The organism is Achromobacter denitrificans NBRC 15125, from assembly GCF_001571365.1.
Lineage (GTDB): Bacteria > Pseudomonadota > Gammaproteobacteria > Burkholderiales > Burkholderiaceae_B > Achromobacter > Achromobacter denitrificans.
In genome coordinates this window covers 1-55,265 of the sequence record NZ_BCTQ01000018.1, presented here as the reverse complement: position 1 = coordinate 55,265, position 55,265 = coordinate 1, and the positions used below count along the sequence as shown (strand labels likewise).

56 protein-coding genes and 1 tRNA gene (1 of these 57 running past the window's edge) are annotated in these 55,265 nt (G+C 67.0%); 21 read left to right on the top strand and 36 right to left on the bottom strand.

Translation table 11 applies throughout. The features are described 5' to 3' along the window. On the bottom strand, positions 1 to 985 hold the 5' portion of the coding sequence (tig, locus tag ADE01S_RS16355) for a trigger factor (RefSeq protein ID WP_062682783.1). 326 nt of this gene lie to the left of the window's left edge; 985 of the gene's 1,311 nt are visible here — the first part of the coding sequence; it begins with the start codon at positions 983 to 985; its stop codon lies off the left edge, out of view. Between the two features lie 167 nt (positions 986 to 1,152). Then, positions 1,153 to 1,908 (bottom strand): metalloprotease LoiP, encoded by a 756-nt coding sequence (gene loiP / locus ADE01S_RS16350; protein WP_062682782.1) that lies wholly within the window; start codon positions 1,906 to 1,908, stop codon positions 1,153 to 1,155. Positions 1,909 to 2,165: 257 nt separating this feature from the next. Between loiP and ADE01S_RS16345 the strand changes: the two genes are divergently transcribed. Continuing rightward, on the top strand, positions 2,166 to 2,711 hold the full coding sequence (locus ADE01S_RS16345; protein ID WP_062682781.1) for a TIGR00645 family protein: 546 nt from the start codon (positions 2,166 to 2,168) through the stop codon (positions 2,709 to 2,711). 129 nt (positions 2,712 to 2,840) lie between these two features. Here ADE01S_RS16345 and ADE01S_RS16340 read toward each other — a convergent pair whose 3' ends face one another. The 5 genes from ADE01S_RS16340 to ADE01S_RS16320 all read right to left on the bottom strand — a co-directional run bounded on the left by ADE01S_RS16340 (position 2,841) and on the right by ADE01S_RS16320 (position 5,492). Then, entirely contained in the window at positions 2,841 to 3,047 is a 207-nt protein-coding gene (locus ADE01S_RS16340) for a cold-shock protein (RefSeq protein WP_042794090.1), read from the bottom strand. A 317-nt stretch (positions 3,048 to 3,364) separates the two neighbouring features. After that, on the bottom strand, positions 3,365 to 3,928 hold the full coding sequence (locus tag ADE01S_RS16335; RefSeq protein ID WP_062682780.1) for a DUF924 family protein: 564 nt from the start codon (positions 3,926 to 3,928) through the stop codon (positions 3,365 to 3,367). A 176-nt stretch (positions 3,929 to 4,104) separates the two neighbouring features. Next, positions 4,105 to 4,308, bottom strand: a complete 204-nt coding sequence (locus tag ADE01S_RS16330; protein ID WP_006220190.1) for a cold-shock protein — start codon at positions 4,306 to 4,308, stop codon at positions 4,105 to 4,107. Between the two features lie 371 nt (positions 4,309 to 4,679). Beyond that, positions 4,680 to 5,000: a hypothetical protein gene (locus ADE01S_RS16325; protein ID WP_062682779.1), complete on the bottom strand. Its 321-nt coding sequence runs from the start codon at positions 4,998 to 5,000 to the stop codon at positions 4,680 to 4,682. A 93-nt stretch (positions 5,001 to 5,093) separates the two neighbouring features. Further along, positions 5,094 to 5,492 (bottom strand): hypothetical protein, encoded by a 399-nt coding sequence (locus ADE01S_RS16320; protein WP_062682778.1) that lies wholly within the window; start codon positions 5,490 to 5,492, stop codon positions 5,094 to 5,096. A gap of 118 nt (positions 5,493 to 5,610) precedes the next feature. Between ADE01S_RS16320 and ADE01S_RS16315 the strand changes: the two genes are divergently transcribed. Beyond that, positions 5,611 to 5,907 (top strand): DUF2513 domain-containing protein, encoded by a 297-nt coding sequence (locus ADE01S_RS16315; RefSeq protein ID WP_062682845.1) that lies wholly within the window; start codon positions 5,611 to 5,613, stop codon positions 5,905 to 5,907. Between the two features lie 15 nt (positions 5,908 to 5,922). Here the strand turns inward: ADE01S_RS16315 and ADE01S_RS16310 are convergent, their stop codons facing one another. The 4 genes from ADE01S_RS16310 to ADE01S_RS16295 form a co-directional block, all read right to left on the bottom strand. Continuing rightward, complete coding sequence (locus ADE01S_RS16310; protein WP_062682777.1) at positions 5,923 to 6,195, bottom strand: hypothetical protein; 273 nt, start codon at positions 6,193 to 6,195, stop codon at positions 5,923 to 5,925. Positions 6,196 to 6,276: 81 nt separating this feature from the next. Beyond that, the gene (locus ADE01S_RS16305; RefSeq protein WP_082775822.1) at positions 6,277 to 7,407 is read right to left on the bottom strand and encodes an autotransporter outer membrane beta-barrel domain-containing protein; all 1,131 of its coding nucleotides are present in this window, start codon (positions 7,405 to 7,407) and stop codon (positions 6,277 to 6,279) included. Between the two features lie 293 nt (positions 7,408 to 7,700). Continuing rightward, on the bottom strand, positions 7,701 to 8,087 hold the full coding sequence (locus ADE01S_RS16300; protein ID WP_062682775.1) for a RidA family protein: 387 nt from the start codon (positions 8,085 to 8,087) through the stop codon (positions 7,701 to 7,703). Between the two features lie 23 nt (positions 8,088 to 8,110). Further along, positions 8,111 to 9,268 (bottom strand): DSD1 family PLP-dependent enzyme, encoded by a 1,158-nt coding sequence (locus ADE01S_RS16295; protein WP_062682774.1) that lies wholly within the window; start codon positions 9,266 to 9,268, stop codon positions 8,111 to 8,113. 123 nt (positions 9,269 to 9,391) lie between these two features. On the opposite strand from ADE01S_RS16295, the gene ADE01S_RS16290 reads away from it, so the two are divergent. Continuing rightward, on the top strand, positions 9,392 to 10,339 hold the full coding sequence (locus ADE01S_RS16290) for a LysR family transcriptional regulator (protein WP_062682773.1): 948 nt from the start codon (positions 9,392 to 9,394) through the stop codon (positions 10,337 to 10,339). Positions 10,340 to 10,358: 19 nt separating this feature from the next. Here the strand turns inward: ADE01S_RS16290 and ADE01S_RS16285 are convergent, their stop codons facing one another. Further along, on the bottom strand, positions 10,359 to 10,760 hold the full coding sequence (locus ADE01S_RS16285; RefSeq protein WP_062682844.1) for a RidA family protein: 402 nt from the start codon (positions 10,758 to 10,760) through the stop codon (positions 10,359 to 10,361). 49 nt (positions 10,761 to 10,809) lie between these two features. Next, a complete protein-coding gene (locus ADE01S_RS16280; RefSeq protein ID WP_062682843.1) occupies positions 10,810 to 11,991 on the bottom strand; it encodes an MFS transporter in 1,182 nt (393 codons plus the stop codon). Positions 11,992 to 12,084: 93 nt separating this feature from the next. On the opposite strand from ADE01S_RS16280, the gene ADE01S_RS16275 reads away from it, so the two are divergent. The 3 genes from ADE01S_RS16275 (at position 12,085) to ADE01S_RS16265 (ending at position 14,600) form a co-directional block, all read left to right on the top strand. Beyond that, positions 12,085 to 12,669: a TetR/AcrR family transcriptional regulator gene (locus ADE01S_RS16275; RefSeq protein ID WP_062682772.1), complete on the top strand. Its 585-nt coding sequence runs from the start codon at positions 12,085 to 12,087 to the stop codon at positions 12,667 to 12,669. Positions 12,670 to 12,753: 84 nt separating this feature from the next. Next, positions 12,754 to 14,190: an MFS transporter gene (locus ADE01S_RS16270; RefSeq protein ID WP_062682771.1), complete on the top strand. Its 1,437-nt coding sequence runs from the start codon at positions 12,754 to 12,756 to the stop codon at positions 14,188 to 14,190. 101 nt (positions 14,191 to 14,291) lie between these two features. After that, positions 14,292 to 14,600 carry a hypothetical protein gene (locus ADE01S_RS16265; RefSeq protein ID WP_062682770.1) on the top strand — a complete coding sequence of 103 codons (309 nt, stop codon included), beginning with the start codon at positions 14,292 to 14,294 and terminating at the stop codon, positions 14,598 to 14,600. Between the two features lie 16 nt (positions 14,601 to 14,616). On the opposite strand, the gene ADE01S_RS16260 is transcribed toward ADE01S_RS16265, so the two are convergent. From ADE01S_RS16260 to ADE01S_RS16205, 12 genes are all read right to left on the bottom strand, one after another. Next, positions 14,617 to 14,874: a hypothetical protein gene (locus ADE01S_RS16260; RefSeq protein WP_062682769.1), complete on the bottom strand. Its 258-nt coding sequence runs from the start codon at positions 14,872 to 14,874 to the stop codon at positions 14,617 to 14,619. A 132-nt stretch (positions 14,875 to 15,006) separates the two neighbouring features. Further along, entirely contained in the window at positions 15,007 to 16,659 is a 1,653-nt protein-coding gene (locus ADE01S_RS16255; protein ID WP_062682768.1) for a PqiB family protein, read from the bottom strand. Positions 16,660 to 16,776: 117 nt separating this feature from the next. Further along, positions 16,777 to 17,085, bottom strand: a complete 309-nt coding sequence (locus ADE01S_RS16250) for a hypothetical protein (protein ID WP_062682767.1) — start codon at positions 17,083 to 17,085, stop codon at positions 16,777 to 16,779. A 102-nt stretch (positions 17,086 to 17,187) separates the two neighbouring features. Beyond that, positions 17,188 to 18,045: a 3-deoxy-8-phosphooctulonate synthase gene (gene kdsA, locus ADE01S_RS16245; RefSeq protein ID WP_062682766.1), complete on the bottom strand. Its 858-nt coding sequence runs from the start codon at positions 18,043 to 18,045 to the stop codon at positions 17,188 to 17,190. 94 nt (positions 18,046 to 18,139) lie between these two features. Continuing rightward, a complete protein-coding gene (locus ADE01S_RS16240) occupies positions 18,140 to 18,703 on the bottom strand; it encodes a cytochrome b (protein ID WP_062682765.1) in 564 nt (187 codons plus the stop codon). An 82-nt stretch (positions 18,704 to 18,785) separates the two neighbouring features. Further along, positions 18,786 to 19,475, bottom strand: a complete 690-nt coding sequence (locus ADE01S_RS16235) for an MgtC/SapB family protein (RefSeq protein ID WP_062682764.1) — start codon at positions 19,473 to 19,475, stop codon at positions 18,786 to 18,788. Positions 19,476 to 19,696: 221 nt separating this feature from the next. Next, entirely contained in the window at positions 19,697 to 20,404 is a 708-nt protein-coding gene (gene aqpZ / locus ADE01S_RS16230; RefSeq protein ID WP_062682763.1) for an aquaporin Z, read from the bottom strand. A gap of 208 nt (positions 20,405 to 20,612) precedes the next feature. Then, positions 20,613 to 21,197 carry a glycerol-3-phosphate responsive antiterminator gene (locus ADE01S_RS16225; RefSeq protein ID WP_062682762.1) on the bottom strand — a complete coding sequence of 195 codons (585 nt, stop codon included), beginning with the start codon at positions 21,195 to 21,197 and terminating at the stop codon, positions 20,613 to 20,615. Between the two features lie 2 nt (positions 21,198 to 21,199). Then, the gene (locus ADE01S_RS16220) at positions 21,200 to 22,756 is read right to left on the bottom strand and encodes an FAD-binding oxidoreductase (RefSeq protein WP_062682761.1); all 1,557 of its coding nucleotides are present in this window, start codon (positions 22,754 to 22,756) and stop codon (positions 21,200 to 21,202) included. Continuing rightward, positions 22,756 to 24,432: a glycerol-3-phosphate dehydrogenase/oxidase gene (locus ADE01S_RS16215; RefSeq protein ID WP_062682760.1), complete on the bottom strand. Its 1,677-nt coding sequence runs from the start codon at positions 24,430 to 24,432 to the stop codon at positions 22,756 to 22,758. Before ADE01S_RS16215 ends, ADE01S_RS16220 begins: the two co-directional genes overlap by 1 nt. Beyond that, positions 24,429 to 25,970 (bottom strand): FGGY family carbohydrate kinase, encoded by a 1,542-nt coding sequence (locus ADE01S_RS16210; RefSeq protein ID WP_062682759.1) that lies wholly within the window; start codon positions 25,968 to 25,970, stop codon positions 24,429 to 24,431. The genes ADE01S_RS16215 and ADE01S_RS16210 overlap by 4 nt, the downstream gene beginning before the upstream one ends. Further along, positions 25,967 to 27,424 (bottom strand): MFS transporter, encoded by a 1,458-nt coding sequence (locus tag ADE01S_RS16205; protein ID WP_062682758.1) that lies wholly within the window; start codon positions 27,422 to 27,424, stop codon positions 25,967 to 25,969. Before ADE01S_RS16205 ends, ADE01S_RS16210 begins: the two co-directional genes overlap by 4 nt. A gap of 622 nt (positions 27,425 to 28,046) precedes the next feature. On the opposite strand from ADE01S_RS16205, the gene ADE01S_RS16200 reads away from it, so the two are divergent. Beyond that, on the top strand, positions 28,047 to 28,286 hold the full coding sequence (locus ADE01S_RS16200; RefSeq protein ID WP_062682757.1) for a hypothetical protein: 240 nt from the start codon (positions 28,047 to 28,049) through the stop codon (positions 28,284 to 28,286). Here ADE01S_RS16200 and ADE01S_RS16195 read toward each other — a convergent pair. The 4 genes from ADE01S_RS16195 to ADE01S_RS16185 form a co-directional block, all read right to left on the bottom strand. Then, positions 28,283 to 28,651 carry a hypothetical protein gene (locus ADE01S_RS16195; protein WP_062682756.1) on the bottom strand — a complete coding sequence of 123 codons (369 nt, stop codon included), beginning with the start codon at positions 28,649 to 28,651 and terminating at the stop codon, positions 28,283 to 28,285. The two genes, ADE01S_RS16200 and ADE01S_RS16195, sit on opposite strands and share 4 nt — an antisense overlap. A 30-nt stretch (positions 28,652 to 28,681) precedes the next feature. Then, entirely contained in the window at positions 28,682 to 28,804 is a 123-nt protein-coding gene (locus ADE01S_RS32115; protein WP_255220865.1) for a hypothetical protein, read from the bottom strand. 218 nt (positions 28,805 to 29,022) lie between these two features. After that, positions 29,023 to 29,271: a hypothetical protein gene (locus tag ADE01S_RS16190; RefSeq protein ID WP_062682755.1), complete on the bottom strand. Its 249-nt coding sequence runs from the start codon at positions 29,269 to 29,271 to the stop codon at positions 29,023 to 29,025. Positions 29,272 to 29,377: 106 nt separating this feature from the next. Beyond that, complete coding sequence (locus ADE01S_RS16185; RefSeq protein WP_062682842.1) at positions 29,378 to 30,802, bottom strand: cytochrome P450; 1,425 nt, start codon at positions 30,800 to 30,802, stop codon at positions 29,378 to 29,380. A 116-nt stretch (positions 30,803 to 30,918) separates the two neighbouring features. On the opposite strand from ADE01S_RS16185, the gene ADE01S_RS16180 reads away from it, so the two are divergent. Then, complete coding sequence (locus ADE01S_RS16180; protein ID WP_062682754.1) at positions 30,919 to 31,851, top strand: helix-turn-helix domain-containing protein; 933 nt, start codon at positions 30,919 to 30,921, stop codon at positions 31,849 to 31,851. A 209-nt stretch (positions 31,852 to 32,060) separates the two neighbouring features. Here ADE01S_RS16180 and ADE01S_RS16175 read toward each other — a convergent pair whose 3' ends face one another. After that, a complete protein-coding gene (locus tag ADE01S_RS16175; protein WP_062682753.1) occupies positions 32,061 to 32,900 on the bottom strand; it encodes a biotin/lipoyl-containing protein in 840 nt (279 codons plus the stop codon). A gap of 415 nt (positions 32,901 to 33,315) precedes the next feature. Here ADE01S_RS16175 and ADE01S_RS31270 point away from each other — a divergent pair, with 415 nt between their 5' ends. Continuing rightward, the gene (locus ADE01S_RS31270; RefSeq protein ID WP_165695607.1) at positions 33,316 to 34,449 is read left to right on the top strand and encodes a murein hydrolase activator EnvC family protein; all 1,134 of its coding nucleotides are present in this window, start codon (positions 33,316 to 33,318) and stop codon (positions 34,447 to 34,449) included. Between the two features lie 231 nt (positions 34,450 to 34,680). Here the strand turns inward: ADE01S_RS31270 and ADE01S_RS16160 are convergent. After that, positions 34,681 to 34,767 (bottom strand) — tRNA-Leu (locus ADE01S_RS16160). Between the two features lie 45 nt (positions 34,768 to 34,812). Between ADE01S_RS16160 and dapC the strand changes: the two genes are divergently transcribed. The 5 genes from dapC (at position 34,813) to ADE01S_RS16135 (ending at position 40,926) form a co-directional block, all read left to right on the top strand. After that, positions 34,813 to 36,009, top strand: coding sequence for a succinyldiaminopimelate transaminase (gene dapC, locus ADE01S_RS16155; RefSeq protein WP_062682750.1), 1,197 nt, complete (start codon positions 34,813 to 34,815; stop codon positions 36,007 to 36,009). A gap of 24 nt (positions 36,010 to 36,033) precedes the next feature. After that, positions 36,034 to 36,855 carry a 2,3,4,5-tetrahydropyridine-2,6-dicarboxylate N-succinyltransferase gene (gene dapD, locus ADE01S_RS16150; RefSeq protein ID WP_062682749.1) on the top strand — a complete coding sequence of 274 codons (822 nt, stop codon included), beginning with the start codon at positions 36,034 to 36,036 and terminating at the stop codon, positions 36,853 to 36,855. After that, positions 36,855 to 38,015: a succinyl-diaminopimelate desuccinylase gene (gene dapE, locus ADE01S_RS16145; protein ID WP_062682748.1), complete on the top strand. Its 1,161-nt coding sequence runs from the start codon at positions 36,855 to 36,857 to the stop codon at positions 38,013 to 38,015. The genes dapD and dapE overlap by 1 nt, the downstream gene beginning before the upstream one ends. 83 nt (positions 38,016 to 38,098) lie before the next feature. After that, on the top strand, positions 38,099 to 38,995 hold the full coding sequence (prmB, locus tag ADE01S_RS16140; RefSeq protein WP_062682747.1) for a 50S ribosomal protein L3 N(5)-glutamine methyltransferase: 897 nt from the start codon (positions 38,099 to 38,101) through the stop codon (positions 38,993 to 38,995). Further along, complete coding sequence (locus ADE01S_RS16135) at positions 38,992 to 40,926, top strand: ABC-F family ATP-binding cassette domain-containing protein (protein WP_087881352.1); 1,935 nt, start codon at positions 38,992 to 38,994, stop codon at positions 40,924 to 40,926. Before prmB ends, ADE01S_RS16135 begins: the two co-directional genes overlap by 4 nt. A gap of 55 nt (positions 40,927 to 40,981) precedes the next feature. On the opposite strand, the gene ADE01S_RS16130 is transcribed toward ADE01S_RS16135, so the two are convergent. From ADE01S_RS16130 to ADE01S_RS16120, 3 genes are read right to left on the bottom strand one after another with little or no spacing between them, the layout of a single operon-like run. After that, the gene (locus tag ADE01S_RS16130; RefSeq protein ID WP_062682745.1) at positions 40,982 to 41,287 is read right to left on the bottom strand and encodes a chorismate mutase; all 306 of its coding nucleotides are present in this window, start codon (positions 41,285 to 41,287) and stop codon (positions 40,982 to 40,984) included. A gap of 5 nt (positions 41,288 to 41,292) precedes the next feature. Next, on the bottom strand, positions 41,293 to 43,587 hold the full coding sequence (locus ADE01S_RS16125; RefSeq protein WP_062682744.1) for a UvrD-helicase domain-containing protein: 2,295 nt from the start codon (positions 43,585 to 43,587) through the stop codon (positions 41,293 to 41,295). Continuing rightward, complete coding sequence (locus ADE01S_RS16120; RefSeq protein ID WP_062682743.1) at positions 43,584 to 44,792, bottom strand: DesA family fatty acid desaturase; 1,209 nt, start codon at positions 44,790 to 44,792, stop codon at positions 43,584 to 43,586. Before ADE01S_RS16120 ends, ADE01S_RS16125 begins: the two co-directional genes overlap by 4 nt. 354 nt (positions 44,793 to 45,146) lie before the next feature. Between ADE01S_RS16120 and ADE01S_RS16115 the strand changes: the two genes are divergently transcribed. Beyond that, the gene (locus ADE01S_RS16115) at positions 45,147 to 45,542 is read left to right on the top strand and encodes a hypothetical protein (RefSeq protein WP_062682742.1); all 396 of its coding nucleotides are present in this window, start codon (positions 45,147 to 45,149) and stop codon (positions 45,540 to 45,542) included. A gap of 17 nt (positions 45,543 to 45,559) precedes the next feature. Here ADE01S_RS16115 and ADE01S_RS16110 read toward each other — a convergent pair whose 3' ends face one another. Then, positions 45,560 to 46,933 carry an RsmB/NOP family class I SAM-dependent RNA methyltransferase gene (locus ADE01S_RS16110; protein ID WP_370511544.1) on the bottom strand — a complete coding sequence of 458 codons (1,374 nt, stop codon included), beginning with the start codon at positions 46,931 to 46,933 and terminating at the stop codon, positions 45,560 to 45,562. A 787-nt stretch (positions 46,934 to 47,720) separates the two neighbouring features. Further along, positions 47,721 to 48,386, bottom strand: a complete 666-nt coding sequence (gene purN, locus ADE01S_RS16105; protein ID WP_062682840.1) for a phosphoribosylglycinamide formyltransferase — start codon at positions 48,384 to 48,386, stop codon at positions 47,721 to 47,723. Positions 48,387 to 48,511: 125 nt separating this feature from the next. On the opposite strand from purN, the gene ADE01S_RS16100 reads away from it, so the two are divergent. The 6 genes from ADE01S_RS16100 to coaBC form a co-directional block, all read left to right on the top strand. Continuing rightward, on the top strand, positions 48,512 to 49,477 hold the full coding sequence (locus tag ADE01S_RS16100) for a bifunctional riboflavin kinase/FAD synthetase (RefSeq protein WP_062682741.1): 966 nt from the start codon (positions 48,512 to 48,514) through the stop codon (positions 49,475 to 49,477). Between the two features lie 104 nt (positions 49,478 to 49,581). After that, complete coding sequence (locus ADE01S_RS16095) at positions 49,582 to 49,836, top strand: type II toxin-antitoxin system Phd/YefM family antitoxin (protein WP_062682740.1); 255 nt, start codon at positions 49,582 to 49,584, stop codon at positions 49,834 to 49,836. Beyond that, positions 49,833 to 50,261: a type II toxin-antitoxin system VapC family toxin gene (locus tag ADE01S_RS16090; RefSeq protein WP_172600284.1), complete on the top strand. Its 429-nt coding sequence runs from the start codon at positions 49,833 to 49,835 to the stop codon at positions 50,259 to 50,261. The genes ADE01S_RS16095 and ADE01S_RS16090 overlap by 4 nt, the downstream gene beginning before the upstream one ends. Before the next feature lie 262 nt (positions 50,262 to 50,523). After that, the gene (gene ileS, locus ADE01S_RS16085; protein ID WP_062682738.1) at positions 50,524 to 53,385 is read left to right on the top strand and encodes an isoleucine--tRNA ligase; all 2,862 of its coding nucleotides are present in this window, start codon (positions 50,524 to 50,526) and stop codon (positions 53,383 to 53,385) included. Positions 53,386 to 53,387: 2 nt separating this feature from the next. Continuing rightward, complete coding sequence (gene lspA / locus ADE01S_RS16080; protein WP_062682737.1) at positions 53,388 to 53,909, top strand: signal peptidase II; 522 nt, start codon at positions 53,388 to 53,390, stop codon at positions 53,907 to 53,909. 163 nt (positions 53,910 to 54,072) lie between these two features. Beyond that, the coding region (gene coaBC / locus ADE01S_RS16075) for a bifunctional phosphopantothenoylcysteine decarboxylase/phosphopantothenate--cysteine ligase CoaBC (protein ID WP_062682736.1) at positions 54,073 to 55,265 on the top strand (1,193 nt) is incomplete at its 3' end.

Below are 55,265 nucleotides of genomic sequence, written 5' to 3'. Positions count from 1 at the left end.
TGCCGCGCTGCTTGAGCTCTTCGCGGGCGGCGGCCACGCGGCCTTGCACGTCGTTGTCGACCAGGGCCTTCGGCACGTCGAACTTGCCGGCTTCGACCAGGGCGTCCATCACGCTGGACTTGGTGCGGCCTTGCGAGCGCACCTTGACTTCGCGTTCGATGTTGCTGCGGATGTCGGCCTTCAGCTTTTCGACGTCGCCTTCGGGCTGGCCGAGCGACTTGGCGAATTCGCCGTTCAGTTCGGGCAGCACGCCTTCGGCCACTTCCTTCACGGTGATCGTGAATTCGGCGGTCTTGCCGGCGACTTCCTTACCCTGATAGTCATCGGGGAACTTGAGCGGGAAGACCTTGGTTTCGCCAGCCTTCAGGCCGCGGGCGGCTTCTTCGAATTCCGGCAGCATGCGGCCTTGGCCGAGCACGAACGCGAAATCTTCGGCCTTGCCACCCTCGAACGGCACGCCGTCGATGGTGCCGGCGAAGTCCAGCGTGACGCGGTCGCCGTCGGCGCAGGCGCGGCCTTCGCGGGCTTCGAACGTGGCGCGCTGCTTGCGCAGGACGTCCAGGGTCTTGTCGACTTCGGCGTCGGAGACGGCGGTGTCGTAGCGGGTGACGGCCAGGGCCGACAGATCGGGCACGGCGACTTCGGGGTACACCTCGAACGTGGCGGTGAACGCCAGCGTGTCGTCGGTGACGCCTTCGGTCTTGGGTTCGAGGTTCGGGGCGCCGGCGACGCGAAGCTTGGCGCCGTCCACGGCTTGCTCGAAAGCACGGCCAACTTGGCTATTGATCACGTCGTAGCGGATGCTGGGACCATGGCTGCGCTCGAGCATGGCGAGCGGCGCCTTGCCCGGACGGAAGCCGGGGACCTTGGCGGTCCGAGCCACGCGCTTCAATTGCGCCTGGACTTCCTTTTCGACGTCGGCCACCGAGACGGCCAGATCAACACGGCGCTCCAGGCCGGAGAGGGTTTCAACCACAGGCTGCATTAAAAGACCTATTTTCCGAGAGATAAGAGATAACGGGCGGATAAACGCGCCATTTTACCGGAAACTTCCGGACCCCTGACGCAAAGAGGCGCGAGCACCCGGATAAGTCCGGATACTCGCGCCCCGTTTTCCGCCCCGGACGGGGTGGAAAAACGCCTTCCGGCGCCTTATTTGGCCTTGGCGATGCGCTCTTCGATGTGCTGCGCGCGCTTGGCCGAGGACGGATGGGAGCTCATCATATCGCTCTTGCCGCCGTCCAGTTCGGCCAGCTTCTGGAACGCGGTCACGAGGCCGCGGGTGTTCAGCTTCTTGGACTGGAGCAGGTCGAAGGAGTAGTCGTCGGCGGCGCTTTCCTGCGATTGCGAGAATTGCGCGTTGATGAACTTCTCGGTCAGGTCGCCCAGCTGCGACGAGCTCAGGGCGGCGACGGTCGCGCCACCGGCGGCGCCGGCGGCGTCGCGCGCGGCCGAGACCGTGTAGGCGGTCTGCATCGCCTTCTTGCTGTGGCCCAGCGCCACGTGGCCGATCTCGTGGCCCACGACGCCCATCACTTCGTCGTCGCTCATCATGTCCATCAGGCCGCTATAGACGCGGATGCAGCCGTTGGCCATGGCCCAGGCGTTCACGTCCTTGGTGATGTAGACCTTGTAGCTGGCCTTCTGGCCGTTCACCGTGCCGCCCAGCGACTTGGCGATCTTCTGCAGGCGGGCGTCGTACTTGCTGCCGGGCGCGGCGATCTTCTCTTGCGAGTCGCTCTGGGCGCAGGCCTTGTCCGACAGGGTCTTGATTTCGGCGTCGCTCAAGGTGGCGGCCTGGACGACTTTGCTGCCGGCACCCACCAACCCCCCGATGTCCAGCGCATGCGAGGCGGAATAAGGGGCAAGCGCGATGGACAACGCGGCGACGGCGTAGCGGATCTTCATGGGAACAAACTCCTCTTGACTGGCTCTATGCCAACGAGGCGGCAATTCTATATATGGCCAATGCGCTCCGAACGTTTCGGCACACAGTTTCGCAAATGCCAGTTTTCCTTACATAAAACCCGGGCATGGCCCGCGTAATCATGCTAGCGGCGGACCGGGAGATGGTTCCCGCCGTGAAAAACCTGGTGCCCGCGGACATCTGGCATTGATAGAATTGCGCCCGCTTTTTTCGCACACACCTACGGCTCGCAACCACAATGATCCCTCACTCCCCTCCCCGCCTCGGCCTGCTGCCCAGCCTGATTTTCAGTTCGCGCTGGCTGCAACTGCCGCTCTACCTGGGCCTGATCGTCGCCCAGGGCGTCTACGTCATGCTGTTCCTGAAGGAACTATGGCACCTGCTGACCCATGCCACGAGCTTCGGGGAAATGGAGATCATGCTGCTGGTGCTGGGGCTGATCGACGTCGTCATGATCTCGAACCTGCTGGTCATGGTGATCGTGGGCGGCTACGAAACCTTCGTGTCGCGCCTGCGCCTGCAAAACCATCCGGACCAGCCGGAGTGGCTCAGCCACGTCAACGCCAGCGTGCTCAAGGTCAAGCTGGCCATGGCGATCATCGGCATCTCGTCGATCCACCTGCTGCGCACCTTCATCGAGGCCGGCACGCTGGGCACGCCCAACGCGCGCTTCTCCGAGGCCGGCGTCATGTGGCAGACCATCATCCATGCCCTCTTCATCCTGTCGGCGCTGGGCATCGCGCTAGTGGACAAGCTGTCGACGCCCAGCCACGCCAAGCACTGAGGCGGAAAAGCGCGTTCCCCGGGGCCGCCCGCCTCGCGGGCAGCCTCCAAAAAAAGCCCCCACATATTGCATGTGGGGGCTTTTTTATGGGCGGAGCGCCGGGTTTGCCCGGAGCGCTGCCCGGCTGGATCAGGCCGCGACCTTGATGTTCTTCGCACTGGGGCCCTTGGGGCCGGTGCCGACGTCGAACGTGACGCGCTGGTTTTCCTGCAGCGACTTGTAGCCTTCGCTGCGGATCTCGGAGTAGTGAGCGAAAAGATCCTTGCTGCCGTCGTCGGGCATGATGAAGCCATAACCCTTTTCGGCGTTGAACCACTTAACGATGCCGGTTGCCATGGAGTGTCCTTGACCTATGAAAAGCGATTGCTCGCGGGGCGCCAGATCATCAAGGATGGGAGAGGAAGCAACCGCTGTACCACTGACGGCGACAAGAGAAACGCAGACCGCGTCGCTTGAAAATCTCGCTGAACCCAGTGTATTGGCGAACCTCGAAAACCGTCAAACATGCGGGCGCTCCCTTGCATGCGAACTATGCCGCGCGGCCCATGGCGCCGCGCCCTGCCCGGCCCCGCGAGCGGCTGAACATTTTCAAGTTGCCATGCGCCGATACACAAAGATACTCACGGCGGAAGCGCCTTTCGGCGCCTCCCTGCCTAGCCGGCGAATCCGCCCGATTCGAGGAATTCCTGTTCGGCCTGGCTGGTCTGCCTGCCGAGCGCGGCATTGCGGTGGGGAAAGCGGCCGAAGCGCTTGATGATGTCCCGGTGCAGCACCGCCCACCGCAGCGACTCCGCATCCAGCGTCTCCATCAGCGCGACGGCGCGGTTCTGCGCCGCCAGGCTTTCGGCGTGCTCGAACGGCAGATAGAAGAACTGGCGCAGCGGCGGATCGACGGCGAGATCATGCCCGGCCGCGATGGCGTGGTCGGCGAAATACTGCGCCAGCGGATCCGTGGCGAACATATGCGCCGTGCCGCGATAGGCATTGCGGGGGAACTGATCCAGCAGGATCATCAGCGCCAGCGCGCCGGTGGGATCGTCCAGCCAGGCATCCAGCTGGCGAGCGGCGGCGGCGTCATGCGCGCCCTCGAAGCGCTCGCGAAACGCGGCATCGAATGCGGCGTCCTTGTTGAACCACTGCTGCGGCCCCGCATCGAGCCAGAAAGAAACGACTTCGTGGGCCTGGGGAATGGACGACGGGGTAACGGGAGTAATCATGGCGGCGCGTTCCTGCGGTGGATGGCGGCGCATTCGGCTGCCGTTTTGAATAGTCAGAGAATACCGCGCCGAGGGATTACCCGAATACCTGCGCTTGGATGATGGACGCGGCCGAGTATCCGGCGCGCAAAAACAAAAAAGCCCCGCTAGGGGGCTTTTCTTGAAAACTCAGGACCTTACAGGACCTGGATCTTCGTGGCTTGCGGGCCCTTGGGGCCATTGGCCGTCACAAAGCTGACGCGCTGGTTCTCTTCCAGAGACTTGAAGCCCGAGCCCTGAATTTCGGAGAAGTGAGCGAACAGATCCTTGCCACCCGCTTCCGGAGTGATGAAGCCATAGCCCTTTTCCGAGTTGAACCACTTAACGACGCCGGTTTCCATACTGTATTTCCTAGAGATAATGGGCAAATGCCCGGAGGTCACGAATCAATCAAGGAGGGGACAGTAGAACAATAACGCTGAGCCGGAAAAGGCACGGCACTGAACGAAAATCGCAACGCTTGTGATCGTGTGCCGACACTATCGTTAGGTTCCCCTCATAAGTCAACATAATCCTAAAAAATGCGTGCCAATAATGCAACAAAGAGAAACTGCGCAGAAAAACGACACGATTTCATAGGCAATAAGGAGTCCTGCATAGGTGTAAACACCCACGCATCATAAAAAAACAATCAAGGCTTATATAAATGCCGCCTGCCCGCGCACGATCCTACATACGCCGTTCGGGCTAGCACTTTGGTTTGCCGCCAGGCTTACTCGTCGATAGGTAAACCCAGCAAGTCGAGCGCCGCGCCGAAAGCGTCGGGACCCGAGCAAAGGAAAACCGCCACGTCGCCGGGATTCATATTCTCCAGGACTTGGTCGATTTGTTCTTGCGCATTATCAACATCGTCGACATTCGAGGCGTGTATATCCGCCCCCGCTTCGACCTTCGCGCGCGGCACGATGTCTGCGATCGCATTCAGATCGGTCACGCCCACGACCACGTAGACGCTTATGCTTTCGCCATCCAGCGTGGTGTGCAGTTCAACGCCGCCCGCCACGTCGGCAACCTGCCGACTTACTATTTCCATGATCCATCTTCCTAGATTCGCGGGCATCGCCCGCCTGGGCACGCACCTCGCAGGTGCACACGCACGCCCAGGCGCGACTATAACAGCCTTGGACTAATGCTTCTTGACGGTGGGGCCGAGCGACTGGCGGGCCGCGCCGGATGTGGCGGCGACGCTACGGATGCGCACCCCGGCGGCGGCCAGCGCGGCGGCCAGCGGCTTCTGGGCGGCCAGGAAGGCGGCCTTTTCGTCGTCGACGAGCTTGCAGATGAACATCTGCGCCAGCAACTGCGTGCGGCGGGCCTTGCGGTTGCCGGCCTCCTGGGCGAGCCATTCGCCGACCCAGGCCGCGGCCGCCTCGGCGCCGCCCTGCAGCTTGACGTGGCCCAGCAGGTCGTAGACGGTCACGCCATCGATGCGGTCGTCGGCGCCGCGCGAAAGAAAGAGCTTGGCGGCCTGGCCGGAGTAGCCGGGGACCAGCGCAAGGCAGTCGCGTTCTGCGGGTTTCTTCATGGTTTCAGCATATATCGGTTATCGAGAACCCTGGACTGTAACCCGGCCGCCGGCTGTCGCGTTGCCGCCATCGAACTCTGCTATCGTCGCCCTATCCTTTCCCTACATGGTGGACATCATGCAACGCGATTTCGATCTGGTCGTCACGATCCTGGGCGCCCTGCGCGACGCGCCGGGCCCCAACCTGAGCACGCACGACATCAAGAACGCGGCCCTCGCGCCGCACCCCGAAGAACAGGGCCTGCAACTGATCGCGCACCACCTGGACCTGCTGGAAGACGCCGGGCTGGTCAAGCAAGTGAGCGAAACCGCCGCGAACGCGGGCGCCACGCGCTGGCGCATCACCTGGAAGGGCTATGACGCCCTGGAGCAGGACGAGGACGACGAAGACGAGGATTTCGACGCGGAGGAATGACCCGCGCGGGACGGCTCAGCGGCGCGACAGCACGCGCCGCGTGAGCAAGGAAGCCGCGGTGCCGATCACCAGGCTGAACATGAAGGCCGCGATCGACAGCATCGCCGACAGATCGCTGAAGCCGGCGCGGCGCGACAGCACGAATACCGCCACGAAAACCGCCGCCGCGAGCGCGACCACGCCCAGGAGCGCATGCTTGACGGAGCGCAGGCGGCCGCACAGCGAGCCGCCGGCCAGGGCGGCCGCCACCATCGCGGCCATCGACCAGAACAGGTATTCGTACTGCATGCGAACGATCTCCCCCGAAGGCATTGAGCCGCACGCATTATAGGCGCGGGCCCCCGCGAGGGAACCGAAACCCGGACTGGATCAGAAGCGGAAGGTGTAGCCGATGTTGGCCGTCACTTCCTGGCTGACGCTGGAACCGGTGCCGTATTGCAGGTCCACGAACGCCCGATGGCGTCCGGTTTCCACCGCCACGCCGCCGCCCAGCTGCCAGCGGTTTCCGGGCAGCGCCACATCGTAGGTCGAATCGCCGAAGCCCACCGTATCGTCGTGGGAGAACTGCTTCAGGTACGACACCCGCGCATAGGGCTGCACCGTGCCGCCGCCCGCCAGGCTGAAGTCGCGTCCGGCGCGCAGCCCTGCCCGCCCTTCGATCGACGTCTGGCTGCTGCGGCTGTAGATGCCCTGGAGCTGCGGCTCCACGAACCAGCCGTCGGCCAGGCGCCAGTGGTAGCCCACTTCCACGCTGCCGCTGTAGGTCGTGTGCGACACGTCGTCGTTGTAGGTGCCGCGGTCCAGCGGCAGGTCGAAACGCACGTCCTGATCGATCCTGCCGACCTTGTTGACCACGTCGACATACAGGCCGTTGTCGTCCACGTAAGACAGATAGATGCCGGCATAACGGCTGTCGATCTTCCCGCGGGTATTGAACTCGGCGTCCTGCCTGGACTCCGACAGGCCGACGAAGGCGCCCAGGTAGACCTTGGCCGTGTCCAGGTTCCAGGCATAGTCGCCGCCCACGGAAATGGCGCTCGCGTCCTGGTCGAAGCGGCGGGCGTTGGCCGTTTCCACCTTGTAGGTGCTGCCGGTGCCGCGCACCCAGAGGCCGCCCTTGTCCGGCATGGCGCGCAGTTCGCCCTGGCGCTGGCCCACCGTGCCGAGTTCGGTGTCGAGCAACAGGATGGACGCCGTCTGGGCCATGGCGACGGCGTTGGCGCCGCGCGCCTCGGCCTCCTTGCGGTAGGCCTCAAGGGCCTGGCGCCGGGCTTCCATGGCGGCTTCCAGGGCCGCCTGCTGCGCGGCGCGCTGGGCCGCGCGCTCGGCCGCCCGCTGCTGGGCGGCCAGTTGCGCGGGCGTCAACGGCGCCGCGGCCGCATCCAGCCCGGGAGCCAGGCAGGCGGCCGTCAGCGCCAGGATCGCGGCGCGCTTGAGGGACGGAGAGGCAGGCAAGGACAGAATGGGCCGTGCCGTGCGGAGAGGCGATTCAATGGTCATGCGGCGTCCTGGTGATTCACAATTTTCTACTTTCTATACAAAATACAGTTTCAAATTGTATGAGCAGGACGAAAGTCCGAGCCGTGGATTTGAGCCCGAAGTTGGCCGCTATTTCAGCGCCAAGTGTTTGTAACGACGGAGGAAAGCCGTGAAATGAACGCCCAGGCCCAGCGGCCGCCGTGCTTCTGCGCGGCGGCCGCTGGGCCTGAATACGGAACAATTACGATACGAAAAATGAACTATTCGCGGCTAAATATTTCTTTATGTAAATATTGACAAGCCGCGACCAGGCATCAGCCGACCGCGATCACGCTGATCTCCACCAGCGCGCCGAAATGCAGTTCGCGGGTGGGCACGATGGCGCGGGCCGGGCGATGCTCGCCGAAACACGTTTCGTAGACCCGGTTGACCTCATCCCAAAGGCCCACGTCGGGGATGTACACCGTCACGCTGGCGACGGCGGCCAGCGACGAGCCGGCCGCCTCCAGGATGGCCCGCACGCTGCGCAGGGCCTCCCGCGTCTGGGCGGCCGCGCCGCTGGCCAGCGCGGGCCGCGCGCCGGGCGCCGAGGGCGGCAGGAACCCCAGTTGCCCCGAGACGAAAACGAAGCCGTTGGCCCGCAGCGCCTGCGAATAATGGCCGGCGGGCAAGGTGGCGTCGGGCGTATGGATGATTTCCATGTCAGCGTCCTTTTGCGCAGGGGTTACCAGCCGCGGAAGCGTTCCCAGTGCGCCACCACCTCGGGCGAACCGGAGCGCACGACCTCGTAGGCCTCATGCTGCGCGCAGGTGGCGCAGGCATGGTTGGGCACGATCCGCAGCTTCGCGCCCAGCGGCAGGTCGGGCAGGACGGCGCCGCTGCCCGGCCGCACCTTGATGATGCCTTGTTCCTGGTTGGTCTCGGCGAGCAGCAGGTCGGGATACACCTTGCCCTGCGCGTCGCAGACCAGCCCGTACAGCTGGTCCACCCGCTGCCTGGCGGTGCCCCGGTCGCGCGACATGGCCATCCAGCCGGCGTCCACCAGGATCCAGCCCTTCTCCGGCTGATGCCCGATCACGGTCGTCAGGACGGTGGCCGCGATATCGTCCACCTCGCACACGCCCAGGCCCGCCATCACCAGGTCGAAGAACACGTAGACGCCCGCGCGGACTTCGGTCACGCCTTCCAGGTTGCGCGCGAAATGCGCCGTGGGCGTGGAACCCACGCTGACCACCGGACACGGCAGGCCGGCCTCGCGGATGGCCTGGGCGCACACGACGGCGGCCTGGCGTTCCTGCTCGGCCATGTCCGCGATCGCCTCGACGCTATCGCAGCCGTAGGATTCGCCGGCGTGCGTCATCACGCCGCGCAGGCAGGCGCCCTCTTCGTGCAGCGCCCGCGCAATCGCCAGCAACTGCTCCGTATTGCCGGGCTGCACGCCCGCGCGGTGGCCGTCGCAGTCGATTTCGATCAGGGCGGGTATGGCGTCGCCCGCCTCGCGGGCGCGCCGCGCCACCGCGCGCGCCGCCTCCAGGCTGTCGACCACCACGGTGAGATCGACCCCTTGCCGGCGCAGCGCCAGCACGCGGTCGAGCTTGGCGGGCGACACGCCGACGGCATACAGCAGGTCGGTGACGCCGGCGGCCGCGAACTGCTCGGCTTCCTGCAGCGTGGACACGGCGGCCGGCCCCCGCGGCGTGGACATGAGCCGCCGCGCGACTTCGATGGATTTGGGCGTCTTCAGGTGCGGACGCAATTGCACGCCATGGCCCGCCATCAGCGCGTTCAGGCGCTCGATGTTGCGCGTCATGCGGCTCTCGTCCAGCAGCAGGCACGGCGTGTCCAGGGTGTCCACGGTGGACGGGGCGGTGATTTCGGTCATGGGAGCCTCGGTATCGCTGATCGGGAGACGCCGGGCTGCCCGGCGTCCGCTGGCAGCAAGTATGGCGCGGCGCCGGCCTCGCGTGTTTAATAAAGACTTAATCATCGATTAATGCGAGCCTGAATGATCACCACCGACGACCTGCGCTTCTTCCTGAGCCTGGCGGCCACCCGCTCGCTGGCGGAAGCGGCGCGCGCGCTGGACGTGACGCCCCCGGCCGTCACGCAGCGCCTGCACGCGCTGGAAAAGCGGCTGGGCGTCAGGCTCGTCAACCGTTCAGGGCGCGGCACGGCGCTGACCGACGAAGGCCGGCTGCTCGCGCTGCGCGCGGAGCAGATCAGCGGCGAGCTGGGCAATCTGGCGGACGAACTGGCGGGCCGGCGCGGGCTGGTGGCGGGCCACCTGCGCGTGGTCGCGCCGCTGGGTTTCGGCCAGCGCTACGTGGCGGGGCTGGTGGCGGAATTCCGCAAGCAGGGAGAGAACGTCACGGCCAGCCTGACCCTGTCCGACGGCCCGCCGCGGCTCGCCTCCGACGATTGGGACGTCATGGTCCATATCGGCGAACTGCGCGATTCGACGTTGGTGGCCTATCCGCTGGCGCCCAACCGCCGGATCCTGTGCGCCTCGCCCGCCTACCTGGCGCGCCGCGGCGCCCCGGCCAAGCCGGAAGACCTGCGCGGGCACGATTGCATCGCCCTGCGCGAAAACGACGAAGACGTGACCCTATGGCGGTTCAAGCAGGGTCGCGGCGCGGCCGTGGGCGTGCGCGTATCGCCGGTGCTGTCGAGCAATGCGGGGGAAACGGCCGTGGAGTGGGCCCTGGCCGGGCACGGGATCATGGTGCGCTCGGAATGGGACGTGGCGGAGCATCTGCGCGCGCGTCGGCTGGTGCCCCTGCTGGCCGGCTGGAGCCTGCCGCAGGCGAACGTGGTGGCCCTGGTCAAGTCGCGGCAGGAGCTGCCGGCGCGGACCGCCGGCTTCCTGGCGCACCTGCGCGCCGCCTTCGCCGCGCCACCCTGGCGCGACAGGCCGGATGCGCCGGACAAATCGGACAAGCCCGAGGCGCCCTGAAACCGGCCGCGGCGCCGGGTCAGCAGTCCAGCATGGCTTCCGCTTCGATCTCGATCAGCCATTCCGGCAGCGACAGGCCGCTCACGATGATCCACGACGAAGGCGGCGGATCCTTCTTGAAGCGGTCGCGCAGCGCCTGGGCGATCACTTCCTGATCTTCGCGCGCCGTCTCGCAGAGGTAGATGCGCAGCATGATCACTTGCGCCAGGGTGCCGCCCGCGGCGGCGAGCACGCGCTCGACGTTATCCAGCGCGGCCGCGGTCTGCTCCTGCAGGCCCGGGCCCACGGTGCGCGCGCTGGCGTCGACGCCTACCTGGCCCGACAGCAGCATGCGCCGCTGCCCGGTCACGATCACGGCCTGGCTGAACCCGTATTGCACGGAGTCGAATACGGTATCGGGATTGATGACGGTCCTGGACATGGCCTGCTCCTGATGATGCGCCGGATCCGCCATTCTATCCGCGCCCTCCTCAGGCGCCGACCCTAGGGCGGCGCGCCGCCGGCAGCGCGGCCAGCAGCACGATGGCGCCCGCGCCCACGGCGGTCCAGAAGCCCGCGCGCACGCCGTAGTGGTCCACCACCCAGCCGGCCAGCGCCGCGCCCGCGGCCACGCCGGCGCCCAGGCCGGTGACCAGCCAGGTCAGCCCCTCGGTCAGGCGATGGCCCGGCACGTTGCTTTCCACCAGCGCCATCGCGATGATCATGGTCGGGGCGAACGACAGGCCCGCCAGCAGCACGCCCAGCGACAGGCCCAGCAGATCGTTCACCAGCAGCAGGGGAATGGTCGTGAACGCCGTGACCGCGGCGGCGACGGCCAGCAGCCGGGCCAGCGGCGCCCGGAACGTCAGGACGCCGAACACCAGGCCGGCGACGCAGGAACCCAGCGCATAGGCCGACAGCACCAGGCTGGCGCCCGCCGGCATTTCCTGCTGCCGCGCGAAGGCCACGCTGAGCACGTCGATGGTGCCCACGATCACGCCCATGGCCGCCATCATGGCCAGCAGGGACCGCAACATCGGCACGCGCAGCACCGAGGCCTCGCGCTCCTCGCGGCGCGGCCGCACCGCGGGCGCGGTGGCCCGCTGCAGCACGAAGGCCGTGACGCCGACCGCGAGCAGCAATGCCGCGGTCAGGGGGCCGGCTTCGGGAAAGAAGATCACGCTCAGGCCCACGGACAAGGGCGGCCCGATGATGAAGCTCAGTTCGTCGGCCACCGATTCCAGCGCGTAGGCCGTGCGCAATTGCGGCTTGTCGCGGAAGATCTCCGTCCACCGCGCGCGTATCATCGCGGGCATGCTGGGCAGGCTGCCCGCCAACGCGGCGCACGCGAACAGGGTCCAATCCGGCGCCTGCCACCGCAGGCAGGCCGCCAGGCCGACCAGCGCGAGCACGCACAGGCCCGCCGCGACGGGCAGCACCCTGCCCTGGCCGTGCCGGTCCACCAGCCGCGAAATGCGCGGCGCGAGCAAGGCCGTGGCCAGCGCGAAGGTGGCCGCGACGGCACCCGCCAGCGCGTAGGCGCCGCGCACCTCCGACAGCATCGTGATGATGCCGATCCCTATCATCGGCAAGGGCAGGCGCGCGATCGCGCCCGCCAGCACGAAACCGACGGCGCCGGGCGCCCTGAACAACTCGCGGTACGGATTGGCCACCTGGAACCTTTGAAGCATGTAGACAACGAGATCGTATTCACATACATTACGTATGTCAATTTACATACGGCCCGTATGCCACCGGAGGAAACCATGGCCCGCTCCCGCGCCGAAATGATCGAAGCCACCCGCGCGAAACTGCTGGACGCCGCGCGCCGGGCCTTCCGCGAGGCGGGGTACGCGGCAACCTCCATGGACGACTTCACGGCCGCGGCCGGCCTGACCCGCGGGGCCCTCTACCATCATTTCGGCGGCAAGCCGGGCCTGCTGGCCGCGGTCGTCGAACAGATCGACGACGAAATGGACCAGCGCCTGGACGAGATTTCGGCGCGGGCGCCGGACGCCTGGACCGCTTTCCGCGAACGCTGCCGCGCCTATCTGAGGATGGCCGCCGAACCCGAGATCCGGCGCATCGTGCTGCAGGACGCCCGCGCCGTGCTGGGCCCGGCCACCGACCATGCCCAGCAGCGCTGCCTGGCGTCGCTGGGCGCGCTCTTGCAGCGCCTGATGGACGACGGGGCCATCGAACCCGCGGCGCCCGCGGCGCTTGCCCGGCTGATCAACGGCAGCCTGTCGGATAGCGCCTTCTGGATCGCCGCCGATCCGGAGGACGCCGACCGGCTGGCCCAGGCGTTGCAGGCGCTCGACCTGCTGCTGCGCGGCCTGCGCCGGCAGTGAAGCCGGGTTTGCGGTCCGGCGCCGGCATGCGTATTATCCAATAGTTTTCTTGTTTAAATAACGACATCGAAGGCGGACCCCCGCGTGAGCACCGGCACATCCCATGTTTCAAACGCCTCCTGGGCGGCGCTGCTGCGCGGCGGCAATGCCCTGCGCTCCATCGCGCTGGCGGGCGGCGTCGCCTTGCACGCCATCAACGTCTACATCGTGACCACGATCCTGCCCAGCGTGATCCAGGATATCGGCGGACTCGAATACTACGCGTGGAACACCACGCTCTTCGTGGTCACGTCCATCGTGGGCTCGGCGCTGTCGGCCAAGCTGATCGAAACGCTGGGTCCGCGCGCGGCCTACCTGTCGGCGGTGGCGGTGTTCACGGCGGGATCGGTCGTCTGCGCCCTGGCCCCTTCCATGCCCTGGCTGCTGGCGGGCCGCAGCGTCCAGGGCCTGGGCGGCGGCATTCTCTTCGCGCTCAGCTATGCGTTGATCCGCCTGGTGTTCGAAGCGGCCCTGTGGTCGCGCGCCATGGCGCTGGTGTCGGGCATGTGGGGCGTGGCCACCTTGTGCGGCCCCGCCATCGGCGGCATGTTCGCGCAATCGGGGCACTGGCGGCTGGCCTTCTGGGCCCTGCTGCCCGCCGCCGCGGCGCTGGCGCTCATCGTCGTCCTGAAGGTCGGAAACAAGGCCGCCATGCCGAAGTCCTCGCCGACCTCCCTGCCCCTGTCCACGCTGGCCCTGCTGGTGGCAAGCGTGCTGGCCATCACGCTGGCCAGCCTGTCCACCGGACTGGCGGGCAACCTAGCGGGCATCGGCGCCGGGCTGGCCATCGCGGTCCTGATCGCGGCGGTGGACGCGCGCGCCGCCAAGCGGCTGCTGCCCACCGGCGCCTACAGCATCGGAACGCCGCTGGGCGCGCTGTACGCCCTGATGTGCCTGGTGGTGGCCGCCATCACCACCGAGATTTTCGTGCCGTATTTCCTGCAGGTCATCCACGGCATGACGCCGCTGGCCGCGGGCTACATGACCGCCGCCATGGCGGCGGGCTGGACGCTGGCCGCCATGCCCAGCGCCACCCGCAGCGGCCCGGCCGCGAACTTCCTGGTGCGCCTGAGCCCCGTCGTCATCCTGGCTTCGCTGGTGGCGCTGGCCGTCATGACGCCGCGCGCGGCGCTGCTCCAGTCCTATGCCGGGCTGGCGGTCTACGTGGTGGCGCTGGCCGGCGTGGGCTTCGGCATCGGCCTGAGCTGGCCGCACCTGCTCACCCGGATCTTCAATGCCGCCCCGCCGGGAGAGGAAACCCTGACCTCCTCCTCCATCACCACGGTGCAGCTGTACGCCACGGCCTTGACGGCAGCGCTGGCCGGCGTGATCACCAACGGCGCCGGCCTGGCCGACCCGGGCGGCGTCGCGGGCGCGCAGCGCGCCGCGCTGTGGCTGTTCGCCTCGTTCGCCGTGGCGCCCGCCGCGGCCCTGCTGCTGTTGGCGCGTGTCACGCGCGAGCGCGCGCCGGCCGTGGCCTAGCGCCGCCTTCGCGTCGCGGGAACCGGTCGGAATCCGCCAAAGGCGGTATGGAAGCGCGCGGAGGCTTTTGCTACGCTGGACCTACCTGGAGGGTCCCGGCCATGAACAACAGAATCCGCGTGCTGTGCGTCCAGCCATCGTCGTTCTCGGCGCGTTTTGCGTTCCTGGGCATCGCCTTGCGCTGGACGCTGGGCGCAACGCCCCGCCCCGCCCGGCTCCTCATCGGGCCGCACGACCTCGAACCGATGGGGTCCGAAGCCGAGTTCTGGCGCTTCGCCCTGCGGCATGCGTGTTCCAGCCGCTCCATCCTCGTCACCCGCGGCGATCACTGGGACGTGACGGCCTCGGTGGACGGCGACGAGGTGCGCGCCTTCGGGCGCAAGTTCGCGTTGCGCCACTGCCTGTTCTGAACCCCAGGACGGCCGCCTACGCATCGAAGGAACGCTTGCGGTGGTACATCGCCAGCTCCTCCGCGGTCCAGCGTTGCCGCGCTTCTTCCTGGCAACAGGTGCGGAAAACCAGGGCGCCCACCTCCAGAAAGCGCCTGACCTCCGCGTCCGACAGCTTGGACTGCACGTGGATCAGGCAATCCGCATAAGCGGAAAGAATGCCATCCCAGCGGTCAAATCTGCCCGGCGCGACGGGCTGCGTGATCATGCGCGCCATCATTTCACTATGATCCATGCTGAGTCCCTCTCGGACGCCTCGCCGTTGCCATGAGCGACGGCAGTCAGGCCGCGGGACCGACCAGCAAGTCTCGTTCCCGGCCGCGGGCCGAGTCCAATACGGATGCGCCATTCCCCGCGGGCGGGCCGGCTACTGGCGCGCCGGCTGACGCGTCGGCGGAGCGTCCTGCGGGCGGCCCCGCAGCAGCGCGTCGGGATAGGCCTGCAGATAATCCGCCAGCTCCCGCAGCGACCGGGCGGCGCGCGCCAGTTCCTGCAAGGCAGTATCCGCGCTGGCAGGGAGATCGGCATCGGGGCTGAGCACGCCCCCGACCGCTGCCAGCGACTTGCTGGCCTGCTTCAGCATGGCCTGCGCCTCCGGCGCCAGGCGGGTATCCAGCCGCCTGACCAGGCTGGCCGTTCCGCGCAGCAGATTGTTCAGCTCCGTGCCCAGCGCCTCCAGCGGCACCCGGTCCAGCTTGGTCAGGATGCTGTTGATCTGCATCTGCAGCTGGTCCAGGTTGTTGGGCACCGTCGGGATCTCCGGCGTGGCTTCCATCTTGAACGACACCGGCTTGGCATCCGGGAACATCGCCATGGCCACGTACAGCTGGCCGGTCAGGAGGTTGCCGATGCGCAGCTGCGCCCGCAGGCCCTGCGCGATCATTTCGGTCAGCAGCTTGCCGCTGGGATGCGCCAGCGACGATCCGGAATACTCCTTGATTTCGCCGACGGTCTTGGCGCCCAGGCGCTCCAGGTACAACGTGGCCCCCACCACCGCGTAGAACCGGTTGGTCTCGCGATCCAGCTCCAGCCCGATGGAATCCACCTGCCCGATGGTGGCGCCGTAGCTGTCGATGGGCGCCCCCACCACCAGGCCGCGGACCGACTGGTCGAAGCGCATGCGGATATGCAGCGGCACCCCGTCGGGCTGCGCCCGGGCGGCGCCTTCGGACGAGAAAATGACGAACTCCGCGTCGGCCTTGGCGGCCACGCGCGCGCGCTGCTCGACGGTATCGAAGGCGACGCCCCCGACGATCACCGACAGCAACGACTGCGAGCGCATCTGCAGCCCGCGCGCATCGACGCTGAAATCCACGCCGCTGGCATTCCAGAAGCGCGTCGCTTCGTTGACGTAGGCGTCGTTGGGCGCGTCGATGAAGACCTGCACGTCGACCCCCTCGCCCGCCTTGTCCAGGTGGTAGCCCACCACCTCCCCCACCGGAATGCGCCGGTAGTAAACCGGCGACCCGACGTCCAGCGAGCCGAGGTCGTTGGCCTTGAGCGTATAGCGCTTGCCCGCGCGGTCCTGCGTCACCTCGGGCGGAATCTCCAGGCCGACGAAGGCCGATTTGGTGGCGAAGCCGGCGGCGTTCTTGCTTCGGTCGCCGGCCGGGTCCACGCCGATGTAGGCGCCGGAGAACAAGGTGCTCAGGCCGGACACGCCGCTCAGGGTGAGGCGGGGCCGCACCACCCAGAACTGGGTGCCTTCCTGCAGCAGGCTGCTCGCGTCCTTGTCGATGCGGATCGTGACGATGACGCCGGAGCGGTCGGGATTCAGGGCGACGCGCTCGACGAGGCCGACGTTGACCTCCTTGTAGCGCACTTGCGTCTTGCCGGCTTCCAGCCCTTCGGCGGTCTGGAAACTGATGGTGGCCGTGGGGCCGGCCTCCATCCAGACGCGCACCACCAGCAGCAAACCGCCCACCGCCGCGATGATAGGCACCAGCCAAATCCACGACAGGCGACGTCCCTTGCGCCTTGCGGCGGGCGCATGCGCGGGAGCAGAGCCGGGCTCAGTCATAGAGGGCGTCCTCTGTTGTATCCATCCAGACGCGAGGGCAGGATCCTGTCAAAGAATCGCCCCCCGCCGGCCGGCGCGCAAGTAAGGGAATCCCCTAGGGCGGCCCGCGACGCCGGATCAGAACTCCGGCAGGTCGAACAGCGTATGCAGGGTGGAGCTGGGCATGGGCGCGGACACGAGGTGCTCGCGCCCGTCGTCGTCGACCAGGACCCGCACGGGGCGCGACGCCACGCTCATGCCGTCCAGGCTGATGGCGGTCTCGACCTCGACGCCGTCCTTGATGAGTTCGATGACTTCGGAAGCCGCCGCCGTGACCGGTTCCGTCACCCAGCCCGGCACGCCGCGCTCGGCCTGCCCCCAGCGGACATAGGCCACGTGCCCGCTCACGGGCTCCTTGCGGACGGCGACGATCACATACAAAGACATCCAGGCCTCCCTAAGGACGGTTGAGACTCAAAGCGGCCTCGCGCAGGCTTCGAGTGGCCTGGATCGTATAACAACTCGATGCAGCGATCGTGACCGCCGCGCTCAGGGTTCGATGTCGATGGGGGCAAAGGACTTCACCAGGTCGTCCAGCTGCTTCAGCTGGGTCAGGAAGGGTTCGAGTTTGTCCAGCGGCAAGGCGCTGGGTCCGTCGCATTTGGCCTGCCTGGGATCGGGGTGGGCTTCCAGGAAAAGGCCCGCCAGCCCCACCGCCATGCCGGCGCGGGCCAGCTCGGCCACCTGCTCGCGGCGGCCGCCCGAGGCGGCGTCCAGCGCCGAACGCTGCTGCAGGGCATGCGTCACGTCGAAAATCAGCGGGCGGTTGCCGGACACCTTCTTCATCACGCCGAACCCCAACATGTCCACCACCAGGTTGTCGTAGCCGAAGGAGGTGCCCCGGTCGCAGAGGATGAGTTTGTCGTTGCCGGCCTCGGTGAACTTCTCGACGATGTTCAGCATCTGGGTCGGGCTGAGGAACTGCGGCTTCTTGATGTTGATCACGCGCTGCGTCTTCGCCAGCGCGACCACCAGGTCCGTCTGCCGGGCCAGGAAGGCGGGCAGTTGCAGGATGTCCACGACCTCGGCCACCGGCGCGGCCTGCCAGGGCTCATGCACGTCGGTGATGACCGGCACGCCGAAGGTGTTCTTGACCTCCTCGAAAATCCGCATCCCCTCTTCCAGGCCCGGGCCGCGATATGAATGGATGGAGGAGCGGTTGGCCTTGTCGAACGACGCCTTGAACACGTAGGGGATGCCCAGCCGCGTCGTCACGCGCTGGTATTCCTCGCAGGCGCGCAGCGCCAGGTCGCGGGATTCCAGCACGTTGATGCCGCCGAACAGCACAAAGGGCTTATCGTTCGCGCAGCTGATCGAGGGAGAGATAACGACTTCCGGGGCGGTCATGACGGGTGAATCCTGTAGAAATGAAGCAGGTGATAGTGCGTAATGTACAACCTGCTCCGCCCGTCGATCACTCCCCGGGGACGTCCGCCCCCGCTCAGCGGCTCGACAGCATCCGGCGCAGCACCCCGTCGCGCAGGAAATAATGGTGAAAAAGCCCTGCCAGCGCGTGCAGCAGCGCCAGCACGATGATCGTCCAGGCCACCGTGTTATGCAGGCCGCCGATGAAATGGCGTTGCTCGCGGTCGATCGGGATCAGCGTGGGCACGTCGAACAGCCCGAAAAAGGCGAAGGGCTCGCCCTGGGCCCAGCGGAACAGGAAGCCCAGCACGATCTGCGCCGCCATCAGCGCGTACAGCAGGCCGTGCATGCCCGTGCCGGCCACCCGCAACCAGCCGGTGGCCGCCGGCGGCAGGCGCCGGCCCGCGGTCAGGCGCCAGGCGGCGCGCAGCACGAGCACGGCGGCAAACGCCAGCCCGAACGAAATGTGCAGCGATTGCAGCAGGCGCCGCGTCGGCGTCCCGCGCGGCAGGAAGCCCCAGGCCTCGGCCAGCCCGAACAGCCCCACGACCAGCAGGGCCGTGAGCCAGTGGAAGGCGATGGTGACGCGGTCATAGTGCGCGGGGCCGGACGGCGCGGCGGCGGGGGAAGCAGGGTTCACGGGCGGCGCTCATGGTCTGGATACGACCTGCAAGCGTATTGAGATCCGACTTACGGCGTCCTGATTGCGCCCCGACGCGGGCTCAGGCGTTGCCCGTGTCCGATGTCCAGCTCGCGGAGAAAGTCTGCGGCAGCAGGCTCAGGCTGCCCACCAGTTTTTCCACGCGCTCGTCTTCCTGGCGCATGGAGTAGACCACCGCCGTGACCTCCGAGCGGCCGCCGTCGCGCTGCTGGCTTTCCACGCCGCGCAGGCGCAGGCTGTGCTTGCCCAGCGCGTTCAACAGCTCCGCCCGCATCAGGGCCTCGTCCGCCGACGCGCAGGTCAGCGCGATGTTGTAGTAGCGCTCTTCGGTTTCCGCCTCGGGCACGTAGCGGTCCACCAGCCTCGCGCCGCCGCGCAGCACCACGTTGGTCACCAGGATCAGCGCGGTCACGGCGCCGGCCTCGGCCAGGAAGCCGTAGCCCGCCAGCACGCCGACGGCGCCGGTGGCCCAGATGGTGGCCGCGGCGCTGAGGCCCCGGATGGTCAGCCCGTCGCGCATGATCAGGCCGGCGCCCAGGAAACCGATGCCCGTCACGACCTGGCTGCCCAGGCGCATATCGTTGCTGGCGTCCAGCAGCGCGGGCAAGGCGGTATAGGCGGCCGCGCCCAGGGCGACCAGGGCGTGCGTGACGACGCCCGCGTAGTTCTGCCGCCACTGGCGCTCCAGGCCGACGGCGGCGCCCAGCAGCATGGCGAGCGTGAGATGGATGGCGATGGAAAATTGACTCATGGGTGCTTCGTGTTTCTTGTTCTTCCCGGATGGCCCGGTCGGGCCGCCGCCAGGCTATCGGCTGGGCTCTATTATCGCCCGCCCCCTCGAAGCGGCGCGCCGGCGCCCGCGTTTCGGGGCGCTCAACGCAAAACCGCCCGGACGCCGCCGGCCAAGCCGACGGGGTCCAGGCGGAATCGGGGCCGATTGCAGGAACCGGCCGCGCCCGCGGGCGGTGCCGCCTATTCCTTGGCGGGGTCGCTCACCAGCCGGTAGGCGATCGCGCCGATGATGGCGCCGACGATGGGCGCCACCCAGAACAGCCACAGCTGCTCCAGCGCCCAGCCGCCCACGAACAGCGCGGGGCCGGTGGAGCGGGCCGGATTGACCGACGTGTTGGTCACCGGGATGCTGATCAAATGGATGAGCGTCAGCGCCAGGCCGATGGGGATCGCCGCGAACCCGGCCGGCGCGCGCTTGCTGGTCGAACCCAGGATCACGAACAGGAAGCCCGCCGTCAGCACGACTTCCGTCACCAGGGCGGAAACCATCGAATACTTGCCGGGCGAATACGCGCCATAGCCGTTGGCCGCGAAGTGACTGCCCTTCAGGTCGAAGCCCAGCTTGCCGCTGGCGATGCAGGCCAGCACCGCGGCGGCCGCAATGGCGCCCAGCACCTGCGCGATGACGTAGGGCGCGATTTCCTTGGCCGGGAAACGGCCGCCCGCCACCAGGCCCACCGTCACGGCCGGATTGAAGTGGCCGCCCGAGATATGGCCCACCGCGAACGCCATCGTCAGCACGGTCAGGCCGAACGCCAGCGCCACGCCGGCGAAACCGATGCCCAGCTCGGGAAAGCCCGCCGCCAGCACCGCCGCCCCGCAACCGCCCAATACCAGCCAGAACGTGCCGAAGAATTCCGCGCCGCAACGCTTCGATAGCGAGTACATTTCCACCCCCAAAAAACGAAAACCCAACGGTATCGCGTGACGGGAACGGCAACGTTAAAGCAATGCAAATCTTGACATTTCTTGTTCGCTCCCCGGCACCGGCGTCCCTGCCTCGAACACGGTAGCGCCGCCGGGCCGGCTCGGGGATCGTCCGGACGGACTAGCACGCGGGCGCGGGGCGGGCTCGCGGAGCCCGCCCCGCCGCCGCTTACTGCTTGAGCCGGCGAGGATCCAGTCCCCACAAGGCATGGTCGCTGGTGGACACGCCCACCGCCCCGTGCCGCATGGCGATGCCCACGTCCGTCTCGTTGCACACGAAGCCCGAGGCGACGATGGGCGGCAGCGCCTTCAGGTCCTGCGCCGCCATGTGCGAAAGCATCGGCGCGGGCATCAGCTGGACCAGGTTGGGATCGCTCTGCTCCAGGGCCTTCACGCTGCGCGGCCAGGTGGAGCGGTCGGTGACGAACACCTTCTGCATGGTCACCATGCCCGCCCGGTTGGCCCGCTGGATGGTTGCCACCCGGGTGGACACCAGGCTCGCCACGCCGATATCGGCCAGGTACTCGACGCCGCCCTTGTCCTGGGAGAGGCCCTCGCAGCTGTCGATATTGACGATGACGAATTTCCCCGCCCGGTTCAGCGCCGAGATCACCGGCGCAAGCTTGCGCAGCTCCACGTTGGCCACGATGGCGATCTCGGCGTCGCTGCCGACGAAGGTGTTGATCTGCTCAACCCCGTACAGCGTCGCGATGACCGGATGGCGCGCCAGGCATGCCCCGAATGATCTGTCCATGGTTACCGCCTGTCCTGGTCGTAGTGGAGCTCGTCGCTCAGGCCGAGCTTTCCGGGATTGAGGATGTTCTGCGGATCCAGCGTGCGCTTGATCGCGCTCAGCACCTGGAATCCGCTGCCCAGCGATTCCTGCATGTACGGCGCGCGCAGCAGGCCCACGCCGTGGTGGTGGCTGAGCGCCGCATTGTATTTAATCAGCACCGCGTTGGCGGCATCCCAGGCCTGGCGATACCACTTGGCGCGGTTCTCGACTTCCACCTCGCCGCGCAGCGAAAAATACAGGCAGGCGCCGTCGACGTAGGCGTGCGACTGGTGCGCGGACCCGGCCAGCGTGCCGGGAACCGCGTTGATGGCCGCCACCACCTCCGTGTAGATCGCGGCCAGGTCGCTCCAGCGCCCGGCCATTTCCAGCGTGTCGGCCACGAAGCCCGGACTGCGCTTGAATCCCTCGGCGCTCTTGCCCGTGAGGTAGCGCGTATCCAGCCAGCGCTCGAACACGGCGGCGCCGTCCAGCTTCTCGCCCAGTTCCTCGCACACGCCTTCGCTGATCTCCATGACCGCGTCCACGATCGGGCGGGCGCCTTCGTCGGCCACCAGCAGCACGTTGAGGTCGGGTCGGTTGAACTGCACCCCGCTTTCCAATTCGTCGTACAGGCGCAGCGCCGCCGGATTCGCGCCGCGCTGCATGATCTCGCGGCAGGCATCCAGCCCGATGGCGAAGGTCTTGAAGCCATAGGCGATGGCGCGGCCGTAATCCGGCAGCCGATGCAGCTTCAGGCGCACGCGCACCACCACGCCCAGCGTGCCCTCCGAGCCGATGAACACCTGCTGCAGGTCCGAGCCCAGCGCCGCGCGCGAATAGCCGCCCACCGTGATCAGGCTGCCGTCGGCCAGCACCACGTCCATGCCGAACACCATGTCCTCGATCTTGCCGTAGCGCGTCGACAACTGCCCCGCGCCGCGGCAGGCCACCCAGCCGCCCACCGTGCTGATGCCGAACGACGACGGCCAGTGGCCCATCGTCAGGCCGTACTCGCCCTGCACGGTCTGCTCGAACACGTCGCCGAACATGCCGGCCTCGACTTCCACGATCTGGCTTTCGCGGTCCACGCCGATCAGCCGGTTCAACGCGCACACGTCCAGCACGATGCCGCCGCGCACCGGCAATGCCGCGCCGGTCACGTTGCTGCGGCCCGCCGACACCGTCACCGGCACGGCGGCCGCGTTGGCGATGCGCATGACGGCCTGCACCTGCTCGACCGTGGACGCCTTGGCGATCACCGCTTGCGGCGTGGCCGGCCTGCCCGCCGTCTCCGTCATCATCGAGCCGGCCCACCAGTCGCGGGTCCAGGCGACCACCTCGGCCGTGGCGGTCAGCACCTCGTCGCAGGCGCCGCGCAGGGCGGCGACGAGTTCGCCCGGCACCGCCACGGGATCGCGCTGCAGGCCGGGCTCCGTGCCCGTCTGCGTCAACGCGGCCGCGTAGGCCGGCGGCGTGTGCGCGCCCACCACGTAGTTGCCACGGTTGTAGCCGCGCTTGATGGCTTCTTTACTGATCATTACTGCTCTCCCATGAGAATCGACTTTTCGTGCTTGATGGCGGCGAGGTAGTCAGCGACCTGCCGAGCGATAACGGTTTCCGGCAGGCCGAGTTCGGCCTGCAGCAATTGGCCCACGCGCGCGGCGGCGCGGGCCGAGGCGTCGCGCGCCATGAGGCGCGCCCGCATGCGGCGCGAAAGCACGTCCTCGACCGTGCCGGCGAGCTCGTGCCGGGCGGCGTAGACGACTTCCGCTTCGGTGTAGGGCAGGCCCTCGACGATGGGCGCGACCAGCGCCGGCGCCTGCTCCAGGATGTCGCTGACGAAGCGGGCCTCGGTGCCGTAGCGCTCGCCCAGATGGGCGGACAGCCCGCCCGAGGCCACGATGGCTTGCGGGTCGTAGCCCGCCGCGCCCAGCAGGTAGGCGCGCCGGGTCTGACAACGGGCGGTCTTGCCGATCACCCGCTGCGCGGCGTCTATCGTCTGCTCCGCCATATGGCGCGAGGTGGTGAGCTTGCCGCCCACGACCGTGACCAGGCCGTCGTCGGCGACGCGGATCACGTGGTTGCGCTTGATTTCCAGGGTCTTTCCGCCCGGCGGGGCCACCAGCGGCCGACAGCCCGCGATGCTGCCCACTGCGTCCTCGGCCCGCAGGTCCACCTTCAATGCCGAGCGCGCGCCCTCCAGCAGGAAGTCCAGTTCGCGCCGGGTGCAATACACGTCGTCGAGGTCGCCCTCATAGTCTTCGTCGGTGGTGCCCAGATAGGACAGGTTGCCCCAGCGCGTGATCGTCGCGCGGCGGCTGCGGCCGGGAACCGGGATGGTCACGGTGCAGTCGTTGCGCACCTTCAGCCAGGGCACCGCCACGTGCACGCCCTTGGCCGGGCGGACCTGCAGCGAAGACGCATCGTCCTTGCGGGCGCCGGTCCAGTCGCGCAGCCAGACGCCGGTGGCCATCACGACCACGCCGGCGCGCGCGCGGATCTCCCGCCCGCCGGCCTGGACGACGACGCCGTCGACCTTGCCCCGCGCATTGCGCGTGATCTCCACGGCCTTGGCGTGGTTGACGACGGCGGCCCCGTGGAAGGCGGCGGTGCGCGCCACCGTCAGCGTCAGGCGCGCGTCGTCCACCCGCGCGTCGAAATACAGAAATCCCCCCAGCAGCCCTTCTTCCTTGAAGGTCGGACAGTGCGACAGCACCTCGGCCGGCGTCAGCTTCTGGTGCAGGATGCCTTCGCGCCAGCCGCCCGCCACGTCGTAGGTCCAGAGCAGGCTCTCGAAGGCCTTGGACAGGCGCTTGTCGAACACGCCGTCCTTCTCCAGGATGGGAAACAGAAACGGCAGCCGCTGCACCAGGTGCCGGGCATTGCGGCGCAACCGCTGGCGCTCGTGCAGCGAATGGCGCACGAGGCCGAGATTGCCCTGCTCGATGTAGCGCAGGCCGCCGTGCACCATCTTCGAGGATTTCGAGGACGTGCCAGACGCGAAGTCGTCTTTCTCGATGACGGCCACGCGGTAGCCGCGCAGGCTCGCATCCAAGGCCGCATAGACGCCGGTGATCCCGCCGCCGACGATGACGATGTCGAACTGCTCGGTTTCCAGCCGGTCCAGCTGTTCCTGCCGGTTCAGCCGCAAAGGTTCCGTTCGGGTCATTTCAGCCCGGTCCTTCCTGGGCTTTCTGGATAGCCACCCGATCATTTTTCCAAGACCTCCTCTTTGTCCTGCTTGAATTGCTCCACGTGCTCCAGCTCCGAGGCCACCCGCGAGTGCCACAGGGCCCGCCGCCGCCGCCTTTCGCCTTCGTCGAGCCGCGGCTCGAAGACCGCGTCGGTCACCGTCGTCTCGCGGGCTTCCTGCAGCGAGTTCCACAACAGGCCGGACGAACCGGCCAGGAACGCCACGCCGCGCAGGCTGGCGCGATCGGCTTCCTGCATGCGGCGGATGGGTATGCCCACCAGGTCGGCCTGGATCTGCAAAAGCGCATCGCTGCCCGAGAGCCCGCCGCCCACGACCAGCTCCGATACCCGCACGCCCGACACCTCTTCGTCCGCCTCGATGCAGCTGGCAACGGAATGCGCGATGCCTTCCAGGATGGCGTAGGCCACTTCGGGCTGCGTGGTCGCCATCGACACGCCCGTCAGCGATGCGCGCGCGGAGGCTTCCATCCTGGGCACGCGCAGGCCCGTGAGGGCCGGCACGAACGTCACGCCGCGCGAGGAATCGACGGTGGCGGCCAGCGCGCTGATCTCGCGCGCATCCCGGAACCACTTCAGCTTCTCGCACACCCAGTTCAGGGCCGAGCCGGTGGTCGCGACGAAGGTCTCGACCGCGAAATGCGACACGCCGTCCTGGCGGCGCGCCGTCATCGTGAGCGAACCCTCGAACCGCCCCGAATTCACTGGCGGCTCCGGCCCGATGATCAGGTCGACGAAGCTGCCCGTGCCGTGCACGCACATGGCCTGCCCCCGGTCCAGGCAGCCCAGCCCGACCGCGCCCGCGTGCTGGTCGCCGGCCGACGCCAGGATGGGAACGTCGATGCCCAGCACCTCCTGGCGCGTGCGGCCGAAGTCGTCGGCGTCCTGGCGCAGCGCCGGCAGCAGTTCGGCGGGAAAGCCCAGCGTGGCCAGCCACTCCGGGTAATAGCGGTGCTCGGCCAGCACGTAGGCGCCGGCGGAGGTGGCGTTGGTGGGCGTGGTGACGCATTCGCGCCGATCCGCAAAGTGCCACAGCAGCCAGCTGTCGACGGTGCCGAAGGCCAGGCGCCGCTCGCGCCAGGCCTCGGCCACCTGCGGCGTTTCACGCAGATGATGCGCCGCCCAGAGATAGAGCGAGCGCACCCCGACCGGCCGCCCCACGCGCGCCAGCAGCGGCTGGTCCCATTGCGGCGCCAGCAGGTCCAGCTCGTCCACGTAGCGCGTGTCCTGCCACACCATGGCCGGCGCAAGCGCCCGGCCGCTGCGGGTGTCCCACAGCACGGCCGTGGCGCGTTGGGTGGCGATCGCCAGCGCGACGATCTCCTGCCCCTCGCCCCGCGCGCGCTCGATCGCGCCGCGGCATACCGCGATCGTTTTCTCCAGGATCACGTCGGCGTCCTGCTCGACCACCCCGGGCCTGGGCGTGCTTACCTGCAAGGCGACGTACTCCAGGCAAGACACGTGGCCGTCGGCCGACACGGTCGCCGCGCGCGTGCCGGACGTGCCCTCGTCGATGGCCAGAATCACTTTTCGGTTCGTCATCGCGCGGCTTTTCCGATAGCGGGGTCCAGGGTGGCCGGCGCCGCGTCGTCCTTGAACTGCGGAGCGCCGTCCTCGTTGTCCGGGTTGATGGTGGTGCGCGTCGGATCCCACTTGATCGTGAAGCAGATGATGCTCGCGACCAGCGGAACGATGGACAGGATCAGGAAGGTCTTTTCCAGCCCGTAGTTCTCGCGGAAGATCGGAAACACCAGCAGCCCCACGGCCGCGCCGATCGAACCCAGCGCGCCGATGATGCCGTTCGCGCCGGCCCGCAGCTCGCCGCGGAACGAGAGGGAAGACAGGCTCTTGCCGTTGGCGCCCGGGCCGCCGGAGTGGAACAGGATGAAGAGCGAAGGCACCACCACCGCGAGCCACAGCGGCATCTTGCCGTGGAAGGTGCCCAGGATCAGCAGCATCAGGAACACGGCGGCGAAGCCGAACGCCGACGCGCGCCGCAGGCCCAGCTTGCGTCCGATGAGGGGCGACATGAAGCCGCCGAAGATACCGAAGATGTTGAACACCAGCGCGCCGATCGTGGCGTAGACGAAGTCCTTGCCGAACAGGGCCGCGCTGATCAGCGGCAGGTACCAGCCCACGGCGAAGTACTGGATCGACTGCCCGATCTGCACGGTGGCGGCGAGGATGGTGCGCGGCAGGTACACCCTGCGGAAGATCAGCAGCACGTTGGCCAGGCCGCGACGGGCCTGATTCTTGACCGGCACGCGTTCCTCGACCGGCGCGGCCGCGAAGGTCCGGCCGTAGATGCGGGTCATCGCCGCGGCCGCTTCCACCACGCGTTCCTTGCGGGCCAGCCAGATGGGGCTCTCCACCATATAGCTCATCTGCAGCACCAGGATCACGAGGGCGAAGATCGCGGTGGCCGCGACCGAATAGCGCCAGATCGAATCACCCACGTCCCACGAATGGAACAGCAGCGCCAGCAGCAGGTTGCTGCAGACGGCCGTGTACCACATGCCCTGCCAGGTATTGAGCCGGCTCTTGAGCTTGACGGGCGTGAATTCGGCCAGCACCGCCATCGCGATGGCGAAGTCGATGCCGTAGGCGGCGCCCACGAAGAAGCGGCCCGCCAGGATGACTTCGAATGAAGGCGCGAACACCACCAGCACCGCGCCGATCACGGCGAGCAGCTTGGCGATGATCAATGGACGTATGCGGCCCCAGCGGTCCGCCATCCACCCGCCGATCGGGTTGAAGGCGATGGCGACCCAGGACGCGAAGGACGTCATCAGCGCGACCTGCCCGGCCGACAGCGCCAGGTCGCGCGTCATCGGGCCCAGGCCCGCGCTCAGCGCCGAGTTCGCGAATGCGTCGAGGAACAATCCGCCCAGCGCCAGCCACCAGATAAGGCCGGCCCTGCCTACGATGCCCGGGCGTGAATCGATATAAGCGATGACATCGTCGATGCCACGTATTTTGACGGTCGATGATTGCACAGTGGTCTCCTCTTGGAATTATTTCTGTAAGAGGTCGACGCAACGTGCACGCGATAAAAGACCATCTTACAGATGGTCTTTTATCTAAATCTGTGCGGTGACTTTATGGACTATCGCGAAGGGTGTCAAGGAGGAAAAACACCGAGCGCCCGGTTCCCGGCGGGCCGCGTTCGCCACCGCTGCGGCCCGCGGCTTGCAATATATTTTTAAACAGGCATAGTACGGGCCATTCGAACAGTACGGCCCCGCCACGCGGGGCCTCGTCCGGCCGGCCGCGCAGCATCGCGCGGCCGCGTCCGCGGTAGGAGTGCGCGCGGTGTCTGATGTCCAGGACATGATTCCTCTTCATCAAAACAAGCGGGTGCCGTCGATCCCTGACGCAGCACGGCCCGCTGCCGCCTTGCCGTTGCGCTTCCTCCCCTCGCCCCTTCCCAGCGCGCTCGCGTCCGCCGCCATGCGGTAGCGATCGGCCGCGGCCGTTCCCCACGGAATCGGCCGTCCGGCTTCTCTTCCCCTTCTTTCTCCGTTTTCCGTCTTCGCGGCCATGCGCGCCGCGAGGACTTTCTACGTGCAGACCCGTCAAGAGGCCGACACACCCATCGACCGACTCCAGGAGCGTCACATGCGATTAATCACCGACCAGGAACTCAGCACCATGTCCACCGAAAGCAAACGCCGCCGGCATCAGGAACTGGATCGCAAACTCACCGTCGCCAGCCAACGCGGCTGGTCGTGCGCGCACCGGATCGAAGCGAGCCGCGCCAAGGTCCACGCCGCCATCCAGCTCGACGTCGAGCAGGGCCGCGACACCGTGGTCAAGATCGACAAGCGGCGCGTCCGCGGCGTCCGCGCCTCGAACTAAGCGCGCCCGCCCAGATGGACGCGAGGCGGCGGGCAGCCGATAGCGTTTCCTTCCGGGCCGCAGGTGGACCAGTGTTCCTCGTCGCGGGCCAGGTATTGCAGGAACTGCGCGTAGGCCTGGTCCAGGGCCCGCATCCACGCGGCGCTGTCATGGCGGGCGCAGGATGCGCGCACGGCGCAATTCAGCGTCTCGGCCAGCAGGCCGATCGTCGTGTCGGACATCCGGAAACAGATGGGGGCCTGGCAGGAATGCCGGTGCGCGAGGCGCAACGCCCTGTCGCGCGCCTCCGCCGTGGCCTGCATGTCCGCCACGTCCCGCAGCAACACACTCAGCATCTCGCACCAGTCGGCCAGCAATTTGTGCACGGCTCACCTCGCCAGAACGCGGATGGACGGTCAGTTGGCCGGCGTGCGCGACAGCGCGCCCGTTTCACCGGCAACGCGAAGAAACAAGGCGACCCCGCGCCGCGGGACCCGCGCATCGATGACATCCAGAAATGCAGCGTGCTTGAGCGCCATGGAAGGCCCTCCTTATCGTGCTGTTTTATGGGCAAGCATCCACCGAGAGCGGGAAGATATATGAAAAATGCGAGTTTTCGCACTGGCGTATACCCCTAAGGGCGACGCCGCGCGGCAAAACGCCGCAGCAATCAAACGGCGTTTACCGGTCTTGCAGGCAAAAGCGCGCCGCGCGGGCGCGCCCGCTCATGCGCGGGCCCGGGGCTCCGCGCCCGCGTTCAACTGCACGTGACGACGCTGACCATGCTGATAGCACTGACCAGATACTGCATCGCGGCAGCTTTTTCCGGCGTTTGATACACGGATGAGTTTTCCAGCTTCACGAGCGCATGCCGCATCAGCTCGACCGGAGACATCGCGGACACATTGGAGGCCAGCGAAACGGCACCATTCCCGCGCCATCCCTGGGCTTCCGCCTCGAATGCCAAGGGATCCGCGACCGCGTCGGGCAAGGGTTTGAGTTTCATCGGGCACTCCTTGGCCATGTCTGGGAAGAATGGGATCAGAGTTTGCACCCGCACAAAAGTTCCGGCCGGACGCGGCGGAGCGGAGTTCCGGCCCGCTATCCGTCGGTCAATCGGCGTCTTCGTCCGTCTCGGCAATCGCCAGGTGCAGAGGCTGCTCCGGGCGAAGGGTCACATTGAGCACGGGACGTGGCGGCGCCATGCCAACTGGAACCGCCAGCGTGAAGCGCCGCAGCAATTGCGCAGCGATCACCGTCATTTCGGCCATGGCCAAATGCTGCCCCAGACAGACTCGCGGCCCCACGCCGAACGGAATATAGGCGCCCCGCGGCACTTCCGCCGCGTCCTGCGCAAAGCGCTCGGGCCGGAACGCTTCGGGATCCGGAAACCATCGCGGGTCGTGATGCAGGGCGTGCACCGGGATCATGAACAGCGTGCGCGCCGGGAACGTCCACTCCCCCAGTTTGATCGCGCATTCTGCACGACGGCTCATGAGTAGCGGCGCGACGGGATAAAGCCTCAACGCCTCCTTGATCGTTTGAGTCAGATAGGCGGCTTCCTGGCATGCCTCGACCGCGGGCGGTCTGCCCCGCAACACCCGCCGGACTTCCTTGCGCGCGGCGCTTTGCGCTTCGGGATTGGAAGCCATGCACCATGCCCACCACACCAGACTCGCCGCCGTCGTTTCGTGGCCCGCGAGGAAGGTGGTCATGCATTCATCGCGCACGTCCTGAAGCGTCTGCTCCGATGCGTCTTCGCGGGATTGCAGAAGGCGCGTCAGGATATCTTCCGGCCATGCTTCGCGCGGCCGTTTCAGACGGCTCTGTATATGCCGTTCGATCAGTTCTTTCAACGTCCATAATGCGCGTCGCTTCTCGCGCTTCCAGGGCAACCAATCCGGCCCGCTGAACAGGCTATAGAACTCGGCATTGGCGGCTGCGCTCGTTACGCGGACGGCCTGTTCGACCGCGCGCACGTCCTCCCCGAGACGATCCGAGAATGCCAAGCGGAGAATCACGTCCATGGTCAACGTCGTCAGCTCGCGTTCGATCGGCCAGTAGGCATGGTTTTGCGGCCACTGCGCGAACGCCTGCGCCGCGGTGTCGACTATCGTCGGCGAAAGGCGCTGAACGGCTTTGGGGGAGAAACCGGGAACCAGGGCGTGCCGGCGGCGACGCCATGCCTCTCCTTCCGCGGTCAGCACGCTGTGGCCGTGCACTTGCGAAAACACACGAATGCCTCGTTCCCAACGGATCAGCGCATCATGGTGCGCGACCAGAAGCTCCCGAGCGAGTCGAGGGTCGGTGACGACGACCGTGTGTTCCGGCCAGATCCGCAGATGCATGACGTCGCCGTGCGACTTCCGCCATGCGGCCAACGCGCCGGGCAAATCGCCTGCCATGGCTCTCAGTAGTTTCCATCCCGTCAGGCCCGCCCGCGGACCGGGCGGCCACTTATCCGCGGAACCCTCGGCCCGCGTCGCGGCGGAGGCATTGCGATGAATCGGACATTGACGTTCTGACGGGGTGCTCACGATGTCGGTAATCCTTGTGGACGGTTGCCCGATTCTGGGCCGAACGCCGCGGAACCTCTTGAACGCAAACGACATCGGCAGCCTCGCCCGGCGCAGCTCCCCTATACTCCGCGCTCATGGACCCGACGCCCGCCGTTTTTTCCTGCCCCGAGCCCCTGACCCGCGCTCCCATCGCGGCAATGGGCGGCCAAGTCCCGCGCGGACGTCTTCATCTCGCCCCGCTCGGCTTGCAAGGCGCCGTTACCGCGGTCGTCTGCCGGGATACGCGCGGCGTCGCCTTGACCGACGCACAACGCCTGACTCACCTGCCCGCCTCGCCCCTGGTGAGCCTGACGTGGTTCCAGGATGCCGAGGCGGGCAACGTCGAACACACGGAGAAAAACGTCGAATGGACGCCATTTGATTCGCCCATCGTGCTTTCCGGCACCCACTCCAGCCCCACCGTAAGCTGGGCGCCGACCGGAGGCCGCGTGGGGATGATCTGCTTCGACGCCAGCGCGGCTCAATCCCTGTTCCAGATCGATCTGGCCGCCATTCAGGACAGGACCGTCGATGCGCGCGAGCTGCTCCGCGACGCTTGGCAGCCGCTCCTCGCAGACCTGCTGGCCTCGAACGATGACGCTGCCGCGCTCGCCGCGCTTCAGCGGCACCTGGTGCCGCGCTGGCGCGCAGTCGGCTCTCCCGCCTCGCCTTCCCCCTCGTTGCGCGAAGCCGGCCGCCATTGGGTCAACCGGCTGTCCTGGCAAGCACACGAATGGCGGCGGTCCCACAGCCCGCGCCACGTCGAGCGTCGCATCAAGGCGTACAGCGGCCGCTCGCTGCGGGAATGGCAGTCGCTCGTGAAGACGGAGGGCTTGTTCTTTTCCGCCCGCGCCCGCTTCGAAAACACGGGGGCTCTGGATTGGGCAGGGATCGCCCACGATGAGGGCTTTGCCGACCAGGCGCACCTGAGCCGTGCCGTGAAACGCATTACCGGCTTTTCACCGGGCGAGTTCGCGCGGCGATTCGCGGAGGACGAGTCGTTTTGGGTGTATCGACTGTGGGTTTGATACTGAGCCGCCGCGACGCGCCCCGGACAGCCGGCTGAAATTCGGCGCCACGAAAAAGTCGCCGGTTGCAGATTGAGTCGCAGCTTTGATCGCGCCCCGACTGTCAACCTTCGCTTCCTGCCGAGGTCGCAGGGTCGCCGGTTTCGAGGAAATGGCAAGCATCCGCTTGCACCAGGGCCCGGGCGAAATCGCTCAGTATTGGGGCCATGCTATGCAAGTTCGAACAGCGGATCGCCCGGTTTCAACGTATCGCCCACATTGGCCAGGATTCTTCGAATCGTGCCTTCCTCCCTGGCTGGGATCTCAAGGATTGCCTTGGCCCCCTCCAGATCCAACATGATGTCTCCAACCTCCAAGCGCTGACCAATGGAGACACGAAGCCCTATCACCTTCCAGTCCGACTCGCCCCCAGTGTCTTCAAGGAGCACCAGCCGGTCTCGTGCCGCCGCTTGGGGCGCATCGCTCGCAAGCAGGCTCAGGATATCTTCGCTATCGCCCTTTATGAAGTCGGCAATCTGCCTCCATGGAAGCCGCCGCTGTAACTCGAGCGTGCCGCGCGAATACTCCAGCACATTTTCGCGAAGGTCCGTCGCTAGCGCTCGAACGGCGCTCCGCCCGCCTTCGTCCACGGCCAGCGCATGAAGCGATATCAGACGAACCGATTCGCCGGCCAGCCATGGGCCGAACCAATTGGATTTCCCTTCGGCAAGCCTGTTTTTAGCTTGTTCAACTTGCTCGGACAACGAAGCGACCGCGGACGCCAACAGCGTTCGATCCCGTACTTCCAGCGCCAGCTTCACGGTCTTCACGGCCGCCCCGAGGCGCTCGTACTGATTCTGCTCGAACTTCTTCTCCACGGCGTCCACGATGCTGCTCGCTACCGCATCTAGCTGGCGCGACAGATCGGCGATGGCAGACAAGACCGGCTGCGAATATTCAAAGGAGGCGCGACCGCCGTGGCCGTCTTCCGCGAGGGCTTGTTTGCCCTCTCTGACCATGGAGAGAAACAACTTTGCTATCCGAAAGCCTTCATTGAACGTGTCGACCATTTTCGACATTCCGAACACCCCGCCTGTTGAGCATTGAGGGACGCATTGTAATGAGGCCGCGGCGGATTCCGGCGCGGATCTCCATGTCCTCCCCTCTCGGTCTGAGCCTGAGCGTGTGAACGGCGGAGCCCTAGCCGGCCTCCTGGGCGGATATCCACGACGACCCGATTGTGGACGTGGCGGACGAGCGCTGCGTCATGGAGTGCGGATCGGATGATGGCGGAACTGCTGGAGGCGCCGCGCAGAAGCTGCGAAAGGAAATAGAGCCACAGTGGAGATTGCCATAGCCATTGCGCTCGATGGTGAACCGAAAATTCTGGACCGCGCCTCCCCCAATTGAGGGAGTCGAAAAAAGTCGCGCACCGGTATGCTAAGGCAACTTATGGTTCGAACAAGCGCTGCGGGAACCTACCTATTGGACGAAGCCATGCGACACAAAGCCAGACCGGCGATCATGCGCTACTGCCTCTCTCTGCTCTTAATCGTCGCAAGCGCCGCCTCGATCGCGCAAGAGCTCGCTTGGCCCACGACAAGCAGAAATGTTAAGCAGGCCACGACCCCTTTCTTGAAAAAGGCCATCATCATCACGGGCGTAGCCGGCAGCCCGATCACCGCGGCCGCGGATGGGGAGGTGAAATACGCGGGCGACGGGGTCAAGGACCTCGGAAATCTAGTAGTCATCCAACACGATAATGGCCTTATGACGGCATACGGCAACAACCAAGAGTTGTTCGTTCAAACTGGGCAAATCGTGAAACGCGGACAGAAGATCGCGACAATGGGGAGTACCGATGCCACACGCGTCCAACTAACGTTCGACGTTCGTTTGAATGGAAACCCTGTAGATCCAATGGCGCACCTGCCCCCAACTGACGCCAAGCCGCGATCCACAGCGCCCTCTCACGCAAGCGCGAGCAGTTCAAACACAACAGGAAGCGGATCGACCGGGGCTGCGTACTATCTCACTCGAATGAAGCAGCCGAGGACTGATGGCCAGCTTCCGCACGCCGGATTCGGATTGATCGCCGCGAATTCCGAATCCGAGGCGAAAAGCCGGACCCTCGACATTGAAAACCGGCCTAACCGACAGCTCAGCTTGCCACTATGGACGGTGGAAGAGGTCGGGAAATGCAAACCCGGCTGGGCGGCCAACCTGCATATAACGAATGGGAACGTGACCGCCAGAGCCAGCGCCGTATGCGGTCTGCCAACACTTCAAGCCGCCATCCAGATGTTGATGTCGAAGTGCCGAGCCATGGCAAGCCCTGCCCAATGCGGCGGCGTGCCTGCTCAGACGGGCACGGCCATTTTCCTGCGTTTCGTCCAGATTCCCACTGGAAAACCTACCGTGTCGAGAATCTGGGGCACTGACGGCGACGTCGGAAGAAACGATTTGCCGGGAGGCTATTGCCTCTTTCAGCGGGACGGCATGGAGCAGTTTTTCTTCGTGCAAGGCGGCAGTGATTCCGAAATGTGCCGCAGAAGCGACTCCCAATTCAGATTCGTGGTTCGAGAGGTGCAGGGCCAGGGCGTGCTCCTACGCCCTTGATCGCCGCCACTCCGAACCCGGTCGGCGCTGCGGGGGCGCTGTCTCCACGCCTGCGGAAAGAGCCCGTTGCCCCCCTCTTTGGTGTAAATCCTGGCGTGGATTTGGCGTAGCAAAGTGGGAAATTTAATAGGGACGCATTAAATTCGTGGGCAAAAAAACCCCCGAGGAATTCGTTCCTCGGGGGTTCCATGACATCGTTGACGCAAGGTCAGAACAGTGTCAGACAATAGGTGGTGCGAAGGAGGGGACTCGAACCCCTACACCTGTTACGGCGTCAGGACCTAAACCTGGTGCGTCTACCAATTTCGCCACCTTCGCAAAGCCAAGCCCGCTATTGTAGCTTGCTTGTTAAAATCTTGCGTCATGAATCCGCGCCTCGATGCTCTACACCCCTATCCGTTCGAAAAACTGCGGGCTTTGCTGGCCTCGGCCGCCCAGCAGCCGGACGGCCTGACGCCCATCAATCTGTCGATCGGCGAGCCCAAACACGCCGCGCCCGAGCGCGTCGGACAGGCGATCCGCGACAATCTCGCGGGCCTGTCGGTCTACCCGTCCACCAAGGGCGACCCGGCCTTGCGCCGGGCGATCTCGGAGTGGCTGGCGCGCCGCTACAGCATCCCCGCCCCGGATCCGGAGACGCAGGTGCTGCCGGCGCTGGGCTCGCGCGAGGCGCTGTTCGCGTTCACGCAGACGGTCATCGATCCGTCGGCGGGATCGGTGGTGGTGTGCCCCAATCCCTTCTATCAAATCTACGAGGGCGCGGCCCTGCTGGCCGGCGCCACCCCCTATTTCGTCAACGCCGACCCGGTGCGCAATTTCAGCAGCGACTGGAACCAGGTGCCTGCGGACGTCTGGAAGAAGACGCGCCTGGTTTTCGTGTGCTCGCCCGGCAACCCGGCCGGCAACGTCATGTCGCTGGACGAGTGGAAGACGCTGTTCGAGCTGTCCGACCGGCACGGTTTCGTCATCGTCTCGGACGAGTGCTATTCCGAGATCTACCTGGACGAAGGCAATCCGCCGCTGGGCGGGCTGCAGGCGGCACGCCGCCTGGGCCGGGACGACTACCGCAACCTGGTCGCGTTCTCCAGCCTGTCCAAGCGTTCCAACGTGCCGGGGCTGCGCTCTGGCTTCGTGGCGGGCGACGCCGCGCTGGTGGGCCGTTTCCTGCTGTACCGTACGTATCATGGCAGCGCGATGAGTCCGATCGTGTCCGCGGCGAGCATCGCGGCCTGGACGGACGAAGCGCACGTGAAGGACAACCGCCGCCTGTACCGCGAAAAGTTCGACGCGGTGGTGCCCATCCTGCAGAACGTGCTCGACGTGTCCCGTCCGCAAGCCTCGTTCTACCTGTGGGCGGCCACGCCGGGCTCGGATACGGCGTTCGCGCGCGACCTTTATGGCCGAACTGGTGTTACCGTGCTGCCGGGCAGCTTCCTGGCGCGGGAAGCGCACGGCGCGAATCCGGGCCAGGGCCGCATCCGCATCGCCCTGGTGGCGCCCTTGGCCGACTGCGTGCAGGCCGCCGAGCGCATCGCCCATTTTGTGCATACTTCTGTTTGATCAACCCTTAAAAGCTGAGCCGCTATGACTCTCGACCTTCAGACCACCATCGAACAAGCCTGGGAAAACCGGGCCAATCTGTCGCCCACCGACGCGAGCGCCGAAGTGCGCGAAGCGGTCGAGCACACCATCGACGGCCTGGATCTGGGCCGCCTGCGCGTCGCCGAGAAAATCAATGACGACTGGGTCGTGCACCAGTGGATCAAGAAGGCCGTGCTGCTGTCGTTCCGCCTGAGCGACAACGCCATCATGGGCCAGGCTCCGCTGCAGTTCTACGACAAGGTGCCGCTCAAGTTCTCGGAATACGGCGACAACGCCTTCAAGCAAGGCGGCTACCGCGTGGTGCCGCCCGCCGTCGCCCGCCGCGGCGCCTACATCGCCCGCAACGTGGTGCTGATGCCCTCCTACGTGAACATCGGCGCCTACGTGGACGAAGGCACGATGGTCGACACCTGGGCCACCGTCGGCTCGTGCGCGCAGATCGGCAAGAACGTTCACCTGTCGGGCGGCGTGGGCATCGGCGGCGTGCTGGAGCCGCTGCAGGCCAACCCCACCATCATCGAAGACAACTGCTTCATCGGCGCCCGCTCGGAAGTCGTGGAAGGCGTGGTCGTGGAAGAGAACTCGGTGCTGGCCATGGGCGTGTTCCTGTCGCAAAGCACCAAGATCTATGACCGCGCCACGGGCAAGATCACCTATGGCCGCGTGCCCTCGGGCTCGGTCGTGGTTCCCGGCTCGCTGCCGTCGGCCGACGGCTCGCACAGCCTGGCCTGCGCCGTCATCGTCAAGCGTGTCGACGCGCAAACCCGCGCCAAGACCAGCATCAACGATCTGCTGAGGGCCTGATGAGCACATCCGCGTCCGCGCCGGCCTCCGCCGTGCTGGATCTGGTCAAGGACCTGATCGCCCGCCCGTCGGTAACGCCGGCCGATGAAGACTGCCAGGCCACGCTTGCCGCGCGCCTGGAGCGCATCGGCTTCCAGTGCGAAACCATCGCCCAGGGCGGCGTGACCAACCTGTGGGCGCGGCGCGGAACCGCCGCGCCGCTGGCGGTGTTCGCCGGCCACACGGACGTGGTGCCTCCGGGCCCGCGCGAAAAGTGGGAAAGCGATCCGTTCGTGCCCACCGAACGCGACGGTTACCTGTACGGCCGCGGCGCGGCCGACATGAAGAGCTCGATCGCCGCCTTCGTGGTGGCGGCCGAGGAATTCGTGGCGGCCCGCCCGCAGCATGCCGGCTCGATCGCGCTCCTGATCACGTCCGACGAGGAAGGCCCGTCCATCGACGGCACCGCCATCGTCTGCGACGCGCTGAAGGCGCGCGGCGAGCAGCTCGACTACTGCATCGTCGGCGAGCCCACCTCGGGCGACGTGCTGGGCGACATCTGCAAGAACGGCCGCCGCGGCTCGCTCTCGGGCAAGCTCACGGTCAAGGGCATCCAGGGCCACGTCGCCTACCCTCATCTGGCGCGCAATCCCGTGCACCAGCTGGCGCCGGCGCTGGCCGAGATCGTCGGCATCGAATGGGACCAGGGCAACGAGTACTTCCCGCCCACGACCTTCCAGGTGTCCAACCTGAACTCGGGCACCGGTGCCACCAACGTGGTGCCGGGCGAGGCGGTCGCGCTCTTCAACTTCCGCTTCTCCACCGCGAGCACGCCGGAAAGCCTGAAGGCCCGCGTGCATGAAGCGCTGGACCGCCATGGCCTGGAGTACGAGCTGGACTGGGAACTGGGCGGCGAGCCCTTCCTGACGCCGCGCGGCTCGCTCAGCGAAGCGCTGTCGTCGGCCATCAAGGACGAAACCGGCGTGTCGACCGAGCTGTCGACCACCGGCGGCACGTCCGACGGCCGCTTCATCGCCAAGATCTGTCCGCAGGTGATCGAGTTCGGCCCGTGCAACGCCACGATCCACAAGGTCAACGAGCGCATCGAGATTTCCTCGCTCGAACCGCTGAAAAACATCTATCGGCGCACGCTGGAAAACCTCCTGCCCGCCAAGTCGTAACCCGTCCCGCGCTTGCCGCGCGGGCCCTCCGCCCCTCGGGAGCTTCCGTTTCCCGAGGGGCGGCCTCATCAAGAAAGCCAGCCATGCATCCATCCCCCCGCCTAGAACTGCAGACCCTGCGCGACCTGATCCGCTATGGCGTCTCGCGCCTGAACGCCGCGCAGGTGGCGCTGGGCCACGGCAGCGACAACGCCTGGGACGAGGCTGTCTACCTGACGCTGCATGCCCTGCATCTGCCGCTGGACACGCTGGAACCCTTCCTCGATGCACGCGTGCTGGGCGAAGAGCGCGATCGCGTGCTGGACCTGATCGACCGCCGCGTCACCGAACGCGTGCCGGCCGCCTACCTCACCAACGAGGCCTGGCTGCGCGGCCACCGCTTCTACGTGGACGAACGCGTGATCGTGCCGCGCTCGCCCATCGCCGAACTGCTGGATGAAGGGCTGTCGCCCTGGGTGCAGGATCCGCTGGCCGTCGAGCGCGTGCTGGACATGTGCACCGGCTCCGGTTGCCTGGCGATCCTGTCGGCCCTGGCCTTCCCCTACGCCCACGTGGACGCGGTGGACCTGTCTCCCGACGCGCTGGACGTGGCGCGCCGCAACGTGGCCGACTACGGCCTGGCCGACCGGCTGGACCTGCACGAAAGCAATCTGTTCGACAATCTGCCGGCGCGCCAGTACGACGTCATCGTCTGCAATCCGCCCTACGTGAACAGCGGCTCGATGGACGCCCTGCCCGAGGAATACCTGCACGAGCCGCAGCTGGCGCTGGCCGGCGGCGACGACGGCATGGACCTGGTGCGCCGCATCCTGGAAGCCGCCCCGCGCTTCCTCGCGCCCGAGGGCGTGCTGGTGCTGGAGATCGGCCACGAACGCGACTTCTTCGAAGCCGCGTTCCCGCAGCTGTCTCCGGTGTGGCTTGATACGGAAGCGGCCTCGGACCAGCTTCTGCTGCTTACCCGCGAGCAATTGAGCCTGTGATACGCGCTACTGGATTGACCCTGCGCCGCGGCACGAAAGTGCTGTTGGACGGCGCCGATTTCGTCGTGCACCCGGGCGAGCGCGTGGGCATCGTCGGCAAGAACGGCGCCGGCAAGTCCACGCTGTTCGCGCTGCTGACCGGCGACCTGGACCTGGACGCCGGCACCCTGACCATGCCTGCCGGCTGGCGCATCGCCAGCGTGGAGCAGGAGATCGACGCGGACGACCGCCCCGCGCGTGAATTCGTCATCGACGGCGACGTGCACTTGCGCGAATTGCAGGCGCGCCGCGCCGCCCTGACGGACGAGCAAGGCACGCAAATCGCCGAAGTGGAAGCGGCGCTGGTGGAAGCCGGCGCCTGGAGCGCGGCCTCGCGCGCCGAGCAACTGCTGGCGGGCCTGGGATTCAAGCCCGCCGAGTGGATGCAGCCGGTAGAGAGCTTCTCCGGCGGCTGGCGCATGCGCCTGGCGCTGGCCCGCGCGCTGATGGCGCCGTCCGAACTGCTGCTGCTGGACGAGCCCACCAACCACCTGGACCTGGACGCCATGCTGTGGCTGGAGAAATGGCTGGGGGCCTATCCGGGCACCGTCATGCTGATCTCCCACGACACCGAGTTCCTGGACGCGGTGGCCAAGTCCATCCTGCACTTCGACCATGCGAAGCTGGTGCGCTACCGCGGCGGCTATGGCGACTTCCTGACGCAGCGCGCCGAGCGCCTGCGCCAGAGCAACATCGCCTACGAACGCCAGACCCGCGAAGCCGCGAGGCTGCAAGGCTTCATCGACCGTTTCAAGGCGAAGGCGTCCAAGGCCAAGCAGGCGCAGAGCCGCGTCAAGGCGCTGGCCCGCATGCAGGTGCTGGCGCCCTTGCAGGCCGAGGCCGGCATCGATATCCGCATTCCCTCGCCCGACCAGGTGCCCGATCCGCTCCTGACCCTGGAGCACCTGTCCGCCGGCTACACCGACGCATCCGGGCAGGCCGTGCCCATTCTTCGCGACGTCACCCTGATGGTGCGCGCGGGCAGCCGCGTGGGCGTGCTGGGCGCCAACGGCGCGGGCAAGAGCACGCTGATCAAGACGCTGGCCGAAGAACTGCCGGTGCAGTCCGGCGAGCGCCGCGCCTCGCGCGGGCTGGCCATCGGCTATTTCCACCAGCACCAGCTCGACATGCTGGACGTGGACAGCACCCCGATCGCGCACCTGGCGCGGCTGGCCCCCGAGGCCCGCGAACAGGAGCTGCGCAACTACCTGGGCGGTTTCGGCTTTTCGGGCGATACCGTGACCAGCAAGGTGGGCCCCATGTCGGGCGGCGAAAAGGCGCGCCTGGCGCTGTCATTGATCGTCTGGCAGAAGCCCAACCTGCTGCTGCTGGACGAACCCAGCAACCACCTGGACGTGGAAACGCGCGAGGCCCTGGCCACGGCGCTGGCGGACTTCGGCGGCAGCATGCTGCTGGTCTCGCACGACCGCCACCTGCTGCGCACCACGGTCGACAGCTTCTGGATCGTGGCCGACGGCGCGGTGCGCGAATTCGACGGCGACCTGGAAGACTATCGGGACTGGCTGGCCGCCCGCAATGCCGGCGAGCGCGCCGAGGCGGCTCGCGAAAGCGCCGCCAACAGCGACCCCGTCGTCGACCGCAAGGCGCAACGCCGGGCCGAGGCCGAACAGCGCCAACGCCTCTCGGCGCTGCGCAAGCCGCTGGAAAGCAAGCTGGCCAAGGTCGATGCCGAAATGGAAAAGCTGCGCGCCAAGCTGCAGGCGCTGGATGCCGTCATCGCCGATCCCGATCTCTATTCGGACGAGCGCCGCGCGGAACGCCAGAAGGTCATGGCCGAGCATGGCGAACACGGCAAGCGGATGGACGAACTGGAAGAGCAGTGGCTGGAGATCCAGGGCTCGCTCGAAGAGATCGAGCAATCGGAATCTTGAAGAGGAAGGCCGGGACCGCCCCGCCCTATCGCGGGGCGTCCGGCGCGGGGCCGGCCTACGAGTAGGGGCGCTCGCGCAGGCGGGTGTGGTGGTCGACCACCGTGTCGATCACTTCGCGCAGGATGGTTTCGGCCAGGGCGGGCGGCACGCCCGCCTCTTCGGCCAGCCGGCGGATCCGCGCGACCTGCTGGGATTCGCGCTTGGCGTCCACCAGGTCCATGCCGTGCGCCTGCTTGAGCTCGCCGATCATGTCCGTGCAACGGAACCGCACGCCCAGCAGCAGGATGATCTGCTGGTCGATCTCATCGACCTCGGCGCGCAGCGACGCCAATTCGTCTTTCGGGGAATCGTTGTCGGCCATGTCTGTCAACCCTGAACAATATCGAGCTTCGCGATACCCAGGGCCAAGGTCTTGGCGCCCACGTCGCGGAACTGGATTTGGGCCTGGGCGTCCTGTCCGGCGCCGCTCAAGCCGATGATCGTGCCCTCGCCGAACCGCGCGTGGCGCACGCCCTGACCTACACGATACTGCTTGTCGCCCACGGTGACACCGGTGGCGACGCCGCGGGGTTGACGCGGCGCAATGGTATTGGTGGGCTTGCGTCCGAACGCGTCGCCGCGATTGCCGCCGCCCCAGCCCGCTCCCGTGCTGGCGACCTGGGCCAGGCCGGCCTTGGGGGTCAGCCATTTCAGGTGCTGTTCCGGAATTTCTTCCAGGAAGCGGGAACGCATCGCGTAGCGGGTCTGGCCGTGCAGCATCCGGCTCTGGGCCAGGCTGATGTACAGGCGCTGGCGAGCGCGGGTGATGGCCACGTACATGAGGCGGCGCTCTTCTTCCAGGCCGGAAGGTTCGAGGATGCTGTTCTCGTGCGGGAACAGGCCCTCTTCCAGGCCAGTGATGAAGACCGCGTCGAATTCCAGGCCCTTGGCCGCGTGCACGGTCATGAGCTGCACCGCGTCCTGGCCCTGCTGGGCCTGGTTGTCGCCGGCTTCCAGCGCCGCGTGCGACAGGAAGGCCGCCAGCGGCGTGAGGCCGTCGGTCACGATGGCGGGCGCGTCCACCACGCCCGGCATGAGCGTCGAAGACGTGGCCTGGTCGGGCACCACGCCGGCGGGCATGCCGTCGTAGTTTTCCTCGGACGCGAACACAGCGGCCGCCGTGATCAGTTCGTTCAGGTTTTCCAGCCGTTCTGCGCCTTCGCGCTCGGCCTTGTAATGAGCGTTCAGGCCGCTCTCTTCGAGCATGTGCTCGACCATCTCGGGCAGCGGCAGATCCCGCGTTTCCTCGATGAGGCGATGAATCAGCTGCGCGAACTGGGCCAGGTTGGACCCGCCCTTGCCCGGCACCCTGGCCACGGCCGCGTAGAGGCTGGTGTCGTGCGCGCGGGCCGCGTCGGCCAGCTGCTCCAGCGTGCGCGCGCCGATGCCGCGCGTGGGGAAGTTGACGACCCGCATCCACGACGTGTCGTCATGCGGGTTGGCCATCAGGCGCAGGTAGGCCAGCGCGTGCTTGATTTCCTGGCGCTCGAAGAAGCGCAGGCCGCCGTACACCTTGTAGGGGATGCCGGCGGAGAAAATGGCGTGTTCCAGCACGCGCGATTGCGCGTTGCTGCGGTAGAGCACGGCGATCTCGCGGCGCAGGCTGCCTTCGTGGATCAGCGAACGGATCTCGTCCACGATCCATTGCGCTTCCATGCCGTCGGACGGCTGCTCGATGACGCGCACGGGCTCGCCTTCGCCCTGCTCGGTCCAGAGATTCTTGCCGAGCCGGCCGGTGTTGTGGCCGATCAGCGCGTTGGCCGAATCCAGGATGTGGCCGTAGGAGCGGTAGTTTTGCTCCAGGCGGATCACGGTGCCGCGCGCGTAGTCGCGCTCGAAGTCGGCCATGTTGCCGACGTTGGCGCCGCGGAACGCATAGATGGATTGGTCGTCGTCGCCCACCGCGAAGATGGAGGCGCCGCCGCCGGCCAGCAGCCGCAGCCACTTGTACTGGAGCGTGTTGGTGTCCTGGAACTCATCGACCAGGATGTGGCGGAACCGACGCTGGTAGTGCTCGCGCACCGGCGCGTTGCGCGACAGCAGCTCGTAGGCGCGCAGCAGCAGCTCGGCGAAGTCCACCACGCCTTCGCGCTGGCACTGGGCTTCGTAGAGCTGGTAGACCTCGACCAGGCGACGCCGATGGGCATCGTAGGCCTCCACGTCCGGCGGACGCAGGCCCTCTTCCTTGGCGCCGTTGATGAAGCGCTGGACGTCGCGGGGAGGATACTTTTCGTCGTCGACGCCATTGGCCTTCATGAGGCGTTTGATCGCCGCAAGCTGGTCGGTGACGTCGAGGATCTGGAAGCTCTGCGGCAGGCCGGCATCGCGGTGATGCGCGCGCAGCATGCGGTTGCACAGGCCGTGGAAGGTGCCGATCCACAGGCCCCGCGTATCGATGGGCAGGATGGACGACATGCGCGCCAGCATCTCGCGGGCGGCCTTGTTCGTGAACGTGACCGCCAGAAGCCCAAAAGGCGAAGCCTGGCCGGTTTGAATCAGCCAGGCCATGCGGGTGGTGAGTACCCGGGTCTTCCCGCTGCCCGCCCCGGCCAGGACCAGGGCGTGCTGCGGTTCTAACGTTACTGCGGCGCGTTGTTCGGGATTGAGCTTCTCTAGCATCATGCCGCGTAGCGGCGCAAACGTTGAGCGAATTGCTCAAGCCCGGCGATGCCGCTTTGCTGGGCGCGCTGGCACCAGGCCTGCAGGTCATTGAGGAGCTGTTCGCTGCTGGCGCTGGAGCTTTCCCAGATGCGGCCGAGTTCGCGGCGCATCTGCACCAGCGTGGACAGCGACTTGTTCTGGGCGATGGCCTTGTCCACGGCGGCCAGTTGTTCCGGCTGCAGGATGTCCTCGTTGCGGTGGATGGCGCGGCGCACCTGGTGCAGCTTGGTCCAGTCGCATTCGGCGCTGCCCTTCTTGCGCGAATCCTTCAGCTTGGCCATTTCCTCGCGGGCGGCGCTCTTGATCACGTCCGCGTAGCGGGCCATGACTTCGTAGCGGTGCGTGATCACGCCCTGCAGGGTGCGCAGGTCGATGCCGGTGCGGGAATCGTCCAGCTTGAGCTTGGGCGCAACCTTCTTGATCTTGGCGAGGCCGAAGAACTTCAGGATGTTGATGTAGCACCAGCCGATGTCGAACTCGTACCACTTGGCCGAGAACTTGGCCGACGTGCCGTGGGCATGGTGGTTGTTGTGCAGCTCTTCGCCGCCGATCACGATGCCCCAGGGGAACACGTTGGTGCTGGTGTCCGGGCTGTTGTAGTTGCGGTAGCCCCAGTAGTGGCCGATGCCGTTCACGACGCCGGCGGCCCAGAAGGGGATCCAGGCCATCTGCACGGCCCACACCGTGACGCCGATGGCGCCGAACAGGGCGACGTCGATGGCGAGCATGGTCAGCACGCCCCACAGGCTGTGCTTGCTGTAGACGTTGCGTTCGAGCCAGTCGTCGGGCGTGCCGTGGCCGAACTTGGCCATGGTTTCCTTGTTGTTCGACTCTTCGCGATACAGTTCCGCGCCGCGGAACAGCACCTTCCAGATGCCGAACAGGATGGGCGAATGGGGATCGCCTTCCTTTTCGCACTTGGCGTGGTGCTTGCGGTGAATGGCAACCCATTCCTTGGTGACCATGCCGGTCGTCATCCAGAGCCAGAAACGGAAGAAGTGCATGACGGCCGGATGGAGATCCAGGCCGCGGTGCGCTTGGCTGCGATGGAGAAAGACCGTGACCGACACGATCGTGATGTGCGTCATTACCAGAGTGAACACGACGACCTGCCACCAAGTAGCTTGGGTCAGACCACCGGCAATGAAGGAGAGGATGTAATCCATAAAGCTGTTATGAGCCTCGCTTGAGAAGTGCCTGAAGTTTAGCTTACCTTTGCCGTCTTATGACAAGGGAGTTTCAAAATAGTTTTTGAGAGAAATCAAGGACTAAGCCCTGGTTTTGAAGCATAGACATCCCCGCTCGCAACCATGACGGGCAGGCGCGAGGCCGGGCCTTGCGGACATCCGGCGCTGGTGCCGGCCGCCCCGGGGGAAGCATGGGGCGCACGCGAAGGCGTGAGGTTTGGGCCGCGATCCGCCGTTAAAGTTCCTGTCAGCAAGGCAATCGGCCTTGCCCCGGCCGCGCCGCGAGGGCACACTTTGGCTCCGCCTGCCCCAACTGTCTCATTTGCCCCACTGATGTTGCCGAATAAAGCCCGTCCCCGTTTGTTTTTCGCCCTGGCCCTGCTGGGCGCCGTGCCATCGGCGCCCGCCGCCGCCCAGACGCTGAAGTCGGGAGACGTGGCGGTGCTGGCCTCTTACTATGAAATCCGCGGGTCGAATTGCCTGCCCCTGCGCGCGCCGCGGGTGACCATTACCCAGGCGCCCCGCCTGGGCAAGGCGAGCATCATGCAGACGCAGGGCCAATCCAGCAGTTCCGGGCGCTGCGCCTACAAGACGGTGCCGATCTCGCAGATCGTCTACCAGGCGGACCAGCCGGGCAGCGACTCCCTGGCCTGGGAAGTGAAATACCAGGACAAGACGCTCGGCACCCGCCGCTACAGCGCCACCGTCGGCGTCACGCCGGCCCCTTAGGCCGGCGCGGCCGCCGGTCAGGCCGGCTCGTCCTGGTCGCGGGCGGGCGCCCGGGGTGCTTCCGCGGCTTCGACTGCTTCCGCCGCGTCTGCTGCCTCGGCCGCTTCCGCTGCTTCCACCGCCTCGCCGCCGTCCGTCGCGGCGCCCTTCTTCTTGCGCTCGAACACCGCGGCGAAGAAGCCGTCGGTGCCGTGCACGTCGGGGCGCAACTGGATGTAAGGCCCTTCCAGCTTCAGGGTTTCGCAGCGGGCGGCCAGGATGGCGGCCGCGTCCACGCGCTCGAAATCGGGATGCGTGGCCAGGAAGCGGTCGGCCTGCACTTCGTTTTCCTCGGCCAGCAGGCTGCACGTGGCATAGACCAGGCGGCCGCCCGGGGCCACGCAGCGCGCGGCGCTGTTGAGGATGCGCTCCTGCAGCTGGCCCAGCTCGGCCAGCGCCTCGGGGTGCTGGCGCCATTTCAAGTCCGGATTGCGGCGCAGGGTGCCGATGCCGCTGCACGGCGCATCCACCAGCACGCGCTGGGCCTTGCCGGCCAGGCGCTTCACGCGGGCATCGTTTTCGTTGTCGATGACCACGGGCACCACGTTCGACAGGCCGCTGCGCGCGAATCGCGGTTTGGCCCGCGCCAGGCGCGCCGCCGACACGTCGAAGGCATACAGCCTGCCGGTGGAGCGCATCAGCGCGCCCAGCAGCAGGGTCTTGCCGCCCGCGCCGGCGCAGAAGTCGATGATCATTTCGCCGCGGCGCGGCCCGACCAGGAGCGCCAGCAGCTGGCTGCCCTCGTCCTGGACTTCGATGCTGCCGTTCTCGAACTGCGGCCAGCGGTTGATGGCCGGACGGCCTTCCATGCGGATGCCCCAGGGCGAATACGGCATGGCGACCGGCTGGTAGCGGCCGGCGCCCTGCTGCAGCTCGGCCAGCATGGCGTCGCGCTCGGCCTTCAGCGGGTTGACCCGCAGGTCCAGGCTGGCCTGCTGGTTCAGCGCGTCGATCAGCGTGTCGGGGCTGTCCATGGCGCCCAGGCGCTCGTCCAGCCAATCCGGAATGCTGCCGCGCACGGCGCGCGGCAGCGTCGCCAGGTCGATCTGCGACACGCGGCGCAGCCATTCGGCCTCGGCGGCGTCCAGGCCTTCCGCCAGTTCGTCCGCGCCCAGGGTGGCGGCCAGGCCCAGGATGGCCAGGCGGCGCGAGGCCGGGCCTACGCCGCTTTCGCCGAACTGGCGGTAGCGGCGCAGGTGGCGCAGCACGTCATAGACGGCTTCGGCCACCTCGGAGCGGTCGCGCGCGCCCAGGTTGGGATGGCTGCGCAGCCAATGCGACAGGGCCGCGTCGGCCGGATACGTCCATTGCAGGATTTCGCCCAGCGCGCGCTGGACCTGGTCGATGCGGATCGCCGAGTACGGCTGGCGCGGACGGTTGGACTGCGGCTTCTGCGGCGCGCGGGCCGCGTTGCCGCGGGCGTCGCCGCCCCGGTCGCCGCCACGCGATGCGTCATAGGAAGCGCGCTGGTCCGAGCGGCCATCGCGGCGCTCGGAACCGTAGGAGGCGCGCTCGCCTCCGCGATCCCCGCCACGCGGCGCGTCATAGGAGGGGCGCTGGCCCGGGCGGCCTTCACGGCGCTCGGAGCCGTAGGAGGCGCGCTCGCCGCCCCGGTCCCCGCCACGCGGGGTGTCATAGGAGGGGCGCTGCCCCGGGCGGCCTTCGCGGCGCTCGGAGCCGTAGGAAGCGCGCTCGCCGCCCCGGTCGCCGCCACGCGGGGCGTCATAGGAGGGGCGCTGGCCCGGACGGCCTTCGCGGCGCTCGGAACCGTAGGAGGCGCGCTCGCCGCCCCGGTCGCCGCCACGCGGGGCGTCATAGGAGGAGCGCTGGCCCGGGCGGCCTTCGCGGCGCTCGGAGCCGTAGGAGGCGCGCTCGCCGCGGCTGTCGCCGCGCGGCGCGTCCGGGGCGCGGCGGCCTTCGGTGCGCTCGTCGCGCTCGCCGCCGGGGCGGGCCGGGCGGCCGCGTTCAACCGCCTGCCGGGCCTCGCCCTTGGGGCGCGAGAAAAAGCTCCGGCCGTCGCGCGCTTCGGAGGCTGCCCGCTGGGCGCCTGCGGGACGGGAACGCGGAGAGGGGGATTTAGTCATGGCGTATTCCAGTGGGGCGGAGGCATTCCGCCCGGTATAAACAGTTCAGGGCCGCTCAGGCGGCCGGCGACCAGGTGAACAGGCGCGAGGGATCGCCCTCGACGTTCACCCGGTGGTCGCTCGTCAGGGTAACCCGGCCTTCGGCCAGCCACCGCACCGCCGCCGGAAAGGCCCGGTGCTCCACCGCCAGCACGCGTTCGGCCAAGGCTTCGGGCGTATCGCCCGCCAGGACGGGGACGCATCCCTGGGCAATGATGGGGCCGTGATCCAGGACGGGGGTCACGAAATGCACCGTGCAGCCGTGCACGCGCACGCCGGTGGCCAGCGCCTGGGCATGGGTATGCAGGCCCGGGAAGGCCGGCAGCAGGGACGGATGGATATTGACCAGCCGGCCCGCATAGTGATTGACGAAGCCCGGGGTCAGGACGCGCATGAAACCCGCCAGAATGACGTAATCCGGCTCGTAGCGGTCGATTTCGGCGGCCAGCGCGGCGTCGAACGCTTCGCGGCTGGCGTAGTCCTTGTGATACAGGGCGGCGGTCGGGATGCCCTGGTGGGCGGCCCACTCCAGGCCGCCGGCGTCCGGCCGGCTGGCGATGACGGCGGCGACGTCGGCCGGCCAGGACTGGTCGCGGCAGGCTTCGGCCAGGGCCCGCATGTTGCTGCCCCGGCCCGAGATCAGGATGACCAGGCGGCGCTTGGTGGTAGATGTTTCCGGCAAGATGAGGAATTCCAAGGGAAATCGGGCCCGTCCGCCCTTGCAGCCGCGCGCGCCCGAACGGGCCCCGGCGCGCGACATGAAGGAATGGGAACAAACCCGGAATCCAAAATTGTAAACTCTCGCTCGTGAAACCATCGCTGCGCATCTACCGATCCCTGCCCCCGCCCGACGAACGCGCCCCGTGCGCGCTGACGATCGGCAACTTCGACGGCGTCCACCGCGGACACCAGGCCATGCTGGCGCGCGTCTGCCAGGTGGCGCGCGAACGCGCCCTGGCGCCCGCCGTCATGACCTTCGAGCCGCATCCGCGGGAATATTTCGCCACCCTGAACCAGCGCCCCGAACTGGCGCCCACCCGCATTTCCGGGCTGCGCGACAAACTGGCCGCGCTGGCGCGCTACGGCATCTCCCAGGTCGTGGTGGAGCGTTTCAACGCCCGCCTGGCCGAGATGTCGGCCAATGCCTTCATCGAGCAGCTGCTGGTGCAGGGCCTGCACGCGAAATGGCTGCTGGTGGGCGAGGATTTCCGCTTCGGCCACAAGCGCAGCGGAGACATCGACCTGCTGCGCGAAGCCGGCCTGCGCCATGGTTTCGAAGTGCAGACGCTGGCGGACGTGACCGACCGGCACGGCCACCGGATTTCCAGCTCCGAAGTCCGCACCGCGCTGGCGGTGGGCGACCTGGAGCGCGCCCGGCACCTGCTGGGCCACCCCTTCCACATCAGCGGCCACGTGATCCACGGCCAGAAGCTGGGCCGCACGCTGGGCTTTCCCACCATGAACCTGCGGGTGGCGGAGCGCTGCGCCGCGCGCTCCGGCATCTACGTGGTGCAGGTCCACGGCCTGGCCGAGCGCGCCCTGCCCGCCGTCGCCAGCCTGGGCGTGCGCCCCACGGTCGAGGACCGCGGTCGCGTGCTGCTCGAAGCGCACCTGCTCGACGAGACCCTCAACGCTTACGGTAAGCTCGTACGCGTCGAGTTCCTGCAAAAACTGCGGGACGAAGAAAAATTTCCTGACCTCCCTTCCCTGACTGCCGCCATCGCCGAAGACGCGCGAAACGCGCGCGCCTATTTTGCCGTTCATGGACTTTGAAGACGGGGCCGCAGACGCAAGCGCCCCGATTGCCGGCATGGAGCTTGCGCCCCTCCGCTTAATGTAGTAACGTACCTACAATCAATTCAAGCGGAGGTGCCGCTATGGTCATCACGACCCTATCCAGCCGAGAGCTGAACCAGGATGTCACCCGCGCGAAGAAAGCCGCCAAGAACGGTCCGGTATTCATCACCGACCGCGGCAGGCCCGCCCATGTGCTCTTGAGCATCGAGGACTACCAGCGGCTTACCAAGCAACGCCGCAATATTGCCGATTCGCTGGCAATGCCGAGCGCCGGGGACATCGAGTTCGAAGCGCAGCCCATGACCATCGGCATTCGGTCCGCTGATTTCTCATGATGTACGTGCTCGATACCAACGTCGTATCGGAATTGCGCAAAGTCCGCCTCGGCAAGGCCGATCCCAACGTAGCGGCCTGGGCCGATAGCGTCGATGCCGCCGACCTTTTTGTGTCCGTGATCACCATCATGGAGCTGGAACTTGGCGTTTTTTCGGTTGAACGCAGGGACGCCGCCCAGGGGGCCCTGCTGCGCGCGTGGCTGGAACGGCATGTTCTGCCGGAGTTTTCCGGACGCACGCTGCCGATCGATACCGCCGTGGCGCAGCGCTGCGCCCGGTTGCATGCGCCCGACAAACGCGGCGAACGCGATGCGCTCATCGCGGCAACCGCGCTGGTACACGGCATGACGGTGGCGACGCGCAACGTGGCCGATTTCCAGCCCACGGGAGCGACTGTCCTCAACCCCTGGACGCCCATGGGATAAGCATCGGCCACCTGTATCAAAGCCCGCCGCGCCTGGCTTTGGCTCCGGATGCCCAGGCCTTGAGGTACAGGCTGTTCCGGTCTGCTAATCTATAGCGTTTCTCAGCCGGACGCAGGCTTTTGACGTCTCTGTCGCTCAACCCGACGACGCCCCGCCTGGGCGGCCCCGCCTGGGCGCTTCCGCCCCCCATCATTGATTAACAAGCAAAAACTTCAGAACCCGGTTGAACCGCCCCAGACTCACCCGGATTCACTCTGTTCTCATGGACTATAAAAAGACCCTCAACCTGCCCGATACCCCCTTCCCCATGCGGGGCGACCTCGCCCGCCGCGAGCCCGCCTGGATTTCGCAGTGGGAGGAGAACCACGTCTACCAGGCGATCCGCGCCGCCAGCCGCGGCCGTCCGCGCTTCGTGCTGCACGACGGCCCGCCCTACGCCAACGGCGACATCCACATCGGGCATGCGGTCAACAAGATCCTGAAGGACATCATCGTCAAGAGCCGCAACATGGCCGGCTACGACGCGCACTACGTGCCGGGCTGGGATTGCCACGGCATGCCGATCGAGATCCAGATCGAAAAGAAGTACGGCAAGCACCTGCCCGTGGCCGAAGTGCAGTCCAAGGCGCGCGCCTACGCGCTCGAACAGATCGACCGCCAGCGCAAGGACTTCAAGCGCCTGGGCGTGCTGGGCGAGTGGGATCGTCCCTACATGACGATGAACTTCAGCAATGAAGCCGACGAGATCCGCGCGCTGGGCCGCATCCTGGACAAGGGCTACGTGTTCCGCGGCCTGAAGCCCGTGAACTGGTGTTTCGACTGCGGCTCGGCGCTGGCCGAAGCCGAAGTGGAATACGCCGACCGCGTGGACCCGGCGGTGGACGTGGCCTTCCCGTTCGCCGAGCACGCCAGGCTGGCCGCCGCCTTCGGCCTGGAATCGGTGGACGACGGCGCCATCGTCATCTGGACCACCACGCCCTGGACCATCCCGTCCAACCAGGCGCTGAACCTGCACCCCGAAATCGAATACGCGCTGGTGCGCGTGTCGCCGGCGCCCAAGTTCGGCCCGCTGCTGCTGATCGCCAAGGAACGCGTCGAAGACTGCCTGAAGGCCTGGGGCCTGGAAGGCGAGGTCATCGCCACCGCGCCGGGCGCCGCGCTCTCCGGCATCGAATTCCGCCACCCGCTGGCGCAGTTCAACGCCGCCTACGACCGCAAGGCGCCCATCTACCTGGGCGACTACGTGACGGCCGACTCCGGCACGGGCGTGGTGCACTCGGCGCCCGCCTACGGTATCGAAGACTTCATGTCGTGCAAGGAGCACGGCATGAAAGACACCGACTTCATCAGCCCCGTGATGGGCGACGGCAAGTACGCCGACAGCCTGGCGCTGTTCGGCGGCCTGTCCATCTGGGATGCCAATCCCAAGATCGTCGAGGCGCTGAAGGAAGCCGGCGCGCTGATGCACGTCGAGAAGCACAAGCACAGCTACATGCACTGCTGGCGCCACAAGACGCCGATCATCTACCGCGCCACCAGCCAGTGGTTCGCCGGCATGGACGTGGCCCCGAACGACGGCGGCCCGACCCTGCGCGAATCGGCGCTGGCCGGCATCGACGCCACGGCCTTCTATCCGGCCTGGGGCCGCGCCCGCCTGCACGCCATGATCGCCAACCGTCCGGATTGGACCCTGTCGCGCCAGCGCCAGTGGGGCACGCCGATGGCCTTCTTCGTGCACAAGGAAACCGGCGAGTTGCATCCGCGCACCGGCGAATTGCTGGAGCAGGTGGCGCAGCGCGTCGAGAAAGGCGGCATCGAAGCCTGGCAGACGCTGGATCCGCGCGAACTGCTGGGCGACGAAGCCGACCAATACGAAAAGAACCGCGACACGCTGGACGTGTGGTTCGACTCCGGCTGCACCCACGCCACCGTGCTGGGCGGCAAGGACGGCGCGTTCGCCGGCTCGCACGGCGCCGAACTGGCCTGGCCGGCCGACCTGTACCTGGAAGGTTCCGACCAGCACCGCGGCTGGTTCCATTCCTCGCTGCTGACCGGCTGCATGCTCTACGGCCAGCCGCCCTACAAGGCCCTGCTGACGCACGGCTTCGTGGTGGACGGCCAGGGCCGCAAGATGAGCAAGTCGGTGGGCAACGTGATCGCCCCGCAAAAGGTGTCGGACTCGCTGGGCGCGGAAATCCTGCGCCTGTGGGTCGCCTCCACCGATTACTCGGGCGAGCTGTCCATCTCGGACGAGATCCTCAAGCGCGTGGTCGAAGGCTACCGCCGCATCCGCAACACGCTGCGCTTCCTGCTGGCCAACCTGGCCGACTTCGACGCCGTCTCGCAGGCCGTGCCCTACGGCGAGCTGTTCGAAATCGACCGCTACGCGCTGGCCATGACGGCCCAGATGCAGGCTGAAGTCCAGGCCAACTACGAACGCTACGATTTCCACCCGGCCGTCTCCCGCCTGCAGACCTTCTGCTCGGAAGACCTGGGCGCGTTCTACCTGGACATCCTGAAAGACCGCCTGTACACGTCCGCCGTGGACAGCCGCGCCCGCCGCTCGGCCCAGACCGCCCTGCTCGACATCACGCAGACGCTGCTCAAGCTGATGGCCCCGATCCTGTCGTTCACGGCCGAAGAGGCCTGGAAGGAACTGGTCGGCTCCGCGCTGAAGAACCAGGCCGACGCCGCCCGCGTCACCATCTTCACCGAGGTCTACCACGCGCTGCCGCCGTTCGCGGACGCGGACGCCTTGTCGGCCAAGTGGACGCGCCTGCGCGCCATCCGCGCCGAAGTCCAGCGCAAGCTGGAGGAAGTCCGCACGGCCGGCGACATCGGTTCGTCGCTGCAGGCCGAGGTGGATCTCTACGCCAACGGCGCCGACCGCGAACTGCTGGCCAGCCTGGGCGACGACCTGCGCTTCGTGCTGATCGTCTCGCGCGCCGCCGTGCACGCGGGCGAAGGCGAAACCCGCATCGAGGTCACGCCGTCCGCGCACAAGAAGTGCGAGCGCTGCTGGCACTGGCGCCTGGACGTGGGCCAGGACGCGGACCACCCCGAGATCTGCGGCCGCTGCGTGTCCAACCTGTTCGGCTCGGGCGAAGCCCGAGACAAGGCTTGAGCATGGCTCGCGCCTCCGAACGGGGAGCGGCCCCCGCCCGCGCCGCGCCGGCGCGCGTGGGGGGCTGGCTGGCGCTGGCGCTCGCCATCATCGCGCTGGACCAGCTGACCAAGATCTACTTCAACACCTCGTTCCAGTACGGCGAGCGCGTCAACGTGCTGCCGGTCTTCGACTTCACGCTGATGTACAACCGGGGCGCCGCGTTCAGCTTCCTGGCATCCGAGGAAGGCTGGCAGCGCTGGCTGTTCACGGGCCTGGGCTGCGTGGCGGCGGTGGTCATCACCCTCATCCTGCGCCGTACCCATGGGCAGCCGCGCTTCAGCCTGGCGCTGACCCTGATCCTGGGCGGCGCCGTCGGCAACGTGATCGACCGCGTGGTCTATGGCCACGTGGTGGACTTCCTGCTGTTCTACTGGAACGACTCCTACTTTCCCGCCTTCAACCTGGCGGACGTGGGCATCACCTGCGGCGCCGTGCTGCTGGTGCTGGACGAGCTCCTGCGCAGCCGCAAGGCCAAGGCCTGAAAATGACCGACCGGGGCGCAATGCCCCGGTTTTTTCCTTTTTTCCCCGTGTTTTGTGCTGCTTGATGCCCCCTGAATGCATGGCGAACGGCGCGATGCCGCAATGCAGAATAAAATCACTGTCCATTCCACGTTTTCACGGCGCTGAACCCGCCGCCTCCCTCATGCTCGATCTCGCCCGCAAACGCATCGTCCTCGGCCTGACCGGGGGCATCGCCTGCTACAAAATCGCCGAGCTGGTGCGGCGCATGACCGAACAAGGCGCCACGGTCGACGTGGTGATGACCGAGGCGGCCACGCACTTCATCACCCCCGTCACCATGCAGGCCCTGTCGGGCCGGCCGGTATTCGTGGACGCCTGGGATGCCCGCGTGCCCAACAACATGGCGCACATCGACCTGACCCGGGGCGCGGACGCCGTGCTGATCGCCCCCGCCAGCGCCGACTTCATGGCCAAGCTGGCGCACGGCATGGCCGACGACCTGCTCTCCACGCTGTGCCTGGCCCGCGCCTGTCCGCTGCTGGTGGCGCCCGCCATGAACCGCGAGATGTGGGCCAACCCAGCCACGCAGCGCAACGTCGAGCAACTGCGCGCCGACGGCATCAGCGTGCTGGGCCCCTCGGCCGGCGAACAGGCTTGCGGCGAAACCGGCGACGGCCGGATGCTGGAAGCGCACGAACTGCTGACCGACCTGATCGCCTTCTTCCAGCCCAAGCTGCTGGCCGGCCGCCACGTGCTGCTCACCGCCGGCCCCACCTCCGAGCCCGTGGACCCGGTGCGCGTGCTGAGCAACCGCTCGTCGGGCAAGACGGGCTATGCCCTGGCGCGCGCCGCGCGCGAGGCCGGCGCCCGCGTCACGCTGATTTCCGGCGCCACCTTCCTGCCGGTGCCGCGCGGCGTCACCGCGCTGTCCGTCACGACCGCGCGCCAGATGCACGACGCCGTCATGGCCAGCGCGGCCGACGCGGACATCTTCATCGCCGTGGCCGCCGTGGCGGACTGGCGCGTGAAAAACGTCAGCACGCAAAAGCTGAAGAAAACCAGCGAGGGCGGCGGCGCCCCCGTCATGGAATTCGAACCCAATCCCGACATTCTGGCCGAAGTCGCCAAGCTGGCCAACGGCCCCTGGTGCGTGGGCTTCGCCGCCGAAACCGAAAAGCTGGCCGAACACGCCGAGGCCAAGCGCGCGCGCAAGGGCATCCCCCTGCTCGTGGGCAACCTGGCGCACAAGGTCATGGACGCCGACACCACCGAGCTGGTGCTGTTCGACGAGCAAGGCGTGCATCCCCTGCCCGCCGCCGGCAAGCTGGACGCGGCGCGCCGCCTGATCGCCGAAATCGCGGCAAGGTACCCGGC

Excerpts from the sequence above, each read along its gene's own strand:
- loiP (WP_062682782.1), bottom strand. The coding sequence starts at position 1,908 with ATGAAGATCCGCTACGCCGTCGCCGCGTTGTCCATCGCGCTTGCCCCT.
- ADE01S_RS16345 (WP_062682781.1), top strand. The coding sequence starts at position 2,166 with ATGATCCCTCACTCCCCTCCCCGCCTCGGCCTGCTGCCCAGCCTGATT.
- ADE01S_RS16340 (WP_042794090.1), bottom strand. The coding sequence starts at position 3,047 with ATGGCAACCGGCATCGTTAAGTGGTTCAACGCCGAAAAGGGTTATGGC.
- ADE01S_RS16335 (WP_062682780.1), bottom strand. The coding sequence starts at position 3,928 with ATGATTACTCCCGTTACCCCGTCGTCCATTCCCCAGGCCCACGAAGTC.
- ADE01S_RS16330 (WP_006220190.1), bottom strand. The coding sequence starts at position 4,308 with ATGGAAACCGGCGTCGTTAAGTGGTTCAACTCGGAAAAGGGCTATGGC.
- ADE01S_RS16325 (WP_062682779.1), bottom strand. The coding sequence starts at position 5,000 with ATGGAAATAGTAAGTCGGCAGGTTGCCGACGTGGCGGGCGGCGTTGAA.
- ADE01S_RS16320 (WP_062682778.1), bottom strand. The coding sequence starts at position 5,492 with ATGAAGAAACCCGCAGAACGCGACTGCCTTGCGCTGGTCCCCGGCTAC.
- ADE01S_RS16315 (WP_062682845.1), top strand. The coding sequence starts at position 5,611 with ATGCAACGCGATTTCGATCTGGTCGTCACGATCCTGGGCGCCCTGCGC.
- ADE01S_RS16310 (WP_062682777.1), bottom strand. The coding sequence starts at position 6,195 with ATGCAGTACGAATACCTGTTCTGGTCGATGGCCGCGATGGTGGCGGCC.
- ADE01S_RS16305 (WP_082775822.1), bottom strand. The coding sequence starts at position 7,407 with ATGACCATTGAATCGCCTCTCCGCACGGCACGGCCCATTCTGTCCTTG.
- ADE01S_RS16300 (WP_062682775.1), bottom strand. The coding sequence starts at position 8,087 with ATGGAAATCATCCATACGCCCGACGCCACCTTGCCCGCCGGCCATTAT.
- ADE01S_RS16295 (WP_062682774.1), bottom strand. The coding sequence starts at position 9,268 with ATGACCGAAATCACCGCCCCGTCCACCGTGGACACCCTGGACACGCCG.
- ADE01S_RS16290 (WP_062682773.1), top strand. The coding sequence starts at position 9,392 with ATGATCACCACCGACGACCTGCGCTTCTTCCTGAGCCTGGCGGCCACC.
- ADE01S_RS16285 (WP_062682844.1), bottom strand. The coding sequence starts at position 10,760 with ATGTCCAGGACCGTCATCAATCCCGATACCGTATTCGACTCCGTGCAA.
- ADE01S_RS16275 (WP_062682772.1), top strand. The coding sequence starts at position 12,085 with ATGGCCCGCTCCCGCGCCGAAATGATCGAAGCCACCCGCGCGAAACTG.
- ADE01S_RS16265 (WP_062682770.1), top strand. The coding sequence starts at position 14,292 with ATGAACAACAGAATCCGCGTGCTGTGCGTCCAGCCATCGTCGTTCTCG.
- ADE01S_RS16260 (WP_062682769.1), bottom strand. The coding sequence starts at position 14,874 with ATGGATCATAGTGAAATGATGGCGCGCATGATCACGCAGCCCGTCGCG.
- ADE01S_RS16255 (WP_062682768.1), bottom strand. The coding sequence starts at position 16,659 with ATGACTGAGCCCGGCTCTGCTCCCGCGCATGCGCCCGCCGCAAGGCGC.
- ADE01S_RS16250 (WP_062682767.1), bottom strand. The coding sequence starts at position 17,085 with ATGTCTTTGTATGTGATCGTCGCCGTCCGCAAGGAGCCCGTGAGCGGG.
- kdsA (WP_062682766.1), bottom strand. The coding sequence starts at position 18,045 with ATGACCGCCCCGGAAGTCGTTATCTCTCCCTCGATCAGCTGCGCGAAC.
- ADE01S_RS16235 (WP_062682764.1), bottom strand. The coding sequence starts at position 19,475 with ATGAGTCAATTTTCCATCGCCATCCATCTCACGCTCGCCATGCTGCTG.
- aqpZ (WP_062682763.1), bottom strand. The coding sequence starts at position 20,404 with ATGTACTCGCTATCGAAGCGTTGCGGCGCGGAATTCTTCGGCACGTTC.
- ADE01S_RS16225 (WP_062682762.1), bottom strand. The coding sequence starts at position 21,197 with ATGGACAGATCATTCGGGGCATGCCTGGCGCGCCATCCGGTCATCGCG.
- ADE01S_RS16220 (WP_062682761.1), bottom strand. The coding sequence starts at position 22,756 with ATGATCAGTAAAGAAGCCATCAAGCGCGGCTACAACCGTGGCAACTAC.
- ADE01S_RS16215 (WP_062682760.1), bottom strand. The coding sequence starts at position 24,432 with ATGATCGGGTGGCTATCCAGAAAGCCCAGGAAGGACCGGGCTGAAATG.
- ADE01S_RS16210 (WP_062682759.1), bottom strand. The coding sequence starts at position 25,970 with ATGACGAACCGAAAAGTGATTCTGGCCATCGACGAGGGCACGTCCGGC.
- ADE01S_RS16200 (WP_062682757.1), top strand. The coding sequence starts at position 28,047 with ATGCGATTAATCACCGACCAGGAACTCAGCACCATGTCCACCGAAAGC.
- ADE01S_RS32115 (WP_255220865.1), bottom strand. The coding sequence starts at position 28,804 with ATGGCGCTCAAGCACGCTGCATTTCTGGATGTCATCGATGCGCGGGTC.
- ADE01S_RS16190 (WP_062682755.1), bottom strand. The coding sequence starts at position 29,271 with ATGAAACTCAAACCCTTGCCCGACGCGGTCGCGGATCCCTTGGCATTC.
- ADE01S_RS16180 (WP_062682754.1), top strand. The coding sequence starts at position 30,919 with ATGGACCCGACGCCCGCCGTTTTTTCCTGCCCCGAGCCCCTGACCCGC.
- ADE01S_RS16175 (WP_062682753.1), bottom strand. The coding sequence starts at position 32,900 with ATGGTCGACACGTTCAATGAAGGCTTTCGGATAGCAAAGTTGTTTCTC.
- dapC (WP_062682750.1), top strand. The coding sequence starts at position 34,813 with ATGAATCCGCGCCTCGATGCTCTACACCCCTATCCGTTCGAAAAACTG.
- dapD (WP_062682749.1), top strand. The coding sequence starts at position 36,034 with ATGACTCTCGACCTTCAGACCACCATCGAACAAGCCTGGGAAAACCGG.
- dapE (WP_062682748.1), top strand. The coding sequence starts at position 36,855 with ATGAGCACATCCGCGTCCGCGCCGGCCTCCGCCGTGCTGGATCTGGTC.
- prmB (WP_062682747.1), top strand. The coding sequence starts at position 38,099 with ATGCATCCATCCCCCCGCCTAGAACTGCAGACCCTGCGCGACCTGATC.
- ADE01S_RS16130 (WP_062682745.1), bottom strand. The coding sequence starts at position 41,287 with ATGGCCGACAACGATTCCCCGAAAGACGAATTGGCGTCGCTGCGCGCC.
- ADE01S_RS16125 (WP_062682744.1), bottom strand. The coding sequence starts at position 43,587 with ATGATGCTAGAGAAGCTCAATCCCGAACAACGCGCCGCAGTAACGTTA.
- ADE01S_RS16120 (WP_062682743.1), bottom strand. The coding sequence starts at position 44,792 with ATGGATTACATCCTCTCCTTCATTGCCGGTGGTCTGACCCAAGCTACT.
- ADE01S_RS16115 (WP_062682742.1), top strand. The coding sequence starts at position 45,147 with ATGTTGCCGAATAAAGCCCGTCCCCGTTTGTTTTTCGCCCTGGCCCTG.
- ADE01S_RS16095 (WP_062682740.1), top strand. The coding sequence starts at position 49,582 with ATGGTCATCACGACCCTATCCAGCCGAGAGCTGAACCAGGATGTCACC.
- ADE01S_RS16090 (WP_172600284.1), top strand. The coding sequence starts at position 49,833 with ATGATGTACGTGCTCGATACCAACGTCGTATCGGAATTGCGCAAAGTC.
- ileS (WP_062682738.1), top strand. The coding sequence starts at position 50,524 with ATGGACTATAAAAAGACCCTCAACCTGCCCGATACCCCCTTCCCCATG.
- lspA (WP_062682737.1), top strand. The coding sequence starts at position 53,388 with ATGGCTCGCGCCTCCGAACGGGGAGCGGCCCCCGCCCGCGCCGCGCCG.